The 54,607-nt window shown below is 65.1% G+C and carries 61 protein-coding genes and 1 pseudogene (2 of these 62 cut by a window edge); 22 read left to right on the forward strand and 40 right to left on the reverse strand.

All coding sequences use genetic code 11. The features are described 5' to 3' along the window. Positions 1 to 858, forward strand: partial view of a malate synthase G gene (locus tag IC762_RS31975; protein ID WP_195786064.1) — the end only. Its footprint begins 1,305 nt before the window's first position; only the last 858 of its 2,163 coding nucleotides appear in the window; its start codon lies beyond the left edge, outside the window; the stop codon is at positions 856 to 858. Between the two features lie 167 nt (positions 859 to 1,025). Here IC762_RS31975 and IC762_RS31980 read toward each other — a convergent pair whose 3' ends face one another. Continuing rightward, positions 1,026 to 1,181, reverse strand: coding sequence for a Thivi_2564 family membrane protein (locus IC762_RS31980; RefSeq protein WP_084292245.1), 156 nt, complete (start codon positions 1,179 to 1,181; stop codon positions 1,026 to 1,028). Positions 1,182 to 1,377: 196 nt separating this feature from the next. Between IC762_RS31980 and IC762_RS31985 the strand changes: the two genes are divergently transcribed. Beyond that, complete coding sequence (locus tag IC762_RS31985; protein WP_195786065.1) at positions 1,378 to 3,471, forward strand: methyl-accepting chemotaxis protein; 2,094 nt, start codon at positions 1,378 to 1,380, stop codon at positions 3,469 to 3,471. A 238-nt stretch (positions 3,472 to 3,709) separates the two neighbouring features. On the opposite strand, the gene IC762_RS31990 is transcribed toward IC762_RS31985, so the two are convergent. After that, positions 3,710 to 4,348 carry a DUF2865 domain-containing protein gene (locus tag IC762_RS31990; RefSeq protein ID WP_195786066.1) on the reverse strand — a complete coding sequence of 213 codons (639 nt, stop codon included), beginning with the start codon at positions 4,346 to 4,348 and terminating at the stop codon, positions 3,710 to 3,712. 9 nt (positions 4,349 to 4,357) lie between these two features. Beyond that, complete coding sequence (locus tag IC762_RS31995; RefSeq protein ID WP_195786067.1) at positions 4,358 to 5,167, reverse strand: L,D-transpeptidase; 810 nt, start codon at positions 5,165 to 5,167, stop codon at positions 4,358 to 4,360. A gap of 227 nt (positions 5,168 to 5,394) precedes the next feature. On the opposite strand from IC762_RS31995, the gene IC762_RS32000 reads away from it, so the two are divergent. The 3 genes from IC762_RS32000 to IC762_RS32010 all read left to right on the forward strand — a co-directional run bounded on the left by IC762_RS32000 (position 5,395) and on the right by IC762_RS32010 (position 7,522). Then, positions 5,395 to 6,507, forward strand: coding sequence for an AI-2E family transporter (locus IC762_RS32000; RefSeq protein ID WP_195786068.1), 1,113 nt, complete (start codon positions 5,395 to 5,397; stop codon positions 6,505 to 6,507). A 76-nt stretch (positions 6,508 to 6,583) separates the two neighbouring features. Beyond that, entirely contained in the window at positions 6,584 to 6,937 is a 354-nt protein-coding gene (locus tag IC762_RS32005; protein ID WP_195786069.1) for a DUF883 family protein, read from the forward strand. Between the two features lie 138 nt (positions 6,938 to 7,075). Then, on the forward strand, positions 7,076 to 7,522 hold the full coding sequence (locus IC762_RS32010; RefSeq protein WP_195786070.1) for a hypothetical protein: 447 nt from the start codon (positions 7,076 to 7,078) through the stop codon (positions 7,520 to 7,522). A 238-nt stretch (positions 7,523 to 7,760) separates the two neighbouring features. Here the strand turns inward: IC762_RS32010 and IC762_RS32015 are convergent, their stop codons facing one another. From IC762_RS32015 to IC762_RS32040, 6 genes are all read right to left on the reverse strand, one after another. Beyond that, the gene (locus IC762_RS32015) at positions 7,761 to 8,153 is read right to left on the reverse strand and encodes a hypothetical protein (RefSeq protein WP_195786071.1); all 393 of its coding nucleotides are present in this window, start codon (positions 8,151 to 8,153) and stop codon (positions 7,761 to 7,763) included. A gap of 246 nt (positions 8,154 to 8,399) precedes the next feature. Beyond that, on the reverse strand, positions 8,400 to 8,867 hold the full coding sequence (locus IC762_RS32020) for a metallophosphoesterase family protein (RefSeq protein ID WP_195786072.1): 468 nt from the start codon (positions 8,865 to 8,867) through the stop codon (positions 8,400 to 8,402). Between the two features lie 10 nt (positions 8,868 to 8,877). After that, positions 8,878 to 9,783, reverse strand: a complete 906-nt coding sequence (locus tag IC762_RS32025) for an MBL fold metallo-hydrolase (RefSeq protein ID WP_195786073.1) — start codon at positions 9,781 to 9,783, stop codon at positions 8,878 to 8,880. 71 nt (positions 9,784 to 9,854) lie between these two features. Continuing rightward, a complete protein-coding gene (locus tag IC762_RS32030) occupies positions 9,855 to 10,784 on the reverse strand; it encodes a DMT family transporter (protein WP_195786074.1) in 930 nt (309 codons plus the stop codon). Positions 10,785 to 10,799: 15 nt separating this feature from the next. After that, entirely contained in the window at positions 10,800 to 11,480 is a 681-nt protein-coding gene (locus IC762_RS32035; protein WP_195786075.1) for a transglutaminase-like domain-containing protein, read from the reverse strand. A 45-nt stretch (positions 11,481 to 11,525) separates the two neighbouring features. Then, positions 11,526 to 11,747 carry a hypothetical protein gene (locus IC762_RS32040; RefSeq protein ID WP_195786076.1) on the reverse strand — a complete coding sequence of 74 codons (222 nt, stop codon included), beginning with the start codon at positions 11,745 to 11,747 and terminating at the stop codon, positions 11,526 to 11,528. Between the two features lie 161 nt (positions 11,748 to 11,908). On the opposite strand from IC762_RS32040, the gene IC762_RS32045 reads away from it, so the two are divergent. Then, entirely contained in the window at positions 11,909 to 12,163 is a 255-nt protein-coding gene (locus IC762_RS32045) for a hypothetical protein (RefSeq protein WP_195786077.1), read from the forward strand. A 170-nt stretch (positions 12,164 to 12,333) separates the two neighbouring features. On the opposite strand, the gene IC762_RS35635 is transcribed toward IC762_RS32045, so the two are convergent. Both IC762_RS35635 and IC762_RS32055 read right to left on the reverse strand, forming a co-directional pair. Further along, on the reverse strand, positions 12,334 to 12,456 hold the full coding sequence (locus tag IC762_RS35635) for a hypothetical protein (protein ID WP_283816306.1): 123 nt from the start codon (positions 12,454 to 12,456) through the stop codon (positions 12,334 to 12,336). A 37-nt stretch (positions 12,457 to 12,493) separates the two neighbouring features. Beyond that, on the reverse strand, positions 12,494 to 12,658 hold the full coding sequence (locus IC762_RS32055; protein ID WP_195786079.1) for a hypothetical protein: 165 nt from the start codon (positions 12,656 to 12,658) through the stop codon (positions 12,494 to 12,496). 179 nt (positions 12,659 to 12,837) lie between these two features. On the opposite strand from IC762_RS32055, the gene IC762_RS32060 reads away from it, so the two are divergent. Then, positions 12,838 to 13,074: a hypothetical protein gene (locus tag IC762_RS32060; RefSeq protein WP_195786080.1), complete on the forward strand. Its 237-nt coding sequence runs from the start codon at positions 12,838 to 12,840 to the stop codon at positions 13,072 to 13,074. Between the two features lie 51 nt (positions 13,075 to 13,125). On the opposite strand, the gene IC762_RS32065 is transcribed toward IC762_RS32060, so the two are convergent. The 3 genes from IC762_RS32065 to IC762_RS32075 all read right to left on the reverse strand — a co-directional run bounded on the left by IC762_RS32065 (position 13,126) and on the right by IC762_RS32075 (position 15,183). Beyond that, on the reverse strand, positions 13,126 to 13,266 hold the full coding sequence (locus tag IC762_RS32065; RefSeq protein ID WP_195786081.1) for a hypothetical protein: 141 nt from the start codon (positions 13,264 to 13,266) through the stop codon (positions 13,126 to 13,128). Positions 13,267 to 13,331: 65 nt separating this feature from the next. Further along, complete coding sequence (locus IC762_RS32070) at positions 13,332 to 14,213, reverse strand: DMT family transporter (protein ID WP_195786082.1); 882 nt, start codon at positions 14,211 to 14,213, stop codon at positions 13,332 to 13,334. Positions 14,214 to 14,370: 157 nt separating this feature from the next. Then, positions 14,371 to 15,183 (reverse strand): response regulator, encoded by an 813-nt coding sequence (locus IC762_RS32075; RefSeq protein ID WP_195786083.1) that lies wholly within the window; start codon positions 15,181 to 15,183, stop codon positions 14,371 to 14,373. Between the two features lie 284 nt (positions 15,184 to 15,467). Here IC762_RS32075 and IC762_RS32080 point away from each other — a divergent pair, with 284 nt between their 5' ends. Both IC762_RS32080 and IC762_RS32085 read left to right on the forward strand, forming a co-directional pair. After that, on the forward strand, positions 15,468 to 15,671 hold the full coding sequence (locus tag IC762_RS32080) for a NepR family anti-sigma factor (RefSeq protein ID WP_173643727.1): 204 nt from the start codon (positions 15,468 to 15,470) through the stop codon (positions 15,669 to 15,671). After that, complete coding sequence (locus tag IC762_RS32085; RefSeq protein WP_195786084.1) at positions 15,671 to 16,219, forward strand: sigma-70 family RNA polymerase sigma factor; 549 nt, start codon at positions 15,671 to 15,673, stop codon at positions 16,217 to 16,219. The genes IC762_RS32080 and IC762_RS32085 overlap by 1 nt, the downstream gene beginning before the upstream one ends. A gap of 105 nt (positions 16,220 to 16,324) precedes the next feature. Here the strand turns inward: IC762_RS32085 and IC762_RS32090 are convergent, their stop codons facing one another. Then, a complete protein-coding gene (locus tag IC762_RS32090) occupies positions 16,325 to 19,240 on the reverse strand; it encodes an EAL domain-containing protein (protein WP_195786085.1) in 2,916 nt (971 codons plus the stop codon). 263 nt (positions 19,241 to 19,503) lie between these two features. Here IC762_RS32090 and IC762_RS32095 point away from each other — a divergent pair, with 263 nt between their 5' ends. Then, the gene (locus IC762_RS32095) at positions 19,504 to 19,821 is read left to right on the forward strand and encodes a methylamine utilization protein (RefSeq protein WP_246801345.1); all 318 of its coding nucleotides are present in this window, start codon (positions 19,504 to 19,506) and stop codon (positions 19,819 to 19,821) included. A gap of 65 nt (positions 19,822 to 19,886) precedes the next feature. On the opposite strand, the gene IC762_RS32100 is transcribed toward IC762_RS32095, so the two are convergent. The 19 genes and pseudogenes from IC762_RS32100 to urtA all read right to left on the reverse strand — a co-directional run bounded on the left by IC762_RS32100 (position 19,887) and on the right by urtA (position 38,019). Further along, the gene (locus tag IC762_RS32100; protein WP_195786087.1) at positions 19,887 to 20,852 is read right to left on the reverse strand and encodes a hypothetical protein; all 966 of its coding nucleotides are present in this window, start codon (positions 20,850 to 20,852) and stop codon (positions 19,887 to 19,889) included. 483 nt (positions 20,853 to 21,335) lie between these two features. Further along, complete coding sequence (locus tag IC762_RS32105; protein WP_195786088.1) at positions 21,336 to 22,364, reverse strand: cytochrome-c peroxidase; 1,029 nt, start codon at positions 22,362 to 22,364, stop codon at positions 21,336 to 21,338. Between the two features lie 397 nt (positions 22,365 to 22,761). After that, positions 22,762 to 24,423 (reverse strand): CHASE domain-containing protein, encoded by a 1,662-nt coding sequence (locus IC762_RS32110; protein ID WP_195786089.1) that lies wholly within the window; start codon positions 24,421 to 24,423, stop codon positions 22,762 to 22,764. Positions 24,424 to 24,838: 415 nt separating this feature from the next. Continuing rightward, entirely contained in the window at positions 24,839 to 25,477 is a 639-nt protein-coding gene (ureG, locus tag IC762_RS32115; protein ID WP_195786090.1) for an urease accessory protein UreG, read from the reverse strand. A 167-nt stretch (positions 25,478 to 25,644) separates the two neighbouring features. Beyond that, positions 25,645 to 26,382 (reverse strand): urease accessory protein UreF, encoded by a 738-nt coding sequence (locus IC762_RS32120; RefSeq protein ID WP_195790383.1) that lies wholly within the window; start codon positions 26,380 to 26,382, stop codon positions 25,645 to 25,647. After that, on the reverse strand, positions 26,363 to 27,001 hold the full coding sequence (locus tag IC762_RS32125) for an urease accessory protein UreE (RefSeq protein WP_195786091.1): 639 nt from the start codon (positions 26,999 to 27,001) through the stop codon (positions 26,363 to 26,365). Before IC762_RS32125 ends, IC762_RS32120 begins: the two co-directional genes overlap by 20 nt. Positions 27,002 to 27,008: 7 nt before the next feature. Next, positions 27,009 to 27,308 (reverse strand): putative quinol monooxygenase, encoded by a 300-nt coding sequence (locus IC762_RS32130; RefSeq protein WP_195786092.1) that lies wholly within the window; start codon positions 27,306 to 27,308, stop codon positions 27,009 to 27,011. A 22-nt stretch (positions 27,309 to 27,330) separates the two neighbouring features. After that, positions 27,331 to 27,630: a putative quinol monooxygenase gene (locus tag IC762_RS32135; RefSeq protein ID WP_195786093.1), complete on the reverse strand. Its 300-nt coding sequence runs from the start codon at positions 27,628 to 27,630 to the stop codon at positions 27,331 to 27,333. A gap of 47 nt (positions 27,631 to 27,677) precedes the next feature. After that, on the reverse strand, positions 27,678 to 29,393 hold the full coding sequence (gene ureC, locus IC762_RS32140; RefSeq protein WP_195786094.1) for an urease subunit alpha: 1,716 nt from the start codon (positions 29,391 to 29,393) through the stop codon (positions 27,678 to 27,680). Between the two features lies 1 nt (position 29,394). Further along, positions 29,395 to 29,949 (reverse strand): HD domain-containing protein, encoded by a 555-nt coding sequence (locus IC762_RS32145; protein WP_195786095.1) that lies wholly within the window; start codon positions 29,947 to 29,949, stop codon positions 29,395 to 29,397. 114 nt (positions 29,950 to 30,063) lie between these two features. Next, a complete protein-coding gene (locus tag IC762_RS32150) occupies positions 30,064 to 30,507 on the reverse strand; it encodes an endonuclease domain-containing protein (RefSeq protein WP_195786096.1) in 444 nt (147 codons plus the stop codon). Positions 30,508 to 30,763: 256 nt separating this feature from the next. Beyond that, positions 30,764 to 31,069 carry an urease subunit beta gene (locus IC762_RS32155; RefSeq protein ID WP_021076832.1) on the reverse strand — a complete coding sequence of 102 codons (306 nt, stop codon included), beginning with the start codon at positions 31,067 to 31,069 and terminating at the stop codon, positions 30,764 to 30,766. Positions 31,070 to 31,078: 9 nt separating this feature from the next. Then, positions 31,079 to 31,381, reverse strand: a complete 303-nt coding sequence (locus IC762_RS32160) for an urease subunit gamma (RefSeq protein WP_195786097.1) — start codon at positions 31,379 to 31,381, stop codon at positions 31,079 to 31,081. A 47-nt stretch (positions 31,382 to 31,428) separates the two neighbouring features. Then, on the reverse strand, positions 31,429 to 32,265 hold the full coding sequence (locus tag IC762_RS32165) for an urease accessory protein UreD (protein ID WP_195786098.1): 837 nt from the start codon (positions 32,263 to 32,265) through the stop codon (positions 31,429 to 31,431). Positions 32,266 to 32,315: 50 nt separating this feature from the next. Continuing rightward, a complete protein-coding gene (gene urtE, locus IC762_RS32170) occupies positions 32,316 to 33,011 on the reverse strand; it encodes an urea ABC transporter ATP-binding subunit UrtE (protein WP_195786099.1) in 696 nt (231 codons plus the stop codon). Between the two features lie 3 nt (positions 33,012 to 33,014). Next, positions 33,015 to 33,776, reverse strand: coding sequence for an urea ABC transporter ATP-binding protein UrtD (gene urtD, locus IC762_RS32175; RefSeq protein WP_195786100.1), 762 nt, complete (start codon positions 33,774 to 33,776; stop codon positions 33,015 to 33,017). A 4-nt stretch (positions 33,777 to 33,780) separates the two neighbouring features. Continuing rightward, positions 33,781 to 34,964: pseudogene (urtC, locus tag IC762_RS32180) on the reverse strand (urea ABC transporter permease subunit UrtC). Then, entirely contained in the window at positions 34,961 to 36,616 is a 1,656-nt protein-coding gene (gene urtB, locus IC762_RS32185) for an urea ABC transporter permease subunit UrtB (RefSeq protein WP_246801346.1), read from the reverse strand. The pseudogene urtC and the gene urtB overlap by 4 nt, the downstream one beginning before the upstream one ends. A gap of 74 nt (positions 36,617 to 36,690) precedes the next feature. After that, a complete protein-coding gene (gene urtA / locus IC762_RS32190; RefSeq protein ID WP_195786101.1) occupies positions 36,691 to 38,019 on the reverse strand; it encodes an urea ABC transporter substrate-binding protein in 1,329 nt (442 codons plus the stop codon). Between the two features lie 527 nt (positions 38,020 to 38,546). On the opposite strand from urtA, the gene IC762_RS32195 reads away from it, so the two are divergent. The 3 genes from IC762_RS32195 (at position 38,547) to IC762_RS32205 (ending at position 40,753) form a co-directional block, all read left to right on the forward strand. Further along, positions 38,547 to 39,965 carry a DEAD/DEAH box helicase gene (locus IC762_RS32195; protein WP_195786102.1) on the forward strand — a complete coding sequence of 473 codons (1,419 nt, stop codon included), beginning with the start codon at positions 38,547 to 38,549 and terminating at the stop codon, positions 39,963 to 39,965. Between the two features lie 24 nt (positions 39,966 to 39,989). After that, complete coding sequence (gene infA, locus IC762_RS32200) at positions 39,990 to 40,280, forward strand: translation initiation factor IF-1 (RefSeq protein ID WP_195786103.1); 291 nt, start codon at positions 39,990 to 39,992, stop codon at positions 40,278 to 40,280. A 260-nt stretch (positions 40,281 to 40,540) separates the two neighbouring features. After that, a complete protein-coding gene (locus IC762_RS32205) occupies positions 40,541 to 40,753 on the forward strand; it encodes a cold-shock protein (RefSeq protein WP_016842648.1) in 213 nt (70 codons plus the stop codon). A gap of 139 nt (positions 40,754 to 40,892) precedes the next feature. Here the strand turns inward: IC762_RS32205 and IC762_RS32210 are convergent, their stop codons facing one another. From IC762_RS32210 to IC762_RS32235, 6 genes are all read right to left on the reverse strand, one after another. Further along, the gene (locus IC762_RS32210) at positions 40,893 to 41,507 is read right to left on the reverse strand and encodes a TadE/TadG family type IV pilus assembly protein (protein WP_433995928.1); all 615 of its coding nucleotides are present in this window, start codon (positions 41,505 to 41,507) and stop codon (positions 40,893 to 40,895) included. Between the two features lie 17 nt (positions 41,508 to 41,524). Next, on the reverse strand, positions 41,525 to 42,073 hold the full coding sequence (locus tag IC762_RS32215) for a TadE/TadG family type IV pilus assembly protein (protein ID WP_195786105.1): 549 nt from the start codon (positions 42,071 to 42,073) through the stop codon (positions 41,525 to 41,527). Between the two features lie 170 nt (positions 42,074 to 42,243). Further along, positions 42,244 to 42,753 (reverse strand): pilus assembly protein N-terminal domain-containing protein, encoded by a 510-nt coding sequence (locus IC762_RS32220; protein ID WP_195786106.1) that lies wholly within the window; start codon positions 42,751 to 42,753, stop codon positions 42,244 to 42,246. 165 nt (positions 42,754 to 42,918) lie between these two features. Continuing rightward, on the reverse strand, positions 42,919 to 43,965 hold the full coding sequence (locus tag IC762_RS32225) for an acyltransferase family protein (RefSeq protein WP_195786107.1): 1,047 nt from the start codon (positions 43,963 to 43,965) through the stop codon (positions 42,919 to 42,921). 24 nt (positions 43,966 to 43,989) lie between these two features. Continuing rightward, a complete protein-coding gene (locus IC762_RS32230) occupies positions 43,990 to 45,435 on the reverse strand; it encodes a hypothetical protein (protein ID WP_195786108.1) in 1,446 nt (481 codons plus the stop codon). Positions 45,436 to 45,463: 28 nt separating this feature from the next. After that, positions 45,464 to 46,294 carry a sterol desaturase family protein gene (locus IC762_RS32235; RefSeq protein ID WP_195786109.1) on the reverse strand — a complete coding sequence of 277 codons (831 nt, stop codon included), beginning with the start codon at positions 46,292 to 46,294 and terminating at the stop codon, positions 45,464 to 45,466. 296 nt (positions 46,295 to 46,590) lie between these two features. Here IC762_RS32235 and IC762_RS32240 point away from each other — a divergent pair, with 296 nt between their 5' ends. The 9 genes from IC762_RS32240 to IC762_RS32280 form a co-directional block, all read left to right on the forward strand. Beyond that, positions 46,591 to 46,755, forward strand: a complete 165-nt coding sequence (locus IC762_RS32240) for a Flp family type IVb pilin (protein WP_139480303.1) — start codon at positions 46,591 to 46,593, stop codon at positions 46,753 to 46,755. 172 nt (positions 46,756 to 46,927) lie between these two features. Continuing rightward, positions 46,928 to 47,452 carry an A24 family peptidase gene (locus IC762_RS32245; RefSeq protein ID WP_195786110.1) on the forward strand — a complete coding sequence of 175 codons (525 nt, stop codon included), beginning with the start codon at positions 46,928 to 46,930 and terminating at the stop codon, positions 47,450 to 47,452. Positions 47,453 to 47,579: 127 nt separating this feature from the next. Then, a complete protein-coding gene (gene cpaB, locus IC762_RS32250) occupies positions 47,580 to 48,374 on the forward strand; it encodes a Flp pilus assembly protein CpaB (protein ID WP_195786111.1) in 795 nt (264 codons plus the stop codon). Positions 48,375 to 48,391: 17 nt separating this feature from the next. Continuing rightward, positions 48,392 to 49,864, forward strand: a complete 1,473-nt coding sequence (locus IC762_RS32255; RefSeq protein WP_195786112.1) for a type II and III secretion system protein family protein — start codon at positions 48,392 to 48,394, stop codon at positions 49,862 to 49,864. 8 nt (positions 49,865 to 49,872) lie between these two features. Beyond that, positions 49,873 to 50,622, forward strand: a complete 750-nt coding sequence (locus tag IC762_RS32260; protein ID WP_195786113.1) for a CpaD family pilus assembly protein — start codon at positions 49,873 to 49,875, stop codon at positions 50,620 to 50,622. After that, the gene (locus tag IC762_RS32265) at positions 50,619 to 51,887 is read left to right on the forward strand and encodes an AAA family ATPase (RefSeq protein ID WP_195786114.1); all 1,269 of its coding nucleotides are present in this window, start codon (positions 50,619 to 50,621) and stop codon (positions 51,885 to 51,887) included. Before IC762_RS32260 ends, IC762_RS32265 begins: the two co-directional genes overlap by 4 nt. Positions 51,888 to 51,911: 24 nt before the next feature. Continuing rightward, positions 51,912 to 53,378 (forward strand): CpaF family protein, encoded by a 1,467-nt coding sequence (locus tag IC762_RS32270; RefSeq protein WP_195786115.1) that lies wholly within the window; start codon positions 51,912 to 51,914, stop codon positions 53,376 to 53,378. Positions 53,379 to 53,389: 11 nt separating this feature from the next. Continuing rightward, positions 53,390 to 54,367, forward strand: a complete 978-nt coding sequence (locus tag IC762_RS32275) for a type II secretion system F family protein (protein ID WP_195786116.1) — start codon at positions 53,390 to 53,392, stop codon at positions 54,365 to 54,367. Positions 54,368 to 54,376: 9 nt separating this feature from the next. Further along, positions 54,377 to 54,607, forward strand: the 5' end (the start) of a protein-coding gene (locus IC762_RS32280) for a type II secretion system F family protein (RefSeq protein ID WP_195786117.1). The gene runs 744 nt beyond the window's last position; only the first 231 of its 975 coding nucleotides appear in the window; it begins with the start codon at positions 54,377 to 54,379; its stop codon lies beyond the right edge, outside the window.

Here is a 54,607-nt window from a genome sequence, read left to right on the forward strand (position 1 = left end):
GTCAATCTCAAGGCCTGCATCCAGCGCGCCTCCAAGCGCATCATGTTCATCAACACCGGCTTCCTCGACCGCACCGGCGACGAGATCCACACCTCGATGGAAGCGGGTCCGATGATCCGCAAGAACGACATGAAGGCGCAGCCCTGGATCAAGGCCTATGAAGACTGGAACGTCGACATGGGCCTGGTCGACGGCCTGCCCGGTCACGCCCAGATCGGCAAGGGCATGTGGGCCGCGCCGGACAAGATGGCCGACATGTTGACGCAGAAGATCGGCCATCCGCAGGCCGGCGCCACCACCGCCTGGGTGCCGTCGCCGACCGCGGCCACCTTGCACGCGCTGCACTATCACCAGGTCAACGTGACCGCGCGTCAACAGGAACTCGCCAAGGGTGGCCCGCGCGCCAAGCTCTCCGACATCCTCACCATCCCGGTGTCGCAGTCGAACTGGGCGCCCGACGACGTCAAGCAGGAGATCGACAACAACTGCCAGGGCATCCTGGGCTACGTCGTGCGCTGGATCGACCAGGGCGTCGGCTGCTCCAAGGTGCCCGACATCCACGACGTCGGCCTGATGGAAGACCGTGCGACGCTGCGCATTTCGAGCCAGCACCTCGCGAACTGGCTGCATCAGGGTGTCATCACCAGGGACCAGGTGATGGAGTCCCTGAAGCGCATGGCCGTCGTCGTCGACAAGCAGAACGCCGGCGATGCGCTCTACAAGCCGATGGCGCCCGCGTTTGACGGCGTGGCCTTCAAGGCCGCCTGCGACCTCGTATTCGAGGGCCGCACCCAGCCGAACGGCTACACCGAATACATCCTCACCGCGCGCCGTCGCGAGGCCAAAGCCGCGGGCTGATCCGCGCAAGGACGGCCGCAAGCAAAAGCCCCGGGCGCGAAGCCGGGGCTTTTTTTGTTGGTTACGCGTCGCAGTATCCACGTCATTGCGAGCGAAGCGAAGCAATCCATGCTTCGGCATAACGGACGGATGGATTGCTTCGTCGCTTCGCTCCTCGCAATGACGGCCTAAAACACCGCGAGATATTTCAGCAGCGACACGATGCCGATGATGATGACGACGACGCGCGCGATCTGCTTGGCGCGGCCATCCATCGGCAGCATGTTGATCAGATAAAGAACGAGAATGATGACCAGAAACGTGACGAGTACGCCGACAAGCATGCTTGGCCCCCTGATGCCGTTGAACCGCTGTTAGCCCCTCCTTAACGTCTGAGGGATCGACCGGTTCCCGGCAACGGAACCGGATAGCTGCCGAAAAATGTCAACGATTCCAGCGTCCCAGTAGTACTACGGCCACAAGGCCTGCCGAAGTCTTTACCCTTGCTGCCCCAAATGGCGACAGCTTTGGGGGAAGCACATGCTCAATCGCCTGACCGTATCCACGCTGCTGAAGACCGTCATTCTCGTCACCTCGTTCTGCGTGGTGGTGGCGATCTCGCTCAATGCCTGGGACTCCTGGGGCCGCCTGCAGGTCGCAGGCCGCATCTCCGTAATTGCCGATGCGTCCGCCAATCTGTTCAAGGCGATGCACAATTTGCGCACCGACCGTTCGACGACGACCCGCCTGCTGGGCTCCGATGCGGCTGTCGATCCGGAGATCGAGAAATATCTGCGCAACATCCGCGACACCGAGATGCCGGCGATGGCAAATGCGCTCGTGGTGCTGAACAGCTTCGAGTTCGCGCAGCAAAAGACGCTGGTCCCCGAGCTCGACCGCCTGTTCAAGACCGCCACGACGCTGCAGAGCGAATTCTGGGACGCGATGAGCAAGCCGAAGGCCTCGCGCCGCCCGGCACTGGTCAAGGATTACACCGACACGGTGAACGCGCTGCTCGACGCCATGGAGAAGCTCTCCGGCGTGCTCGCCGCCGACGTCAATCACAAGGACGCCACCATCGACCAGTTGCTGGCGATCAAGCAGATCGCCTGGCTGCTGCGCAACACCGCCGGCGAGGCGTCGCTGATCGTCTCGACCGCACTCAACAAGGGCAGCGTCACGCCCGAGATCAGGACCAGCTACACCAAATTCGCCGGCGGGATCGACGCCGCCTGGAGCGCGCTCGAATTGACCACCGCGGGCATGCAACTGCCGCCGGCGCTGGCGAGCGCCATGACCGCCAACAAGACCGCCTATTTCGAGCCGCAATATCTCGCACTGCGCGACCGGCTGCTCAACGCGGTGGCGAGCGGCGAGAAGCCCGAGCTGACCGCGAACCAGTGGACGCCGCTCACCGTCGGCCGCCTCGCCGCCGCCGTCGGCGTTGCCGAAGCCGCGCTCGACGCCGCCAAGGCGCATGCTGCAAGCCAGCATGGCTCCGCGCTGGAATCGCTGACGATGCAGCTGGCGCTGCTCGCCGTGGCAATTGGCGTGGCGATCGGCGCCCAGCTGCTGGTCGGCCGCCGCGTCATCAGGCCCTTGCACCGGATGCGCGATGCGATGCTGCAGGTCGCCTCCGGCGACCTCGCAGTCGACACCGGATATGCCGCGCGCGGCGACGAGATCGGCGCGCTGGCGGGGGCGCTTGAGACCTTCAAGCAGCAGGCGGCGGAGAAGGTCAGGATCGAAGCGCAGGAGCGCGAGCACAACGCCGGCGCCACGGCGCGGCAGCGGGCGATCGAGGGCCATGTTGGCGAGTTCGAGGGCCTGGTGCGCCAGACCCTGGACCGGCTCGGCGATGCCTCCGGCCAGATGCGCACCACCTCGAACGGCCTGTCCACGGTGTCGCGGCAGACCAATGAGCGCGTCCAGGTCGCCGAGAAAGCCTCCGGCGAGGCGTCGATGAGCGTCGAGGCCGTGGCGGCAGCGGCCGAGGAGCTCAGCGCCTCGATCAACGACATCAGCCAGCAGGCGGCGCATGCCGCCGGCATCGCCAGCCGCGCCGTGAACCAGGCCCGCGAGACCGACGGCACCGTGCAGGGACTGGCCAAATCCGCCGGGCGGATCGGCGAGGTGGTCGGCCTGATCAACAGCATCGCGGCGCAGACCAATCTGCTCGCGCTCAACGCCACCATCGAGGCCGCGCGCGCCGGCGACGCCGGCCGCGGCTTCGCGGTGGTGGCCTCCGAGGTGAAATCGCTGGCGAGCCAGACCGCCAAGGCGACCGAGGAGATTTCCGAGCAGATCGCCGACATCCAGAAGGTCGCGGGCGATGCGATCGACGCCATCAAGGGCATCGGCAGCATCATCGGCGAGGTCAACGAGGTCGCCACCGCGATCGCCGCCGCGGTGCAGGAACAGGGCGCCGCGACCCAGGAGATCACCCGCAGCACGCAGTACGCGGCGCAGGGCACCAAGAACGTCTCGGAAAATATCACCGGCGTGAAGCTCGACGCCGACGCCTCGGCCACCGCCGCCGACGAGGTCAAGCACGCCTCCGAGACGCTGGAAACCCAGAGCCAGCAACTCGGCCATCAGGTCACCGCGTTCCTCGGCAAGATCCGCGCCGCGTGATCGCCACGCGGCTTTTTCAACCCGTCATCCTGAGCATGGGAACGCATGCCTCGCAGGCGACGCCAAACATTCAGCGTCGTCCCGGCGAAGTCCGGACCCCCTAACCACCGATGGTCATTGTTGCGCGTCGGTGGAACGACAAGTCCCACCCACAACCTCCGCCGCGGAGTATGGGTCCCGGCCTTCGCCGGGACGACAGTGGAGTATGGGGCGCCGTTTGCCGGTCAGGATTGACGGATCACTCGCGCGCCACCACGGCCGGGCGCTCGTATTTGGCGCGGATACGGTCGGGCACCGGGGTGAAGTTGAGCTCGGCACCGCGGCGGTCGGTGCGGCCGACCGACATCAATCCGTCCTTGCCGGCGACGATGTCGCCCTTGCGCAGGGTCGGGTCGTCCTCGATCTTGACTGCGGCGAGCCCGACCGGATCCTTGCCGTTGCAGGTGCACCCGGCGACGATCTCGTCACGATAGCGGAACGCGTTCGGCAGGTCGGCATAGGACTTGCCGCTCTCGGTCTCGGCGCTGTCGATGCTGCCGCCGTAGACCACCTCGGTCGCGGCTGACGGGCAGAAGCTGTTGCAGGTGTCCGCCTTGCTCTGGTTGCCGGTCGCCGCCAGCGGAAAGTAGCGGCCGTCGCAGGTCCGCACGCAATAGGCCTGGCCGCCGCCGGTGCTGATCCGCGGGCGCTCGACCCGCGCCGCGGGAGCCGGTGCATAGCCGTCGTCGAACGGCACCCGGATCAGCGGGGCCCGCCGCTCCGTGAAGCCGCCGAACAGCTGCTGGAAGAAATCCTGGGCGCGGGCGGCGGGCGCCAGCGCGACGCAGCACAAGGCCGCTATCCCGAATGCCCACCGCCTGCTGCGCCGTGTCGCCATGATCGGTCCTCAATACAGCGAGCCGGAGACCGGGATGTTCATCGCCTGGCGGCCCGACGGCAGCGTCATTACTGCCGACTGCCGCGCCGGCGCTGACCGGACTGAGATTTCGGTCGTCGACGGTCCGAGCTCACGCGCAGCCAGATGCGGCGCGTTCTTCGGCATGACGACCACCTTGGTGCCGACATCGACCCGGCTGAACAGGTCGGCGACGTCCTCATTGGTCAGGCGGATGCAGCCCGAGGAGACGAACTTGCCGATGGTCGAGGGATCATTCGTGCCGTGGATGCGGTACTCGCTGGAGCCGAGATACATCGCGCGCGCGCCGAGCGGGTTGCCCGGGCCGCCCGCCATGAAGCGCGGCAGATAAGGCTGGCGCTTGATCATCTCGGCCGGCGGATGCCAGTCCGGCCACTCCGCCTTATGGCTGATGGTCTGCACGCCGGCCCAGGTAAAGCCCTCGCGGCCGACACCGACGCCGTAGCGGATCGCCCGGCCGCCGCCGAGCACATAGTAGAGCGCGGTGTTGCCGGTATCGATGATGACGGTGCCGGGCGCCTCCGAGGTGTTGAGCGCGACGACGGTGCGGCGCAGCCGCTCCGGCAGGGCACCGTCTTCGGTCGCCTGATCATCCATCACCTGGCCGTTCGGAAATCCGTCCGGCTGGCTCGATGCGTAACCGAGCGCGCTGCTGTTCATTTGCTGCGCGTGCGCAGCGCCGCCGAGAACGAACGGTGCGGCGAACATCATACTGGCGAAGGCAAGGGTGCGCGCGGCGCGCGACGCAAGCCGGCGGCTGACGAGAGACTGCTGTGTCATGTGCTGCCCCTGAAGTGACGTGCATCGTGGTGATGCTGTGCCGGTCCAACGCGGATGGCGGCTTGCAGGTTCCGGCGCGAATCGTCGGAAAGTCTCGATTGTCAACCCGCTCGGCCTCACGACTCCGCGATGGAACCTTTTTCGACGCCACCAGTTTGTCTCGGCAGTTCGACGCGCGGGACGACTTCGCGACGCAGAATTGTTTGTCCTCGCGGGAGACAGTTTTGGTGCGCGCCTTTCCGAGTGAACGTCTGCTTGGCAACGCGAGCGAAGGCACGCCGGTCCCTGACAGCAAAGCCGACCTGCCGCCCATCATCCGGCGCACCGAAATCGTCACCTTCGCGCAGCTCACGTTGGTGATCATCGTGGTGGTCGCGGTGCTCTACGTCGCCCGCGCCTTCTTCCTGCCGATCACCATGGCCTTCATCGTCGGCACCATGCTGTCGCCGGCGGCAAACTTTCTCGAGCGTTACGGGATCCCGCGTGCATTGGGGGCCGTCCTGATCGTGATCGCAGTCGGCGCCGCCGTGACCTTCATGGTCGGGCTGATCGCCTCGCCGGTCATGGAATGGAGTTCGCGGCTGCCCGAGCTCGGTGGCATCCTGAAAGAGAAGATGCACGTGTTCGACCGGCCGCTCGCGCTGTGGCGGGAGCTGCAGAGCATGGTCGGCGGCTCGGATACGCTGGCGAGCTTCCAGCTGCCGAAATTCGAGTGGGTGCAGCCGACGCTGGAATTCGTGTCGCCGACCTTCGCCGAATTCCTGCTGTTCGTCGCGACCCTGATCCTGTTCATCGCGAGCTGGAAGGATCTGCGCCGCGCCATGGTGTTGACGTTCAGCGACCGGCAGGCGCGGCTGCGCACGCTACGCATCCTCAACGAGCTCGAGATCCATCTCGGCAATTACCTGCTGACCGTGACCATGATCAATGTCGCCGTCGGCATCCTGACCGGCGTGATCTGCGCGATCACGGGCATGCCGACCCCAGCTGGGTTGGGTGCGCTCGCGGCGACGTTGAACTTCATCCCGATCATCGGCCCGGTTGCGATGTTCATGGTGCTGGTGGTGGTCGGCATCATCTCGTCGCCGACGATCGGCGCCGGGCTGCTGGCGGCGGCCTGCTTCGCCGTCGTGACCTTCATGGAAGGCCACTTCGTCACGCCGACGATCGTCGGACGCCGGCTCTCGCTGAATGCGCTTGCGGTGTTTCTCGCGCTGGCGTTCTGGACTTGGCTGTGGGGCCCGATGGGCGCCTTCCTGTCGTCGCCGCTCTTGATCGTTGGACTGATCATGAAAGAGCATCTGATGCCGGTCAATTCGCCGCAGTTGCCGGAAGAGTAGCCTCGGTTTCGCGTCTGGAACTTTGCATGGCACGGCGCGTTTTTTCCGTAACACGCGAGTTCTACGGGAGCTTTCGATGTCGGACAGCGCATTTGGGATCAAGAACATGACGGACAAAGCGACCTACGAACGTCTCGAGAAGGATGTCACCGCCGTGAAGAACGATATCGCCGCCCTCACCGAGCAGATCACCGACGCGCTCAACTCTTTTGCCAACAACGCCGGCAAGCAGGCGCGCCGGCACTACAAGGAAGCGCGTGCCAACGCCGAATCCGCGCTCGACGACATGTCGGAGCGCGGCAGCGCGATGATGGACGCGGCGTCCTCGCTCGAGGAGTCGCTGGAAGAGGTGATCACGCAGCGGCCGCTCGCGACCGTCGGCCTGGCGCTCGGCCTCGGCTTCCTGATCGGCGTCACCTGGCGCCGCTAGAGCCTTTCCCGTTCCGATGGAATCGGAACGGGGCTCTAGGTTTTTGTTTTGACGCGTTTTCTTCACGCGAACCGGTTTCCACTTCGCTCGAAAACGCTCTAGGCATTCGATACGTCCCGGCAGATACAAGGCGCGCCAATGCTTCAGCGGCTGATCAGTGACGTCAAGGAGTCTGCGGGGAGCGCGCTGCAACTGACATCGCTCGTCGGCGCGGCGGCGGTCGCGCTGTTCATCACCCTCGCCTTCCTGTGTGCGGCGGCCTTCGTGTTCGTGCTGCAGCATTACGGTCCGGTCGAGGCATGCCTTGCGGGCGCCGCGCTGTTCTTCGTCGTCACGCTGATCGCGGCCGGCGTCTACGCGACACGCAAGCGCGAGATGCGTCGGCGCGCCGAACGGGCCGCCAAAGCCACCGCGGCGGCCGCTTTCGCCGATCCGGTGATGATCGCAACCGGCCTGCAGATCATCCGCGCCATCGGCGTCAAGCGGCTGATCCCGATCCTCGCCATCGGCGGCCTCGCACTCGGCCTGATGGCCAGCCGCGGCGCAGCGGGGAGCAGCGAGCCGGCTGAGGAGAGGGAGGAGTAGCCGTACTCTCGCTGGCGAGATCGCTTGTAAGTGCGCGATAAGGCCGCCTCATGCACATGTCGTCCCGGCGAAGGCCGGGACCCAACCACAGGGTTGGGTTGTGGAAGAAAGCTGTGGCCCCGGCGTCGTGCAACAATGACCATCGGTGGTTATGGGTCCCGGCCTGCGCCGGGACGACACTGAATGTGTTGCGGCAGCGGGTCCACCCGCACGCCCCCGGAATGACAAAGGGAAGAGCTCAGGTGATGCAACGGCCGGGCTGCAGCAGCTTGGCGACGTCGGTCAGCACGCTGACCACCGGTTCGCAAGCGACCTTGCGGCCTTCGCCGCTGCGGGCCGCAGCGGGCGCCTGCGGACGGTTGCGTGCTTCCTGCTTTGCCACGGGAACACGAACCAGCACGGAGGTGTCCGGCAGCCCGTCGAACTTCAACGCGATGGTCCGGGTGCTTTGGCCTGCAGCGGGAACCGCCGATCGGTCGGCCTTGGCGGCGCGATTGACCGCGCCCTCAGGCGCCGGCGTTGCGGCGATCTGCTGACCGCCGATCAGGTCATGGCCGGAGGCGAACTGCACGGCGCCGAGCGTGGCGCCAAGCGCGAGCACGCCGAGAATTGCCTTGTGAATCTGCGACATGATGCTGTCCCTCGCCCCGTGAACAATTCCCTTGGCGATCAGGGACACAACGCGAACAAATCCCCTGCGGTTCTCACCGCCGACAATCACTTAACCGTGTACGAAAAATATTTGCACTCGCCTGGAACGAGTCCCGGGGGTTCGGAGTCATTCCGGCAGCCGGTTATTCCCCCTGCCCCATTGACCGGCGACGTAGGGCGCGACCGTGGTGATGCCGGTCGCGCCCTGCTTTTTTTTGCATCCGCCTCAGCCGTTGCCGAGATCGCGGATGACCGGCCGAAGGTCCTCAGGCGTGATGTTCAGCGTCGCAAGCGTGATCGGCAGCCGAAAGCGCCGCCGGCCGGCGCTGCCGGGATTGAGGTAGAGCACGCCATTGCGCGTATCGATCTTCGGCATGTGGGAATGGCCGGAGACGATGATGTCGATGCCGCGCGCGACCGGATCGATCTGCAGCGCATTGAGATCGTGAAGCACGAAGATCGACCGTCCGGCGAGCCGCACCAGCTCGGTCTCGGCATATTCGCCGGCCCAACCGCCGGTGTCGACATTGCCTCTGATCGCGGTGACCGGTGCGATCCGGCGCAGCGGGGGGATGATGTCGGGGCCACCGATATCGCCGCCATGGACGATGTGATCGACGCCGGCGAGAGCGCGCGTCGCTTCCGGCCTCAGCAAGCCGTGCGTATCCGAGATGATGCCGATCCTGAACACCATTGCCGCTGCCTCAGATCGCGATGCGGTCCAAATCCACCGCGATCCGGCTGTTTAAGAATGTCGTCGTTGCCTCCGCCAGGATCTCCTCGTCCGGATAGCGGCCGGAGATGTGGGTCAGCATCAGCTGCCTGACGCCGTTCGCAGCCGCCAGCGATGCCGCTTCCGCCGCCGTGAGGTGCCCGTAGTCGCGCGCCGTCGTCGCATCGCGTTGCAGGAACGTGGCTTCGATCACCAGCAGATCGGCGTCGCGCACATGATCCGCCAGCCGGTCGGTGGTTTCGGTGTCGCCGACGACGACCAGCTTCCGGCCTGCCTCAGGCGGTCCGAGAACGTCTTCGGAAGCGATGGTCCTGCCGTCCGCGAGCGTGATCTTACGTCCTTCGGCCAGCTCCCGGCGCATCGGACCGTCGGGCACGCCAAGCGCGGCCAGGCGGTCCGGCCGCAGATGTCGCCGCGCCAAGGTCTGGAAGATGAAGGCATAGCTGTCGCTGTCGCGGTGGCGGATCGGAAAGCAGTCGATCGTGAATTCGCCGGCATCGAGCACCCGGCCCGGCTGCAGCGGCCGCAATTGCAGCGCGACCGGCGCCCTGCCCTCGCCCCAGAACCCGGCGAGCATCCGGGCGACGACCTCGAGCGTCTCCTGCCCGCCATGGATCGTGACGACCTCCTCGCTGCTGCGCAGCCGCAGCGTCGAGAACAGGCCGGGAATCCCGAGCACGTGGTCGAAATGCGCATGCGTCAGCAGCAGCCGGTCGAGCCGCCTGAAGCCGGCGCCGCTGCGCAGCAGCTGGCGCTGCGTCCCCTCGCCGCAATCGACGAGGATCCGGTGGCTGCCCGCCTCGACCAGAAGTCCCGGATGGTTGCGCTCGGCCGAGGGCACGCTGGCCGATGTTCCCAAGAATGTCAGATTGAACATGATGGGTCAGCCTAGCGCGCGACAAGCAACGCCTCAAATCCGACCTTCATCCGGGTCACAAGGGTGAAGATTTACTTTCGCAAACTCGCCCAGACCCCGCCGAGGATCAGCACGCCACCGACGAGGTGGATCAGTTTCGGCGGCTCGCCGAGGATCAGCCAGGACAATAGCGCGCTCGCGACCGGGGCGACATAGAGCACGAGCGAAGTCCGCACCGAGCCGAACTTGCCGCCGAGCCAGGCAAAACCGGCGTAAGCGATCAGACCGGGCACGAGGCCGGCGAAGACATAGGCTTCGACCGCCCTGGTGTTGAAGACGTCGGCCGGCTGGCTTGCCATCTCCCAGAGCGCCGGCGGCAGCGAACACAGTGCCCCGGCGGCCGAGAACAGGCTGACGCGCGCGAGCAACGAGGCGCCCGGCGCGACGCGGGATTGCATCAGCGTGTAGCCGGACCAGCCGAGCATCGCCAGCACCACCAGGAGATCGCCCCACGCCGCGCCCGACTGGGTGAAGGTTTCCAGATGGCCGCCCGAGACGATCAGCAGCGCGCCCGACAGCGCGAGGCCGGTACCGAGCCATTGCAGCGGACCGATATGCTCGATGCCGAGCGCCGCCGAGATCAACAGCACCATGATCGGCGACAGCGCGAAAATCAGCGCGATGTGGATCGCGGTGGTCGTGATCCCCGCGACATAGACCGGGCCGCCGCACAGGAACATGCCGAGGAAGCCGGCGGCGAGGATCGGCCAGGCGTTTTGCGCCAGCGGGATCTTGCCCTCACGGATGGCGGCGATCGCGAACGGCGCGAGCCCGATCGCGATGATGCTCCAGCGGAAGAACGCCAGCGAGAACGGCGGCACCGAGCCGGCGAGGCCGCGCGCGAGCACCTGGTTGGAGGCCTGCCCGGTCGCGACGAGGACGAAGCCGATCAGCGCTATGGCGTCCTGCCAACCCGCGGCGGACGGTTTTGCGCTGGAGGTCTCCGAGGGCTTTGCGTCCATGACACCGACCGAGCCTTACTGCTCCGCCGCCTCCCGCTCCATGTCGCGGCCGGCGAGATCCTCGCCATGCATGTTGGCATATTCGCGCGCCATCTCGCGCATCAGGAATTTGGCCGGCACGTCATGATAGCTGCCGTGCTCGGCGACGTATTGCATGTAGGCGCGGCCGGCGCCGTCGAACGGATGCAGCAGCGCGTCGCTGTGGCCGTCGAAATCGAGCGGCGCGACGCCGAGCTTGGCGCACAGCGTGGCGTTGAAGGTCGGCGTCGCCTTGCGCCAGGCGCCGTCGATGAAAACGTCGGCGAAGCCGTGCCAGGTGAAGAGGTCGGTGCCCATGCTGGCGCGCAGCTTCTCGGTGGTCAGGTGGTTGCGCACATCGGCGAAGCCGACCCGGGCCGGGATGCCATGGACACGGCAGGCCGCGGCATAGAGCGCGGCCTTGCCGACGCAGTAGCCATTGCCGGCGGCGAGCACGCTGGAGGCGCGGAAGCTCTCCGGCGACTGCATGTTGACATAGGGGTTGTAGCGGATGCCGTCACGCACCGCGGTGTAGAGCCGGCTCGCAATGTCCCGCGCGCCGGCGTCGGCGGGCACGGCGGCGTGGGCGAATGAAGCGACGGCGGGATGGTCGCTGTCGATATAGTCGGCCGGCTCGGTATAGAGGCGGCGGATCGTCTCAGTGAGTTGCTCGGTCATGCCGCAAGCTTAACAAGCCGCAGGCTTAGTTCAATGCGTGCCGGCTCAGTTCCTGAAGCGTTCGTCCCACTGCGGCGGCCGGTAGCTGCGTCGTTTCGCCTTGAAATATTCGCGCGCGAAATGAATGCCGACCCCGATCAGGACCGGCGGGGCCAGGGCAGCGGCGATCATCAGCGCGGTGATGGATTTCGGCGTCAGGATGTCCAGCACCATCGACGCCAGCAGCCACAGCGTGGCAGCAATCACCGCGACGTCGACGTGCTTCATTCTCCCGAGATCCCTTTGCCGTGTGTCGGGTTCCATACTACCGGCTGGCCCCGAGCCCGCCAAGGATTCCAGAGCGCAAAGCGGACCTCCGGCCCTTCACTTTTTGGAACGGCGCTCGCGCCGATGACGTTGACCGGGTGAAAGCGCAAACGGAGCATGCGATGGGCAAGCCCAGCGATATCCATGACGGCACCGAGCCGCCTGCCAGCCGGAACGGCGTCAATGATCCCGTCGACGGGGTCGACGTGAAGCGGACCTTCAACGACAACCGGACCCCGCACGAACGCGCGCAATGGGCTGCCGACGTGCGCGCCGCGCCCTCGCCCAAACGCGGCGAGCCGTTCCTGCCCGAGGCGCTGCGGCGGCGTCCAACCGAGCCACTGAACCCGCGCACGGGGCGGCATCGGAGCGACTAAGCGGCGCGCCAGCCTCTCCAGCTACGCCGCGAACGCGCGCACCCGCATGAGCCCGCTGAACAGCCCAAGGATCGAGAGCCGGCGATGGTTTCATCGCCGGCTCTTCTCGCTGTTGAGCGCAAGGTGATTTCTATCTGCCGCGGCTATTGATCTCGCCCAAGGAAGTGACCCTAGGCCTCTCGCGACAGCATCGCGTTCAGCTCGGCTGCGGTGCGCAATTGCTCGATTCGTGCGGCGATCGAATCGCGTTGCGTTCCGGACGGCAGCCGCGCGAGCTGGATCTCGAGCTTCAATTTGTGCTCTTCGAGGCGCTGCTCGAAAGTATGGGGCTCAGATCGTTTGCGCTTCTGCATCGTCCACCTTTGGCGGTTGCAGACCGGGACTGTTGGCCCAGCGGTCCAGTTGTTCGATTACCTGCGCGTGGCTCGGCCGTCGCGGCTTCGGCGCGGCAGGTTCCTCGGATAATTTGCGGGGCAGCTTGACCTGATCAGTCATGGCGTCTCCCTTCGGAATAGAAAGACGCTGGCCGTCGAATCGTTCCCCGTACCTATACTAAATTATTGATTTCATTACACAATTCTACTCATTTGGGGTTTTTTGCAGAGCTTATGGAACCCAATGAAAGTTGGCTCGTTTAGCAAACTACTCAAACAACTCATTCTGGGTGATTGGAGATGAATGAGATTCGCGCCGAGCGGCTTCAAGTCATGCTATCTCCTGAGGAATTGGCGGCGGTCGACGACTTCCGGTTCAAGCACCGGATGCCGACCCGTGCCGCCGCGGTCCGCGAGCTGCTGAAGCTCGGCCTCGCCGGCGCCGGGATCGACGCACGGGCGGGTGTGAAATCCAGCGATTTTGGGGTGTTCAATCGAGGCCCGGATGGGCACACGCAGACCGACGAGCCCTCCTGACGCGCCCAAGCGGGGCCGACAAGGAGACTGACGGCGCGGCCGCGCGGCGGTTCACGCCGCAGCGAAGAGATCCACGATTCCCTTCAGGACGCAGACCACCAGCGCCGACGAGAACATCGCCGTGCCGAGATCGGCGAGATAGAGCAACTGCGCCCTCTGCTCCGCATCGAGCGCTGCGATCGCCTTGCGCATGGCCGGACTCCATTTTCCGTCGGATGAACGCCGGCGGAGAGCGTCCGTTCCTGCGCGTGGCCGCATCACGCGCGCTGCAGCGCGAGCGTGACGCCGCCGAGCGTCAGCACCATGGCGCCGATCTCGCGCAGACCGAGCGGCTCGCCGAGGATGATCGCGGCCGACACCACGCCGATCACAGGCACCAGCAGCATGCCGGTCGAGGCCGACGTCGGCGGCAGGCGGCGCAGCGTCTCGAACCAGGTGAGATAGCAGATGCCCATCGGCATCAGCGTCATGTAGGCGAAGCAGCCGACGCCGAGCGGCGTGATCGCCGCATAGTCCGGCTGCTCGAAGGCGATGCCGAGTACGAGCATCACGAGGCAGCCGATGCCGACCTGCCAGGCCACCACGGCGAGCGGCGGCATCGGCAGCGGCTTGCGGTTCAGGACATTGCCGAGCGCGAACAGGACGGCGCAGGCGAGCGCCAGCGCAATGCCGGTGAGCTTGCCGGTGCTGAAGGCGAAGCCGCCGCCACCGAGCAAGAGCGCGACGCCGGCGACGCCGAGCACGAGCGCGGCAAGGTCGCGCAAGGTCGGGCGGACGTGCAGCACCGGCCAGGCGAACAGCATCGCCCAGATCGGCATCGTATAGGCCAACAGCGCGCCCTCGCCGACGGTGACGAATTTCATCGCGATGGTGCCAAAGCCCATCCAGGCGAAGACATTGGTGAAGGAGGCGAACAACAGCCGCGGGATCGCCTCGCGCGGCACGGCGAGCGACTGCCGGCGGGCCAGCGCCAGCGCAGCCAGGATCAGCGCCGCGCAGCTGCCGGCCAGCCCGCGTGCGAACAGCGGCGGCCATTGCTGCAACAACAGCTTCATCAGCGGCCAGTTCAGCGCCCAGCCGAACGCCGTCACCACCAGGCAGAGGAAGCCGATCGACCTGTCGCGCTGTGTCGAATCCATGGGCATGCGCATAGCAGGCGCATGCACCGGACTGTAGCGCGCGCGGCGCATGCCGACATTCCTTCGCCCGGATGAAGTGACGCGCAGAAAAAACCGGCGTACCTTGCGGTACGCCGGCTGAGGTTCTGCCAGCCTAGACCAAATTCCGGACCATGCTCTATGCCGACGCCGCGCGCGGCGCGTTGCGGTTGCGCGAGTTGCGCTGGAAGAACAGCGCCTGGCTCGCGACCGCCGACACCATCGCCGGCTGGAACGGCTTGGAGATCAGGAATGCCGGCTCCGGCCGCTCGCCGGTCAGGAAGCGTTCCGGATAGGCGGTGATGAACACCACCGGTACCTCGAAGGTGCGCAGCAGCTCGTTCACCGCATCGAGGCCCGACGAACCGTCGGCGAGCTGGATGTCGGCGAGGATCAGGCCGGGCTTCTTGTTCTTGGCGAGCGCCACCGCATCGGAATGGGTGCGCGCGACGCCGATGACATTATGCCCGAGATTCTTCACCAGGCTCTCGAGGTCCATGGCGATGAAGGTCTCGTCCTCGATGATCAGGACATCGGTGGCGATCTCGGCGGCCATCTCGCGGCCCGCGGTGTCGGTGAGTTTGCGGGTCTCGGCGATGTCGGTGTTGAGGATATAGGCCACCTCCTCCTCCGAGAAGCCCTCGAGCGAGAGCAGCAGGAAGGCCTGGCGGGCCAACGGCGTGATGTTGGAGAGCCGGCGTTCCGGCGGCAGCGACAGCGTCGCCACGTCGGCATTGTCATTGTTCACCGCGACCGAATTCCAGATCTGGGTGAACAGCCGGAACAACCCGGCGCGCGGGCCGTGGGCCTGATCCAGCAGCGATCCATCCTGCAGCAGGGCCTCGAGCATGGCCCCGACATAGGCGTCGCCCGACGCCTGGTTTCCGGTCAGCGCGCGGGCATAGCGGCGCAACAGCGGAAGATGTTCAGCAACGACCTGCGATCGGGACATTCCCACTCCATCCTGGTTCTTGAAGCCAATCGGCCTGAAACATGTTGTCCTGGGGCCGGCGAGTTCCAGCTGGTATCTGGCTTCCTGAGGTAACCCCGGTTCCCCTGCATGCCCGACTACGCGCGAACGCCCAAAAAGTTCCAAGAAATAGTTCCAGCAATCCGGAACTTTCCGCGCAACTTTGCATTAGCTCCTGACCGACGAGCGACGCGGCCAGCCTCTTTTTTCGAGGAAACGACTTGAAAATCAGAGACTTAACCTCCCGGGGAAGCGTGGATCACATCATGAAGGAAGTAAAGAAGCAGGGCGGTCTCAACGCCGAGATTCAGTCCAGAATCGGCCACCAGCTTCGCGCCATGTACGATGACGTGGTGCGGCAGGGGGTGCCCGATCGCTTTGCGGAGTTGATCCGCAAACTCGACGGACCTGAGGCTGCCGCAGCTGCTGTCGCCGGGGGCGATACCGACAAGAACAATGGAGGGGAGTAATGCCTCTCACGAATGAACTTCGCGACGACATCCTGGCGTCGGTGCCAAGCCTGCGTGCCTTCGCGATCTCGCTATCCGGTAATGGTGACCGCGCGGACGATCTGGTGCAGGAGACCCTGCTACGCGCAATCGCCAATATCGATTCGTTCCAGCCGGGCTCCAACCTGCCGGCGTGGCTGTTCACCATCCTGCGCAACCTGTTTCGCTCCGACTACCGCAAGCGCCGGCGCGAGGTGGAGGATGCCGAGGGCAACTACGCCAAGACGCTGAAGAGCCAGCCCTCGCAATCGGCGCATCTGGAGTTCGAGGAATTCCGCACCGCGCTCGAGAAGCTGCCGCAAGACCAGCGCGAGGCGTTGATCCTGGTCGGCGCCTCCGGCTTCTCCTATGAGGACGCGGCGGCGATCTGCGGCTGCGCGGTCGGCACCATCAAGAGCCGCGTCAACCGTGCGCGATCGAAGCTCTCCGCGCTGCTCTATGTCGACAGCGCCGAGGATTTCGGTCCCGACAACACCGTGCGCGCCGTGATCGGCGGCAATGGCGGCTAGGCGAAACAACTCGCTAGGCGAAACAACTCTTGGAAACAACTCTTGGAAATCAAAAGGCGGCCCGGTCGGGCCGCCTTTGTCGTTTCCCGGCCTGATGCTGCCGCGCTAGCTCGCCATGGATTTCTTGAAAGCCGCCGGCTTGAAGCCGTTTCTCAGCTCCAGGATCTTGCCGGCGATTTCGGTCACCGGCACCGGGTGGCTGAACAGGAAGCCCTGGGCCTCGTTGCAGCCCTCGGCCCGCATGTGATCGAGCTGCTCGACCGTCTCGATGCCTTCGGCGATCGTGGTCATGCCGAGGCTGCGGCCGAGGCTGATGACGGCGCGGACGATCGATTTCGAACCGTGCGTCGCGGTCGCATCGCGCACGAACGACTTGTCGATCTTGAGCTTGTCGAACGGAAAGCTGCGCAGATAGCTCAGCGAGGAATAGCCGGTGCCGAAATCGTCGAGGGCGATGCGCAGCCCTTGCGCCTTGAGCTTGTGCAATGTCGCCAGCGTCTCCGAGCTGTTGGCGAGGAACACCGATTCGGTGATTTCGAGCTCGAGCCGGCGCGGCGACAATTGCGACGCCGAAAGCGCCCGGGCGATGACGTCGATCAGCCCCTGGTCGTGAAATTGCGCCGCGGAGACATTGACCGCGAGCTTCATCTCGCCGGGCCACGTCACGGCCTGCTCGCAGGCACGGTTGAGCACCCATTCGCCGAGCGGGGTGATGAGCCCGATCTCCTCGGCGATCGGAATGAACTGGTCGGGCGGCACCATGCCCCGCTTCGGATGCTGCCAGCGCAGCAGGGCCTCGAAACCGCAGATGCGGTCCTGATCGAGGTCGTAGAGCGGCTGGTAGTACAGCGAGAATTCGTCCTTGCCCATCGCCTCGCGCAGATCGAGCTCCAGCGCCCGGCGCCGCTGCAGCGTGGCGTCCATCGCCGGCTCGAAGAACCGCCAAGTCCCACGTCCCTCCATCTTGGCGCGGTACAAGGCGACGTCGGCATTCTTCAGCAGCTTCTCGCCCACCGTGCCGTCGGCCGGCGACACCGAGATGCCGACGCTGCATCCGACCACGACGCGATGCCCGTTCAATTCATACGGCGCGCCCACGCATTCCACGATGCGGCGCGCCAGGCGCTCGGAGTCCTCGGCGTTCTGCACGCCGCACTGGATCACCGCGAACTCGTCGCCGCCGAGACGCGCAACGGTGTCGACCTCGCGGACGCAGGCGTTGAGCCGCTCCGCGACCGCGCAGAGCAACTCGTCGCCCACCGGGTGCCCGAGCGTGTCGTTGACCGGCTTGAAATTGTCGAGATCGAGACAGAACACGGCAAAGCCGAAGCCGCGGCCGGCCTGTGCCACCGCCTGCTCGATGCGTTCGGCCAGCAACGTCCGGTTCGGCAGCTTGGTCAGCGCATCGTGCCGCGCCATGAACGCGATCTGCGATTCGGCGCGCTGCTGCTCGGTGACGTCCTCGCAGGTGACGAGCCAGCCGCCGTCGGAGGTGAGCCGTTGCGCGACGGAGATGATGCGCCCGTCGCTGAGACGCTCGAGATAATTGCCGCTCTGGTGCCGCGGAATCGAGCGCTCGCGCTCCGCCATCAGGTCGGTGACGGTCCGGCTGCCGTGATTGCCGGCGGCGATGCTCAGTTCGAGGACGTCTTCCAGCGTCATGCCAGGCAGGACCAGCTCCGGTGAAATGTCGAAGATCTCGCAGAACCGGCGGTTGACGACCTGCAGCCGCGCCTCGCTGTTGTAGAGGCACAGCCCCTGCGACATGTGGGTGAGCGCCGCATCGAGGCGAAGATTGGTTTCGTGCAGCTCCGCCTTCTGCTGCTTCAGCGCGGTGATGTCGCTGTAGACCAGCACGCCGCCGCCCCCCTGCGTCTCGCTGCGGCTGACGCGCAGCCAGCGCCCGTCGGGCAGTTGCGCCTCGCTGGCGAAATCGTCGACATCGCTGTCGGCCGGCATCGTGGCGACGCCTGTGGCGTCGAGCCGGTCCGAACGCAGAAGCTGCGGGGAGAGACGGATGAACTCGCTGGCGCGCGAGTTGGCCAGCGCGATCTGGCCGTCCGCATCCAGCAGCACCACGCCCTCGCGCGAGGTCTCGAGCGCGTCCGAAAGCCTCGCCTGCGCGGAGCGGCGCTGCGACACCTCCTGATTGACCATCCGCCTGATATTGTCCCGCATGGCTTCCATCGCGGTCAACAACTTGCCGAGCTCGTCGGTGCCACCTTTGGGGATCGTCGCGTCCAGGTCGCCCTCGGCAATGCGTTGCGCCGCCCGCGACGCGATGGCGACGGGTCCGATGATCCGGCGCGCCAGCAGCCAAGAGAACAGCGCCGACAGAAACAGCGCGGCGGTCAGCCCGGCGCCGTTGAGCTGCAGGTCGCGCCTGATGGTCGAGAGCGCTCGCTGCCGGAACAGAAAGCCGTCGCCGGCCGTGTAGTTGACGAGCAGCTCGACCTGCTGGCCGACGATCTTGGAGTAGCGGTCGACCTCGCCGACCGTGTTGGGGGGAAGCTGCCGATCCGACGCGCCGTCGGTCGCCAGCGACGCTTCGACCGCGCGGCGATGCAGCGCCATCCAGGCATCGGCGGCTTCCTGGACCTTGGCGGCGGCCTTGGCGGCGCGGGACGACTGCGACCGATCGGCGGCGATCGTCAGATCCTCCGACAGCGCCTTGGCGAGCGCTTCGATCTGGCTGTCGAGGCTGGCACGGACCGCCGGATCCGTGCTCATCAGGCGCTGCGACGAGGCGACCCGCATCGCGGCGAAGTCGGCGCCCGCTGCACGCGCGTAGTTGATCGACATCAGCGATTCATCGAACGTCTTGGCGACGAGGTCGCCGGCGTGCCGGATGCCGACGATCGAGTAGCCCCCGAGCGCGATCGCAATGGCGCTCATCGTCACACTGAAGATCAGAATCTGGATCCGGATCGACCCCTTGGTCAGCGCTGTGCGCGACAGGCGAGCGGCGGCGAACCGAAGCGCCACGACAGTTTTCGCCTTGAGGTTGAACAGAAGACCCATCTCCGCGCTTCGCCGTGGTACATGATACTCAAGCCACGCAGACTGCCTGACGCAGCGGAAATGAACTTCGTCTTTTCAAATTGCCTTAGTAGTGACCGGAACTCATGCCGAAATCGTTAAGATCAACTGGCGATAATCGCCCTCGCAGGTAATCCGGGAGGCACCATCGGGGCCATTCGGGTGCCCGATGTTCCATCGTTCAAGGTGGGGTTGAAATGCAGTCAAGCCTGTTGCGCACATCGCGGCTCGGCACGATCGGCCGCATGCCGCTTGCGGCCGCAATCATAGCGGGAATGTTCGGGGGAGCCGCGCTCGGCGCGGGCCCGTATGCCATTTCGCAGAAGGACCGCGAATTCAAGCCCGCGGAGATCTCGATCAAGCGCGGCGAGGTTTTACGGTTCATTAACGATGATGGGGAACTGCTGCATCACGCATATTTGAGCACGGATGCGTTCAGCTTCGACTCGGGCGATCAGCAGCCGGGCAGCAAGTATGACGTCGCCTTCACCGTGCCCGGCGACTACACGGTGCTGTGCGGCATTCATCCGAAGATGAAGCTCGCCGTCCACGTCGCGAAATAGCGGTTGGACTGCGGTTTGACGCGTTTTCTTCACGCAAACCGATATCTACTTCGCTTGAAAACGTTCTACAGGACCGCCGTCTTGAACAGCGCGGCGTGGCCGACATAGTAGGCGAACAGCGTCACGCTCAGCGCGGCGCAGAGCCCGACCGGCGCCAGCCATGGCGCCCTGCGCTCCGAGCTCCGGTTGTCGCAGACGATCGCAAGCAGCACGGCGATGATCGCCGAGTGCCCGATGGTGTCGATCTTGCCGAACTCGAAGCAGGCGCTGATGAACATGCCGGTGAGCACGGTGGCGGCGCAACGCCGGATCAGCGGTGTCCAGACCAATGCAAAGGCCAGCGCGAATTCCACCATGCCGGCGGCGCGCATGTAGAACTCGTTGTCGAAACCGAAGGTGATGCTGGCATGCTCGATGAGAAGCGGGAAGCTCCATTCCGGATAGGCCCATTTCTCGATCGAGGCCCACATCAACGTCACCGCGGTGGCGTACCGCATCACGTCGATCGGCTGAACGCCGAACAGGTCCTTCTTCAACCCGGTGAGCGCAAGGTAGGCGGCAACGCCGAGAAAGATCGGATAATCGGCTAGATGGAAGACGCCGTAATTGCGGACCGCGATCCCGTAGATGACGGCCATCCCCAGCGCCGAGAGCGGCAGCGTCCGGCGCGACAGCATGCCGGCGGCGATGGCGAGCTGCAATACGCCGACCAGCGGCGACGTCGTCTTCAGCTCGGGGGTCAGCAGGATCCCGCCTACGGCCCAGATCGAAATGAAGAAGAACGCGACGACGGCGCGGATCATCACGTCGGTGTATGGCCGCAACGGGCTGGTGATGCGGTCGAGCGCGCGGATCGTCGCTTCACCGACTGCGGTGGGCTCGATCAGGCAGCCTGCAAACAGCCAGAACACGGCGATGCCGAGCAGCAGCTCGAAATCCATGCACAGCACATTCTCGAGTCCGCGAGGCTGTCCGGCGACGTCAAAGGCACAGAACCATTTGACATGCGCATCGGCACTTCGTGCCGACATGACGCAAAAGACGATTCCGACGAGGCACTTGGCGAAGAAGGAGCGCGCACGGAGTGCCGAGATGGCCTCTCGCCCCCAACCACTGAACATCGCACCTACTGCCCAACCTTTAACGACGTGTTCATCTTACATTAAATTTTAGAGGTTTTCGCCAGCCAACACCCTTTGGTTGTTTCGTGGTTAACTGTCGCGGGGCTGAGGTAACGCGGGCTGGGTGCTTCAAATTTTAGCTAGTTCCCGCACGGAGGTTCAATTCAACTGTCGTAGTGAAACCCGACAAGAATCGGATCGGGAGCCGGTTGCATGTTTGGGGCGTTGAGCGTCGTCGTAAGTGTCGGGGTAGGGTCTGCGCTCGCTTTCGCGGCAAAGTGGAACCCATCGCGCACTGCTACCATTGAGACAGTTGCAGGTGCGCTCCTGATCACCGGCCTCGGCCTGTTGGGATCGGTGTTGCCGCACCTCGCCTGACCGCGTCAATCGCGATCAGCGCGGCAACCTTGGAACCACGGCGACCTGCGGGGCCGCGGTCAACGTCTGCAGGAAGGCGATCAGGTCCTTTTTCTCACTGGCCGTCAGCGACAACGGCCTGATGTCCGGCGAGCGGCTTGGCCGATCGATGCCGCCCTTGTCGTACAGCTCGATCACGTCTTCCAGGGTCGCGACCGATCCGTCATGCATATAGGGCCCGCGGCGCGCCACGTCGCGCAAGGTCGGGGTCTTGAAGGCATGACGCAGCTTGACCGAGTTCGGGAAGTAGCGGCCACGCCCGACGTCGTTGCCCTTGGCGGTCCCGATATCCTGGAACGAACCGTCCGAGAAGGACGGGCCGCTGTGGCAGGAGGCGCAGCGCGCCTTGCCGTTGAAGAGCTGAAAGCCGTGCTGCGCCGCCGGGCTGATGGCGGCATCGTCACCCCTGATCCAGCGGTCGAACGGCGCTTCGCCAGCGACGATGGACCGCTCGAAGGTCGCAAGCGAGGCTTCGATCCTCGGCCGCGTGATCGCGCCGTCGCCGAATGCGCGGGCAAACGCCTCGCCATAGGCCGGGATCGCCGAGAGGCGCGAAATCAGTTCCGCTTCCGTCATGTTCAGGTTCATCGGGTTCTCGATCGGCCCGAACGCCACGGATTCGAGATCCCGGAACTTGCCGTCCCAGCCCAGCGGCTGATCGAAGAACGCCACGTCGATCAGGGTCGGCGCGCGGATTGGCAGCCCCTTCGGGTCCTCGCCGATCGCCCGCGGCAGGCCGTCGCCCCATGACAGACCCGGATTGTGGCAGCTCGCGCAGGAGTGCGTCTTCGACCGCGACAGCAACGGATCGAAAAACAGCATCTCGCCAAGGGTGGATTTGGCCTCGGAATAGGGATTGCGGCTCGGGAACGGAACCGCGTCCGGCCGGCGATAGCTGGCGCGAACGGTCGCGACATCGTCGGGCGTGTTTGCCGCGGTCAGCGCAAACGACAGCCCCACCGGCAAAAGCGCCGCGAGCAAGGTCAGGCCGACCCAAAGCCTCATTGGGGTCCTCAAACGGTATCCTGCTCGGTATATGCACCGGCATGATCAATGAAGTTTTAACAATCGGTTGCGGGGATTACGGATGCCGGGGATGTGAGGGACTGGGATCGATATGCCCGCCACGTCACTGCGCGCCCGTTGCGCGGTGAGGTGAGCACGCTCGTCAGGCTCCCTCCCCCCTTGCGGGGGAGGGTTAGGGAGAGGGGTGAGCCCCGGGCGAGAAATCCGACGAGCAGCACAGCCATCGCAATTCGATGCGCATCATCGAAGGTGATCCGGAGAGAGCACGCCGTGCGGTACCCCTCTCCCTAACCCTCCCCCGCAAGGGGGAGGGAACCTGTCCGCCGGTGCGTCCCTTACACGCTGCTTTGCCCGCGGTCAGGCGATGGCTCCGCCGCTACTTCTTCGCCGGGCGCACCGGTGCCGAGAACTGCTCGGTGCGGTCGCGCTCGGTCATGTCGACGACGGTGTCCATCGGCGCGGTCAGTTCGTAGACGTAGGAGACGTCGGTGAAGTAGCGCTTGGCGGTGCCGCCGAGCGCTTCGGGCGCGACGCGGTCGAGCAGGATCAGGCCGAAATCGCTGTCGGCGCGGCGCGTCGCCTGGCTGGTGTTGAACTCCTCCCAGCGGAAATGGAACGCGGCGTCGCCGCCCTCGCCCGCAACCTCCCAATTGGCGACGATGTGCGGATGCTTGCCGACCAGCGACAAGCCCTCGTCGGAGTGCGAGGCGAGTTCGAAGAACAAGAGCGACAGCGACTGTGCGGCGCGGGCGCTGACGGTGATGTCGGGGCCGTTGACCGCGATGCGGTCGGCGTGCGGGATCGCGCGCGACTCGAACAGGCCCTTCAGCTTGACGCCCTGCCACTGGCTCTCGGACAGCAGGGTCACGACGTTCGACATCGCGTGGATGCGCCCGATCAGAAGCTCGCGCGCGACGTCGATGTCGGCGCCGTGGCGCAGCGTGCGCGTCACGATCGACTGGATCACCGCGAGGATGTTTTTGACGCGATGATTGAGCTCGTCGATCACGGCCGTGAGCCGGCGCTCGAAGCCGATCCGGACCTCGATCTCGCGACTGAGGCGCAGATTGTTATAGGCGACATAGCCGAACAGGCCGCAGACGATGCCGGTCAGCGCCAACCCGATCGCGGCGACGATGGTCGCGGTCTGCTGCGCGCGCACCGTGGCGTTGCTCTTGGCGTAGTAGTCGAGCGACCAGTCGCGGCCGCCGAACGTCACCGTGCGCACCATCGACGGCGGCGGACCGTCCTGACGTATCGCTCGCGAGGTGACGACGCCCTGCTCGTTAGCGGTGAACTCGTCGTTGGAATCGCGCGGATCCTTCAACGCCACCGCGAACAGCGAAGAGTCGTCATTGGTCAGCATCAGCGACGACAGCTCATAGGAAAACGTCACGAAGCCGGCCGGCTCCGAGGCGCCCTCCTGGAACACCGGCGCCGCGAGCGCGACGCCGACCGGTCCGTTCTGCCGCAGCAGCGGGATCGGGTCCGAGGCGACGGGCTTGGCCTGCGCCATCGCCTTGGCCAGCATCGGACCGACCACGGAATGGCGATCGAAGGCGCGGCCCGGGATGCTCAAGGTCTCCGGATTGCGCGGCTCGACATCCATCATCACGTTGATCGGCTTGTCGAGCGACTTGATGTCGAGCGGCTGGTCGTCGAAATCCCTGATCTGCGGATTGGTGAATCCGGCCGCCTTCAACTCGGTCTCGGCGGCCGATAGCTCGTTCGGCTTGAGCCGCGCGATCCAGGCGGCGACGACGAAATCGGTCTTGAAGGCGTAGATCGCCGAGCGCAGCGGCTGCAGCATGTTGGCCTTGATCGTCGACGGCGCCCGGAACAGGCCGGAGGCCACTCGCGCCAGCAGCTCACGCTCGGTCAGGCGGTCCTGCACCAGGCTGGCATGGACGTCGATCGCCCGCGCCAGCGCGATGCCGTCGAGCGCGAGCTCCTGATCGTGCACCCGATAGGCGGCGAGACCGGAGAGCAGGATTCCGATCAACGCGATCAAGGCGACGATGAAGCCCAGCCGAACCACTCGTTTACTCGGCAATCAGGGGGTGGAGAAACGGGATGGAAAGCATCTTGGCTCTGCGGGGCGGTGACACATCAACACGCGACGAACACCAACCGCAGGCGGAATATGGAATAGCGATCATCGGTACGCAACAGAAGCCGGTCGGCAGCATTAACGCCGGCGTCGCCCGGTTGATTTCTTGCGACGCCAGAGGTTGCTAATTCGGCAAAGTGGGAAATTGTTCCGGCGATTGCGCAGCTTTTTTGCGGCGGGCTCTGATCATCCCGAGGGCATTGCCAGCCCGTCATCCTTGAGGAGCCTGCGCAGCAGGCGTCTCAAGGATGAATCGGCCAATGACCGTGCATCCGTCGAGACGCGCTTCGCGCCCCCCAAGGATGACGGGGCTGGCGGTCGGCACCGCCACAATCGTTAACGGCTAGCCCGCCTTGCCCGGCGGCTGCGACCGCAGGCCGCCCTTGGTCTCGATGAAGCTGACGATGCGGTCGAGGCCGTCGCTCTGCTTCAGATTGGTCATCACGAAGGGGCGCTCGCCGCGCATCCGTTTGGCGTCGGTCTCCATCTTCGCAAGCGACGCACCGACGTGCGGGGCGAGATCGATCTTGTTGATCACGAGAAGGTCAGACCGCGTGATGCCGGGACCGCCCTTGGAGGGGATCTTGTCGCCGGCGGCGACGTCGATGACATAGATCGTGAGGTCGGCCAATTCCGGCGAGAAGGTCGCGGCCAGATTGTCGCCGCCGGATTCGATCAGGACCAGATCGAGGCCGGGGAATTTCGCGCGCATGTCGGCGACCGCGGCGAGATTCATCGAGGCGTCCTCGCGGATCGCGGTGTGCGGGCAGCCACCGGTCTCGACCCCGGCGATGCGGTCCGGCGTCAGCGAGCCCGAGCGCACCAGGAACTCGGCATCCCATTTGGTGTAGATGTCGTTGGTGATCGCGGCGATGTCGTAGCGCTCGCGCATCGATTTGCAGAGCAGGTCCATCAGCGCGGTCTTGCCGGAGCCGACCGGACCACCGACACCGACACGCAACGGACCGTGAGACGTGGGCATGTAATGTGCTCTTTCCGTTATCGTCGTCCCGGCGAAGGCCGGGACCCATTACCACCGAACCGAATTGTTGCGAGACGCTGGGGCCGCAGCCTCGCATAACCACGGAGGCCTGTGGTTATGGGTCCTGGCTTTCGCCAGGACGACGGCTGAGGAAGTGACACCCCACATCATGACCGAAACAGCCTGGTATATTGCGTCTCGTGCCGCAGGCTGGCGAGGTCGGCGCGGAATGTCGCGCTGCCGAGATCGTCGAGCGACGCCGCGCCGGCGCGCGCCGCAGTCGCAGCAACGTCGGACTCGAGCGCGGCGAGCACGCGCTGGCTGTCGGTCTGCCCGAGCGGGATCAGCCGGCTGCCCGCGGAAATCCAGTTCGACACCACCGCATGCAGGAAGCCGTGCAGCGACGGCGCCAGCGGAATGCCGTGCGCGGCGCTGACGAGGCCGACTGCGACCGGATAGACGATTGCGCCTTCGCAGGCCTTGACCATCTCCTCGAGGCCCGGCGAATTCCAGGCGGCACGCGCGATGTCGATGAAGGCGCGGCCCTGCGAGGTGGTCTCGAGCTGCCGCTCGCGCGACGGCACGAAGGCGGCAGCGAGCTCGGCGATCTCCTTGAGCCCGGCATCGTCATGCCCGGACGCAGCGCGGTGGGTTTGCGCCAGGAACACGCCGTCGCAGAACCCGCTGCCGTCGGTCAGCATCGCGGCCAGCCAGCCGCGCAGCGAGGCGGCATCGGTGATGTCGCCGGCTTCCACCGCCCATTCGATGCCGCTGGAATAGGAGAACGCGCCGACCGGGAAGGACGGCGACAGCCACGTCATCAACCGATACAGCGCGGCCGCCTCGACCTCCGTCATCCCGCCGCTGGTGGCGGCGGGATCCGGCTCACTTGTGGTCATGAGCATGGGAGTGGTCGTGATGGTGGTGATCGTGGCCGCAATGCTCATCATGGTGGTGTCCATCATCGTGATGATGGTGATCACCGTGGTGATGGTGGTCGTGCCCGTGATCGTGATGATGCGCATGGGCATGCGCGTGGCTCTGCGCATGATCGTGCCCGGTATGCGCATGCGCGTGCGCCTCGGCATGCGCATGCTCGGCATAGGCGCCGCCCTCGGGATCGAACGGCGCCTCGATCTCGATGACCCTGGCGCCGAGCCCCTTCACCATCGCCTCGATGACGTGATCCCTGCGGATGCGCAAACCCTTCGGCATGATCTGGGTCGGCAGATGACGGTTGCCGAGATGCCAGGCGACCCGGATCAGATGATGCGGATCGCTGCCGCGGATTTCCAGCAGCGGCTCGGGCGCGGCCACCACCTCGACGAGGCGGCCGTCCTCCAGCACCAGCGCATCGCCGCCGCGCAGCGCTGTGGCGTTCTCCAGGTCGAGCAGGAATTCGAGCCCGCGCGTCCCGGTCATCGCCATCCGCCGCCGGTGCCGGTCGTCGAAATCGAGCACGACGGTGTCGGCCGCGGCGTGCGTCCAGCGATGCTGTCCCAGAACCTTTGTCGCGCGGATCATCGTAGCCTCAGATCTTCTCGACCTTGCCGTCGCTGATGATCTCGATCACCGTCGGCGCGGTCTTCATCTGCGCGGAATATTCGCGCCACACCTTCATGTGCGGCGCCTTGCTGTGTGCCGTAAGGTCGTCGCGGGTTTCCCAGCGCTCGACCACCACATAGAGGTTCGGATCGTTGACGCTGACATGGCCGTCATAGGCGAGGCAGCCCTTTTCCTTGCGGGTCTCGGCGGTGCAAGCCTTGTGGCCCTTGATGAAGTCGTCGCGGTTCTCCGGCTTCATCGGCGTGGTGGCGATGACATAGATCATGGATTGTCTCCCTTCTTGTTCGTTAGCGGACGTCGACCTTCTCGGGCGTGATCACCTCGATCCGCGGCGGCGCCGACATGCATTTCACCGCGACCCGGCCGAACGTTTTCATGTGCTCGGCGGTGCGATGCGGCACCAGCGCCTCGGCGTTTTCCCACTGCTCGACGAACACCATCTTCGCATGGTCGGTGACGCTCTCATGCAGATCGTAGGCGATGTTGCCCGGCTCCTTACGGGTTTCCTTGATGCAGGCGGTTGCCGCAGCGATGAATTCGGCGCGGCTCTCAGGCTTGATGGTCAGCGTAGCAACGACGTAAATCACGGAAATTCCTCCCGGTTTTCTTTTCTATTGAGATACCGGGAGGGGTTTTAGAACATAAAATAGCGCTGTGCCATGGGCAGCACCTCGGCTGGCGCGCAGGTCAGGAGCTCGCCGTCTGCGCGTACCTCATAGGTCTCGGGATCGACCTCGATCTTGGGCGTCGCGTCGTTGTGAATCATGCTCTTCTTGGAGATCTTGCCGCGGGTGTTCTGCACCGCGTAGAGCTTCTTGGAGATGCCGAGCTTGCGGGCGAGGCCGCCGGTGACCGCGGCCTTCGAGGTGAACACCACCGATGAGGCCGTCAGCGCCTTGCCGAAGGCGGCGAACATCGGCTGGTAATGCACCGGCTGCGGCGTCGGGATCGAGGCATTGGGATCGCCCATCGGAGCAGCCACGATCGAGCCGCCCTTGATGATGCAGTCCGGCTTGACGCCGAAGAAGGCCGGCGACCACAGCACGAGATCGGCGAGCTTGCCTTTCTCGATTGAACCAATCAGCTTCGAGACGCCGTGCGCGATCGCGGGGTTGATGGTGTATTTGGCGATGTAGCGCTTGACGCGGAAATTGTCGTTGTCGTTGCCCTTGTCCTGCGGCAGCGCACCACGCTGCTTCTTCATCTTGTCGGCGGTCTGCCAGGTGCGGATGATGACTTCGCCGAGCCGGCCCATCGCCTGCGAGTCCGACGACATCATCGAGAGCGCGCCGAGATCGTGCAGGATGTCTTCCGCTGCGATGGTCTCCTTGCGGATCCGGCTCTCGGCAAACGCAAGGTCCTCGGCGATCGAGGGATCGAGGTGGTGGCACACCATCAGCATGTCCAGATGCTCGTCGATGGTGTTGCGGGTGAACGGCCGGGTCGGGTTGGTCGAGGACGGCAGCACGTTCTTCAGGCCCGCGATCTTGATGATGTCAGGCGCGTGGCCGCCGCCTGCGCCCTCGGTGTGAAAAGCATGGATGGTACGGCCCTTGAACGCTTTCACCGTGTCCTCGACGAAGCCGGACTCGTTCAGCGTGTCCGAATGCAGCATCACCTGGACGTCGTAGTCGTCCGCGACCGAGAGGCAGGTGTCGATCGCCGACGGCGTGGTGCCCCAGTCCTCGTGCAGCTTCAGCGCACAGGCGCCGGCCTTGACCATCTCGACCAGCGCCGCCGGGCGCGACGCATTGCCCTTGCCGGAAATGCCGAGATTGACCGGGAAGGCGTCGAACGACTGGATCATCCGTCCCATGTGCCACGGACCCGGCGTGCAGGTGGTCGCGAAGGTGCCGTGCGACGGCCCGGTGCCGCCGCCGAGCATCGAGGTGACGCCCGACATCAGCGCATGCTCGATCTGCTGCGGGCAGATGAAATGGATGTGGCTGTCGAAACCGCCCGCGGTGAGGATCTTGCCCTCGCCCGCGATCACATCGGTGCCGGGGCCGATCACGATGGTGACGCCAGGCTGGATGTCGGGATTGCCGGCCTTGCCGATCGCCGCGATCATGCCCTCCTTGATCGCGACGTCGGCCTTGACGATGCCCCAGTGATCGACGATCAGCGCATTGGTGATCACGGTGTCGGCGGCACCTTGCGCGTTGGTCACCTGCGACTGCCCCATGCCGTCGCGGATCACCTTGCCGCCGCCGAACTTCACCTCCTCGCCATAGGTGGTGAAGTCCTTCTCGACCTCGATGATCAAATCGGTGTCGGCGAGCCGCACCTTGTCGCCGGTGGTCGGGCCGAACATGTCGGCATAGACGGAACGCTTGATCTTCACGGACATGTCAGCCCCCGGTTTCAGCCAGCGCGGCCCTGGCGCGCGCAATGGTGTCATCAAACATGCGATCCAGCCGCGGATTGCCGCCGCGGCATCCCGCGACGACTTTCGCGCCCCACGCGGCGTAGTCGGCGAGGTCGTCACGCTCGTCTCGGCTTGGATGCGGCACGATCCGCGCGCGCGTGTTGCTGATCTTGTCGGCGATCTTGATCAGCTTGGCATCCGGCGATTTGTGCGGGGCGTCCTCGATCTGCTTCTGCCGGCGGATCGCTTTCGGCAGGCGCATGTCGTCGGTGCATTCGACGACCAGCGAGGCGACACGCTCGGTGAACCGCTCAGCGAGCTCCTCGCGCGTGGTCGCGGTATCCTCGATCGTGTCATGGAGCCAGCCCGCGGCCACCAGTTCAGCATCCGCGCCATCGGTCACCTGTGCGAGCAAATTCGCGACCTCGGCCAGATGATTGATGTACGGCCCATCTCCCCGCCCCTTGCGCACCATCCCATTGTGACGACGCGCGGCAAAGTCGGCCGCTTCTGAGATGAGACGGATCGCGGGGCGCATTGGGCTACGGCGCTCCCACGACTGCTGTCGGAGCCCGGGGCTTACCCCTCTCCCCAACCCTCCCCCGCAAGGGGGGAGGGAGCCCGACCAGCGTGCTCACCTGACTGGGTCGAGTCATGACTTCCCCTCATCGGTAAGGGACGCATCGGCGGAAGGGTTCCCTCCCCCCTTGCGGGGGAGGGCTAGGGAGAGGGGTGCCGCTTGCTCCGCTGCTTCAAGGATCGCAAGAGCAACACCCTCCAGATTTTTCAGCACATCGTCGTTGGTGAAGCGCAGAACACGATATCCACGAGATTCGAGCCACACATCTCGCCGTTCATCGTATCGTACCCGCTCCGCGAAATCGTGACTCTCCCCGTCAACCTCGACGATCAGCTTGCTGGAATGCGCGACGAAATCGGCGATGTAATTTCCTGTCGGCACCTGCCGACGGAAGTTGAGGCCAGCAAGACGATCAGCCTTCAGATGGCGCCATAGCAACGTCTCGGCGCGCGTCATCGCACGGCGGAGCTGCTTGGCGCGACCGCGCTGGATGTCGCTTACCTGAGTATGCGGCATACCATCTACTCCAGGTCCAGCGTCAGGGAGGTACCGGCGGATGGGTTCCCTCTCCCTTTGCGGGAGAGGGGTGCCGCTTGCTCCGCCGCACGACGTGATGCGAGGTCAAATCGCGCGGGATCGATTGCGAGGGATGATCGAATCTCTTGAGTCGGAGCCCGGGGCTTACCCCTCTCCCCAACCCTCCCCCGCAAGGGGGGAGGGAGCCCGACCAGCTTGCTCACCTCACATGACATCGCGGCTTACCTCGCCTTAATCACAGCTTGCCCTTCACCTCGGCGCGAAATCCATAGATCACGCGCTTGCCGGCCAGCGCGACCAGCTGGACGTCGCGGGTCTGGCCGGGCTCGAAGCGGACGGCGGTGCCGGCGGCGATATCGAGGCGCATGCCGCGGGCTTTCTTGCGGTCGAATTTCAGCGCCGGGTTGGTCTCGAAGAAGTGGTAGTGCGAGCCGACCTGGATCGGGCGGTCGCCGGAGTTGGCAACCGACAGCGTCACGGTCTTGCGGCCGGCATTGAGCTCGATCTCGCCGTCCTTGATGAAGAGTTCGCCGGGGATCATCTCTGGCTCCTATCGGATCGGCTCGTGCACGGTGACGAGCTTGGTGCCATCGGGGAAGGTCGCCTCGACCTGGATGTCATGGATCATCTCGGGGATGCCGGCCATCACCTGCTCGCGCGTCAGGACCTTGGCGCCGGCCTGCATCAGCTCGGCGACGGTGCGGCCGTCGCGCGCGCCCTCGACGATGAAGTCGGTGATCAGCGCGATCGCCTCGGGATGGTTCAGCTTGACGCCGCGCTCGAGCCGGCGGCGCGCCACCATGGCAGCCATCGAAACCAAGAGCTTGTCCTTTTCACGGGGAGACAGATTCATGCGAGCACTCTGATCGTCCTGACGAGATCCAGTTGAGCCACGGCGTTCTAATTAAGCCAGAGTCTTGGCAGCGGCACGGCGGAGGCGCGGCCGAGCACCGTCATCATGTCGGCGCGCAACCTCCCGGCATCTTGGGCACAGAAGCGCGCCATTGCAAAGCCATTCCAGGCGGAGATGCCGACCTCGCCGCCAAAGCTTTCCGACGCTTCTCGGATGCGCTCGACCAGCGCCTCGTCGCCCGGCACGATCAGTGCCGTGCCGATCGCGGCGCCGCCATGGGCGATCGCGGGCTGTGCGAGCTTCCCGCCGATCTCGCCGTCGAGCCTGACGGTCTCGGCAAACACCAGCCGGCCGCCGCGGCGCAGCCGCCAGCGGTCGACGAATTCGCCGTGGCGCATGGTCTCGCCCATCGCTGCGCGGCCGAACACTACGATCTCGCAGAGCAGAAGCGAGGCGCCTTCGGCAAGGTCGATCTCGAAGCTGCGATGGATGCGGGCGTGATCGAACAGGATGGTCTCCTGCGGCAGCCAGGCGAGACGCGCGCCAGCGGCCGCCTTCAGCGCGATGTCGAGGCGCGCCGCGGCGCCCGGCGCGCGATAGACCTTCTCGGCCGCCGCCGTGGTCAGGGTCAGGCGGGCGCCCTCGCCTGCCGCAATCGCGATGTCGAAACGATCGCCGCCGGCGATGCCGCCGGCGGTGTTGACGAACATCGCGGACAGGCCCTCGTCTTCCGGAGAGGGAAAACGGACGCGCAGCGAACCTGACTCATGGAGGTCACCGCGACGGGTGACGCCGTCCCGGCAATGAACGCCGAAGCGGACCGCGCCTTGGGCGCGGTTCGCCGCAAACGTCGCCGCCGCCGCGCCTGCGATCCCGCTTCGCATTTCCCCGTCGCTCCCTTGCGCACGCCGCGCGCGGCGGCGTCACATCGTCTTCACAGCGCCATCTGGCGGCTGATCTCGGCGGGATCGAGGCTCGCGCGGTCGCAGGCATATTTCACCGCACCCCGGTCCATCACCGCAAAACTGTCGCCGAGTTCGCAGGCAAAGTCGAGATATTGTTCGACCAGCACGATCGCGATGTTGCCGAGGTTGCGCAGATAGGAGATCGCACGGCCGATGTCCTTGATGATCGAGGGCTGGATGCCCTCGGTCGGCTCGTCGAGCAGCAGCAGCTTTGGCCGCATCACCAGCGCGCGGCCGATCGCGAGCTGCTGTTGCTGACCGCCAGAGAGGTCGCCGCCGCGGCGGCCGAGCATGCTCTCCAGCACCGGAAACAGCGAGAACACGTCGTCGGGAATGTTCTTGTCCTCGCGCTTCAGCGGGCCGAAGCCGGTCTTGAGATTCTCTTCCACCGTCAGCAGCGGGAAGATCTCGCGCCCTTGCGGCACGAAGCCGATGCCGCGCCGCGCCCGCTCATACGGCTTCAGCGCGGTGATGTCCTTGCCGTCGAAATTGACCGCGCCGGAGGCGATCGGATATTGCCCGACCATGGCGCGCAACAGCGAGGTCTTGCCGACGCCGTTGCGGCCGAGCACGCAGGTGACCTTGCCCGGCTCGGCGGTGAGCGAGACGCCGCGCAGCGCTTGCGCCGCCCCGTAGAACAAATTGATGTCGTCGACCTTCAGCATCGCTCAGCGCCCCAGATACACTTCGACCACCCGCTCGTTCGACGACACCTGGTCGATCGAGCCTTCGGCGAGCACCGAGCCCTCGTGCAGGCACGTCACCTTGACGCCGAGCTCGCGGACGAAGGTCATGTCGTGCTCGACCACCATGATGGTGTGGTTCTTGTTGATCTCTTTCAAAAGCTCCGCGGTCAGATGGGTCTCGACGTCGGTCATGCCGGCGACGGGCTCGTCGACCAGCAGCACCTTTGGGTCCTGCGCCAGCAGCATGCCGATCTCGAGCCATTGCTTCTGGCCGTGCGAGAGCGAGCCGGCGAGCCGGTTGCGCGCGTCGGTCAGGCGGATCGTCTCCAGCACCTTGTCGATCCGCTCGGACTCAGGTCTGCTGCCGCGCCAGAACAGCGTGCCTCTGACGCTGTGATCGACGTTCAGCGCCAGCAGGAGATTGTCCTGCACGGTCTGGCTCTCGAACACCGTCGGCTTCTGGAATTTGCGGCCGATGCCGAGCTCGGCGATATGGGTCTCGTCGAGCCGGGTCAGATCGACGGTGCCGTCGAACAGCACGGTGCCCTCGTCCGGTTTGGTCTTGCCGGTGATGATGTCCATCATCGTGGTCTTGCCGGCGCCGTTCGGCCCGATGATGGCGCGCATCTCGCCGGGCGCCAGGGTCAACGACAGATTGTTGATGGCGTGAAAGCCGTCGAACGAGACGTGCACGCCGTCGAGATAGAGCATGGCCGAGGTGGCGCGGGTATCCATGACGTTCATGTGCCTACTCCGCCGGGTTCGGTGCGCCGACGCCGTCTTCGCGCGCGGCGCTGGCCTCATCGGCCGCAAGGCCGGCGCCGCGCCGCGCCGCGCCTTGATCGGCTCCCACCATGCATTGAAGGTGCCGACGATGCCCTTGGGCAGCAGCAACGTCACCAGGATGAACAGCGCGCCCAGCATGAACAGCCAGTATGGCGCGAGCGGACCAGACGTGAAGAACGTCTTGGCATAGTTGACGACGACGGCGCCGAGCGCCGCGCCCACCAGCGTGCCACGGCCGCCGACCGCGACCCAGATCACGGCCTCGATCGAGTTGCCTGGCGCGAATTCGCTCGGGTTGATGATGCCGACCTGCGGCACGTAGAGCGCGCCCGCGACGCCGGCCATGCAGGCCGACAGCGTGAACACGAACAGCTTGTAGGATTCGACCCGGTAGCCGAGGAAGCGGGTGCGGCTCTCGGCGTCGCGCACCGCGATCAAGACCTTGCCGAGCTTCGAGGTGACGATCGCGCGGCAGATCAGGAACGCGATGATCAACGCCAGGCAACTCAGCAGGAACAGCGCGGCACGGGTGCCTTCGGCCTGCACGTTGAAGCCGAGGACGTCTTTGAAGTCGGTCAGGCCGTTGTTGCCGCCGAAGCCGAAGTCGTTGCGGAAGAACGCCAGCAGCAGCGCATAGGTCATCGCCTGCGTGATGATCGAGAGATAGACGCCGGTGACGCGCGAGCGGAAGGCGAGCCAGCCGAAGCAGAAGGCGAGCAGGCCCGGCACCAGGAGCACCATCAGCGCCGCGAAGGCGAAGCTATGAAAGCCGTACCAGTACCACGGCAGCTTGTCCCAGTTCAGGAACACCATGAAGTCGGGCAGGATCGGGTTGCCGTAGACGCCGCGGCTGCCGATCTGGCGCATCAGGTACATGCCCATGGCGTAGCCGCCGAGCGCGAAGAAGGCGCCGTGGCCGAGCGAGAGGATGCCGCAATAGCCCCAGATCAAATCGATCGAGAGCGCGAGGATGGCGTAGCAGACATACTTGCCCCACAGCGCCACCAGATAGGTCGGCACCTGGAACATCGAGCCCTGCGGCAGCAGCAGGTTGGACAGCGGGATCAGGACGCCGAGCCCGGCGACCACCAGGATGAAGATGGTCGCGGCCCGGTCGAGCGAGCGGGTCAGGATGTGCGGCGTCATGCTTCCACCGCCCGTCCCTTGAGCGCGAACAGGCCGCGCGGCCGCTTCTGGATGAACAGGATGATCAGCACCAGGATCGCGATCTTGCCGAGCACCGCGCCCGCCACCGGCTCGAGGAACTTGTTGGCGATGCCGAGCGTGAAGGCGCCGACCAGCGTGCCCCAGAGATTGCCGACACCGCCGAACACCACGACCATGAAGCTGTCGATGATGTAGCTCTGGCCGAGGTTCGGGCTGACATTGTCGATCTGCGACAGCGCCACGCCGGCAATGCCGGCGATGCCCGAGCCGAGGCCGAAGGTCAGCGCGTCGACCCGCGAGGTGGCAATCCCCATCGACGCCGCCATGCGGCGGTTCTGGGTCACGGCGCGCATCTCGAGGCCGAGCGCGGTGTAGCGCAGCATCGCCAGCAGGATGGCGAACACCGCCAGCGTGAAGCAGAGGATCCAGAGCCGGTTGTAGGTGATGGTGATCTGGCCGAGCTCGAAGGCGCCGCTCATCCAGGACGGATTGCCGACCTCGCGGTTGGTCGGACCGAACGCGGTGCGCACCGCCTGTTGCAGCACCAGCGAGAGGCCCCAGGTCGCAAGCAGCGTCTCCAGCGGGCGGCCGTAGAGGAAGCGGATGATGCTGCGCTCGATCAGCACCCCGATCGCGCCGGCGACCAGGAAGGCGAGCGGCACCGCGATCAGGAGCGAATAGTCGAACAAAGCCGGATAGCGGGTGCGGATCACCTCCTGCACCACGAAGGTGGTGTAGGCCCCGAGCATCACCATCTCGCCGTGGGCCATGTTGATGACGCCCATCACGCCGAAGGTGATGGCAAGCCCGATCGCGGCGAGCAGCAGCACCGAGCCGAGCGACAGGCCGTACCAGGCGTTCTGCACCATCGACCACATCGCGAGATTGCTCTGGATCGAGGAGACCGCGCCGGCCGCGGCCTTGGCGACCAGCGGCGGCTGCCCGGCATCGAGACCGGTCAGCAGCGCCAGCGCCTCCTGGTCGCCGCGCGCCTTGACCACCGAAATGGCGTCGAGCTTGTCGCTGTCCGAGGCGTCGGACTTGAACAGGATGATGGCGGCGCGCGCCTCGGCGAAGGCTTGCTTGATCGACTTGACGGTCTCCTTGGCGAGCGCGCTCTCGACCGTCGGCAGCAAATTCTCCTCGTGGCTCTTGAACACCGATTGCGCGGCGGCAAGGCGCTTGGCCGGATCCGACGACAGCAAGGTCAGGCCGCCGAGCGCAGCCTCCACGGTGCGGCGCAGGCGGTTGTTGAGGCGGACGGCGGCGGCATTGTCCGGCAGCTTGTCGACGGCGGCGCCGGTGGCGGCATCGACGATCTTGCCGTCGTTCTTCGTGATGAAGACCTTCTTGCTGTCGGGATCGGCCGACAACCGGCCATCCTGCAGCGCGCTGATGATGGGCGAGGCCTGCGGATTGCCCGACGCTGCGATCTCGCCGACCGCGTCCTCGGTGTCGGAGAACTCGTCATTGGCGAATTTTGCGACCGAATCCTCGAACGGGCCGGCGAGCGCCGGAAGAGCAAAGCAGCTCAGCAACAGGATCGAGAGAAACAACGCCCGAAAGCGATCAAAGCAATTGGCAAACACGTGGCTACCCCGGCAGGAGTGGGAGGAGAAGGCGGCGAGCATGCCGCCTTCTCCAATGTTGGAAGGTTATGTTGTGTCGTTGGTTAGCTCAGGAGTGCCCGATCAGGAGTGCCGAATCAGGAGCCCTGGCCGCCGCACTTGTTGGTCTTGGTGTTGTAGTTGCCGCACTTCTTGCCGACCCAATCGCCGATCAGGTCCTTGGAGCCCTCGAGCTCCTTCGACCAGGCGTCGCCGGCCACCAGGCCCGGGGTCTTCCAGACCACGTCGAACTGGCCGTTGGCCTTGATCTCGCCGATGAACACCGGCTTGGTGATGTGGTGGTTGGGCAGCATCTTCGACATGCCGCCGGTCAGGTTCGGCGCCTCGATGCCGGGGAGCGCGTCGATCACCTTGTCCGGATCGGTCGACTTCACCTTCTCGACCGCCTTCACCCACATGTTGAAGCCGATATAGTGCGCTTCCATCGGGTCGTTGGTGGTGCGCTTCGGATTCTTGGTGTAGGCCTGCCACTCCTTGATGAACTTCTCGTTCGCCGGGGTCTTGATCGACTCGAAGTAGTTCCAGGCGGCGAGATGGCCGACCAGCGGCTTGGTGTCGAGGCCGGCGAGCTCTTCTTCGCCGACCGAGAACGCGACCACCGGGATGTCGGTCGCCTTGATGCCCTGGTTACCGAGCTCCTTGTAGAACGGAACGTTGGCGTCGCCGTTGATGGTGGAGACCACGGCGGTCTTCTTGCCGGCCGAGCCGAACTTCTTGATGTCGGCCACGATCGTCTGCCAGTCGGAGTGACCGAACGGCGTGTAGTTGATCATGATGTCGTCCTGGGCGACGCCCTTGGACTTCAGATAGGCTTCCAGGATCTTGTTGGTGGTGCGCGGATAGACGTAGTCGGTGCCGGCCAGCACCCAGCGCTTCACCTTCTCTTCCTTCATCAGATAGTCGACGGCGGGGATCGCCTGCTGGTTCGGCGCCGCACCCGTGTAGAACACGTTGCGCTCGGACTCCTCGCCCTCATACTGCACCGGATAGAACAGGATGTTGTTCAGCTCCTTGAACACCGGGAGCACGGACTTGCGCGACACCGACGTCCAGCAGCCGAACACGACCGCGACCTTGTCCTTGGTGATCAGCTCGCGCGCCTTTTCGGCGAACAGCGGCCAGTTCGAGGCGGGGTCGACCACGACGGCCTCGAGCTTCTTGCCGAGCACGCCGCCCTTCTTGTTCTGCTCGTCGATCAGGAAAAGAATCGTGTCCTTCAGCGTGGTTTCGCTGATGGCCATGGTGCCGGACAGCGAGTGAAGGATGCCAACCTTGATGGTGTCGTCGGCCGCTTGTGCGGGCGCGAACGGCGAGGACGCAGCCAGGCCTAAAACCAGGCCGGCCGTCGCCGCGAGGGCGCGGCGGCGGGTCATCGTCGCTATTCCGTGAGTAAGTTGAGTAAGCATGAAATGTCGTCTCCCTGACGCAGGCGTGGAACGCTTGCGAAACGGCCGCTTGGCCGCCTGCGGTTAAGAGAATCGCAAGAACTGTGCCACGCTGTGCAGGGGCGATAAGAGATTGAACCAGCTAGATAATTTGTTTGGTTCCGGGCAAATACGGAAGCCAATCGCCCAAATATTAAGCTCCAGAAATGTATGCCAAAAGAGCAGTCCGCTTATTTCATGAGCATAAATTGGCTTTTGGCTATTTTTCCGGCATGGATTGATGACCACCGTTGCTCATATCGGGCATCTCGCCATCCAGACCGGCAACACCTTGAAACCGCCGCGTTTCTGGTCCATATCCCCGTCGTGCCCGCGTGAATCGCGGTGCGCCGCGCGAGCTGCGTGTTCCAAGTCGTCTCCGCGGCTTCTGGCTCGCCTTCATATCCAACCAAGCTAGATGCCCCAGACACGCGGGTGTCCTGACGCCCTCGTGCGATCCTGGCGATATCCGCCGGGACGACGATTGTTTTCATGGAAAGAACCACCTTTTGACCTCCTTTCAGGATTTCGGCCTCGCCGATCCCATCGCCCGCGCGCTTCGAGAAGAGAACTATCTCACGCCGACCCCCATCCAGGCCCAAACCATCCCGCTCGCGCTTGCCGGCCGCGATGTCGTCGGCATCGCCCAGACCGGCACCGGCAAGACTGCGTCCTTCGCGCTGCCGATCCTGCACCGCCTGCTCGAGAACCGCGTCCGTCCGCAGCCGAAGACCTGCCGCGTGCTGGTGCTCTCACCGACCCGCGAGCTGTCCGGGCAGATCCTCGACAGCTTCAACGCCTATGGCCGCCACATCCGCCTGTCCTCGGCGCTGGCGATCGGCGGCGTCCCGATGGGCCGCCAGGTCCGCGCCGTGATGCAGGGCGTCGAGGTGATGGTGGCCACCCCCGGCCGCCTGCTCGACCTCGTGCAGAGCAATGGGCTGAAACTCAACCAGGTCGAGTTCCTGGTGCTCGATGAAGCCGACCGCATGCTCGACATGGGCTTCATCAACGACATCCGCAAAATCGTCGCCAAGCTGCCGATCCGGCGGCAGACGCTGTTCTTCTCGGCCACCATGCCCAAGGACATCGCCGAGCTCGCCGAAGCGATGCTGCGCGACCCCGCCCGCGTGGCGGTGACGCCGGTGTCCTCGACGGTCGAGCGCATCGCCCAGCGTGTGATCCAGGTCGATTTCGCGGCCAAGCCGGCGATTCTCGCCCAGCTTCTGAAGCAGGAGCCGGTCAACCGCGCCCTGGTCTTCACCCGCACCAAACACGGCGCCGACAAGGTCGTGAAGGGCCTCGCCAAGGCCGGTATCGAAGCCAATGCGATCCATGGTAACAAGTCGCAGAACCACCGCGAGCGCACGCTGGCCGCGTTCCGCACCGGCGAAATCCGCACGCTGGTGGCGACCGACATCGCCGCCCGCGGCATCGACGTCGACGGCATCAGCCATGTCGTCAATTTCGACCTGCCCAACATCCCGGAAACCTATGTCCACCGCATCGGCCGCACCGCGCGCGCCGGCGCCGAGGGCGTTGCGATCTCGCTGGTCGCAGGAGCCGAGGAGATGGGTTATCTGCGCGACATCGAACGGCTGATCAAGATCACGGTGCCGCGGGAAGACCGCCGCACGCAGGGCGGTCGCGAGGCGGCTGCGCCAGCGCAGGCGCCCCATCCACACCGGGGCGGCCGCTCAGCGCCCCGCGCCCACAATGTCCGTGGGAATGAACCGGCTCCGAGTGCAAAAGGCCCTCGCCGCCGCCGCCGTGGAGGTGGTAATAACGGCGCGCCGCAGACGAGCCGGGGCGAGTCGCCGCGTCCGTCGCAGGCCGGCAGCAGCGAAGGCATTCAGGGCGTCGCCTTCTTGCATCGCGAGAGCCGGCCGAAACCGCAACCCAACCGCAACAACCGACCGAAGCACTAGCCGTCGCTCGATCTGGAGAAACATATGGCTAAGGAAGAGCTGATCCAGTTCGAAGGACTGGTGACCGAAATCCTCCCCGACGCTCGCTACCGGGTGCAACTCGATGCCGGACACGAGATCGTCGCCTACACCGCCGGCAAGATGAAGAAGAACCGCATCAAGACGCTGGCCGGCGACCGGGTCACGATCGAGATGTCGCCCTACGACCTCGAAAAGGGCCGGCTGATTTTCCGCCACAAGGACGAGCGGCCGGCCGGCGCACCCGGCGGTCCGCCTCGGGGACCGCAGCGCGGCGGCCAGTTCCGCCGCCGCTAAGTCCTGCAACCGTAACGGGCACGACAGCCCCTTGGGACGCCTGATAATGGCCGGCGCATGCGCCGGCCAAAAATCGCGCACGTCAGGATTGTTTTGAGCCCTTCTATCGCATAATATCGGGCAATCGATTTTCGGCCGGACGACATTAGCTACTACCGGTACAGCCGGTTCAGACGCTGACGACCCTTCCAAAAATTCGATCTCACCACCCCGCCGAAGGGCGGGTCTTGAACTTGTATATCTGAGAAGGGACTACCCACGTGAGCATGGGAACCGTGAAGTGGTTTAACGCGACCAAGGGCTACGGCTTCATCCAGCCGGATGAAGGCGGGAACGACGTGTTCGTGCACATCAGTGCCGTCGAGCGCGCCGGCCTTGGCACTCTGCGTGAAGGCCAGAAGATCTCCTACGAGATCGTGGCTGACCGCCGTTCCGGCAAATCCTCGGCCGACAATCTGCGCGCCGCTGGATAAGCCGATTTCCAGGGAGCCTCAGGCTTCCGGGAAATTGTCACTCAAAGCAACAAAGGCCGCATCTTCGGATGCGGCCTTTTTTGTGATGCGTTTTTGTGATGCGTTGCGACGACGGCGGTCGCCGACGACAGCGTGCGGCTCATGTCAACGGGCAGGACAAGGCGCCCGAACTCGGCGTCGGATAGACGACGCAGATCGATTGCCGCGGGCGGGTATAGGCGACGTCGCTGAGACTGATGCCCGATTTGGTCATCACGTAGCCGATGGTCGGGACATATTTGTAGCTGATCTCGCTGAAGATCAGATAGGTCTTCGGGATCAGCAGTGCCGACGGAATGATGCCGGTGACGTTGTCGCCCGCGTTGCGGGCCGAATTCGTCAACGTCGCCTGCGTGGCGCCGCTGGTCATGGTCGCGGCCTTGCTCCACACCACCTTCGCGATGCTGGTGGAATCGACGTAGATCTCCGACAGCGTGGCCTTGGTCGGCGACGGATCGTAGGGCGTCATGATGCCGACGCTGGCGCTGAAGAAGTTGGTGAGATCGGCATCCGCCACCGAGGGCGACTGCGAGGTCAGATCCGACAGGGTTCGCGCCATCAGCGTCACCTTGCGGTCGGCCGCGATGCCGGACGAGAACTCGACGGTGCCGAGGAACATCACCAGCATCATTGGCAGCACGAAGGCGAATTCGACGGCCGCAAGGCCGCGCTTGTCGCGAAAAAGGCGACGCAAATGAAGCCGGGTCCGTGACATCTTCGACATGGTCCGCATCAGTTGAAGGGCTCGTTCTTGAAGGCCGCGGTCGCGGTCAGCAGCCGCTTGCCATTGCAGAGATTGGAGGGGTTGAAGCCGAGCTTGGTGACGAACAGCGGCCATTGGTAGAACAGGCGGACCACGACGATATCGCTGGCGCCACCAGGGCTGTATTGCATCGACGGCAGGAAGCAGTTGCTGGAATCGATCGGCGAAGCGACGTTGACGTTGGCGAAGCCGGTGCTGGACGAATAGCTGCGCACGTCGACATAAATACCGTTGGTGCAATCGAACAGAGCGCCGATCCTGCCGCAGACATAGCTCTTGAACTGCGCCTGGGTGTAAGAGGCGCTCTGGGCCTGGCCGGTCATGATCATGCGCGCCGAGTCCTGCGTCACCGTCTCGAGCACCTGGCTGGCGAAGAAGATCATGCCGACCTCGATGATCGCAAACAGCAGCGCGAAGAACAGCGGCGCGATCAGCGCGAACTCGACCGCAGCCGAGCCGCGCCGGTGACGGCGGAAGCGGCGCAGGAGCTTGAGGGAAAGACGAGCGGGCAGCGGCATCAACGACCCCGGATCAGCACATGGCTGCAACAACTAACTCGAAACTCATTGTGGAAGTGTTTCGCCGGATCGAGACAGAGCGACCCGATCCGTTAGGCCAATCTTAACCATGTCGAACGGACCGCCCGTGCTGCGGCCGCCGCCTCCGGCATTGCGCCGGAGTGGAAACGTCAATTCGTCGGCCTGCTTGCGGCCGAACCCGAGGTGGTGGCTTCCTTGTTCAGCGTGCCGGCCTGGTCCATCGCCGCCTTGAAGTAGGTCGCGCCGTCGCCCAACGTGATGCGGCGCTGGCACACCGGCATGCAGCTATAGGTCTCGCGGTCGACACCCCGATAGACAGTGACGAGCTGATCGCTTGGGCCTTCGACCTGGATCTGGCGATCCACCAGCACTTGGCCGGCGCGGTCGAGCGCGATGAAGTTGGTTGCGCCATAGCCCTTGCCGGTGACGACCACGACGCCGCCGGTCTGCAACGTCACATCGGCGATCAGCGGGTTGCCGACCACGATGGTGGCGATGCCGGATGGCAGCTTGACGAGCTTGGCCTGATCGACATTGACCGCGATCCGGTCAGGATCGGGGGCGGCCACGGAGACGACCGGCCAGAGCAGCAGGCTTGCTGCCACCGAGATGAATCCAAAGCGCGTGACGGCGCGAATACGCAGGGACCTAAACGACATACTCTACCCCGGGACGTTGACGAGCCGGCAAAAGCGATACGCGGCGGACCGGCGCCCGACGGGCAGAATCTGACGGGAATTCATTTAAGAAGAGCAAAAATTGGTTAGCCAATTGCGCGGATGTCCCGACTTTCCGACCTGCATCCGTCCCAAGACCGGCGAAGCCTAGGCGGTCGCGGCGCTTCGGCTGCGGCCGACGCTTACAGCCAGCAGATGGCCCAGCCGGTTGAAGCGACGCTCGATCAGGGGCTCGATCAGGACATAACTCAGCGCCAGCGAAACGCCCACGACCAGAACCGTCATCAACACAAGATCGACCTGCAGCCATTTCGCGAGCGCCGACAGCACCGCGAAGTGCAGCAGATAGACTGCGTAGGAATGACGCCCGAGCAGGCCGATCAGGGAGTTCGACGCCTTGCCGGCGAGCAGGACATAGGCCATCGCAAACAGCAGCCCGACCTGCGCGCCCCACGACGAGGTCAGGCATGCCCCGACCAGCAGCAGCGCGCCGAGCCGCGGCCGGCTGCCGCGCTCGATCACATCGTACAGCAATAGGCCGAGGCCGAAGCAGATCGCCTGGCGCGGCAGCCAGCAATAATACAGCCCGGCCGCGAGATAGGCCTGCAGCGGCGGCAGCGCCGCGGCCAGGCGCGGCACCAGATAGTGATCGGCCACGACGCCCGCGACGACGCTCGTCAGCGCGATCAGGCCATAGCAGGCGAGCGGGCCGTTCGGCTGCCTGAACAGCCGGATCAGCAGCGGAAACAGCAGATAGAACTGCATCTCGACCGCGATGCTCCAGCCGCCGGGCACCACCGAATTGAACGCCGTCGGGCTGAACAGCTGCAGGAATCCGACCGTCAGGGCGACGTCGGTGGCGCTGATGCCGTCGGGCGCCCACTGCTTGATTCCCGCACCTCCGGTGATCGCGAGATAGAACGGGATCGCGAGCCAGAACAGCGGAACGATGCGAAAGGCGCGGCGCAGATAGAACGAACCGGCGGCGGCAAGATCGCTCCGCTCGCCATAGGTCAGCATCATCGTATAGCCGGAGACGATGAAGAACAGCTGCACGCCAAGCTGGCCGTAGTCGTAGCCGATGCTTTGCAGGCCCGGAACGACGCTCGTCGCGCGAAGCGCGCAATGCGACAGCACCACCCCGAGGATGGCGATGCCGCGCAACAGATCCAGTGTTTGATTGCGCGTCGTCATGACGGCTCGTTTCCCGGTCGCGGCTCAGCCGGCGGCGCGCACATGCACCACCACGTGGTCATCGGCATAGATGCGCTGCCATCCACCGAGGCGATCGAGCAGCTTGACCGCAGGCGTCGCCGGCTCGAGCATCACCGCATCGATGTCGTAGGTCTTAAGCAGATCGAGCAAGCCGTTGACGTCCTTGAGCTGCAGCGCACGGTAATAATCCAGCCCAAACCTCTCGCCGTACAGTTCGGCGCGCCCATCGATGAACACCGGCACATGCCGCCAGATCAGATAGCCGCCGAAGCCCCTGTCGTTGAGCAACCGCTTGACGTTGTGCGCCTTCAGCACGTCGACCGCGGCCCCCGGCGAATAGGTGACCGGCGGCGCCAGCTCCGCGCGCGCCGCAACCGCAAAGGTCAATGCGCAGAGGCCGGCGAGCAGCATCGTCGCCGGCGCGCGCTTGACGGAGCCACCTCCCGTGGCCCGCAGGCCGAATTGCGCGGCGACCGGCGTCAGCAGCGCGAGCGGCAGCAGCAGCGCGAAGATCTCGACATTGCGGACATGAGACAGCGCCATGTGCAGAAGACCGAGCACCAGCGCGATCCGCGGCGGCGGCAACCGCACCCCGCAATAGAGGGCTGCGCCGATCAGGCCGAGCAGGGTCAGCTGGAACGCGCCGAGATGGCTGAAATCGATCGGCATCCACTCCGCGATCAGGTGCAGCAGCTCGCCGAGACCCAGAATCTTCCGCGAGGCCAGGATGGTGCCCCAGCCGTAGGGAGTGACGCAGCAGGCCGCGAGCGCGCCGATGCCGAACGCCATCCAGCGCAGCGCCAGCGACGGCCGCTCGGCCGGCGCCGCATTCCACAGCGCATCGAGCGCGAAGGCGCCGACCAGCACCAGGCCGAACAGGAATCCGCCATGCAGATTGGCCCACAGCGCGATCAACGGCAGCAGCCAGAATGAAGGCGCCGCGCGGCGTTCGCTGGCGACCATCAGGCTGTTCGCCCAGACGATCATGATCGGCAGCACCAGCACATGCGGACGGGCCAGCAGGTGCCCGCATGTCAGCACCAGCGCAACCAGCGCAACGACACTCGCATAGGTCGCCGGCATCCGGCGGCTGAGGATCGAGGTCAACAGTGCGAAGGTCGCGGCGCTGCAGGCGGCAGTCAGCACCACCGGCCCGGTCCAGCCCGCGACATCATAGGCTTTCGCGAACAGGATCTGCGCGAGCCAGGACGACGACACCCACGGCTCGCCCGCCTTGGTGAACGAATAGATGTCCACCGACGGCAGTGCGCCATGATCGAGGATCCATTGGCCGACCGTGATCTGCCAATAGGTGTCGGGATCGCCGAGCAGCCGTGCGCCGATGATCAGCAGCAGGCCGTAGACGCCGCACGCCATCCAGCACCAGGCCGGCACCCCTGCGAAGGCCGAGGTGCTCTCCCGAGGGATGATGACGGTCTCGGAACTCATGCTCGGAACTGCCGGCGGCGCGGCCGCGTCACTGTCGGAACGGATAGGCGAGCTGTCCGCCGATCTCGGCCGGAACGCCCTGCTCGGCGTCGACACCGTAATCCTCCGGCAGCTTGCCCTCGGGCATCCGGAACGTGCCGAACAGGATGTCCCAGAGCGGGAAGGTGCCGGCGAAATTGGTGTCGCCGCCTTCCTCGAGCCCGGTGTGGTGCCAGCGATGGAACACCGGCGTCGCGATCACATATCTGAACGGGCCGAGCGTCCAGTTCAGGTTGGCGTGCACGAAAGCCGAGTGGAAAGTGGTGAACGGGCCGACCCACACCATGATGTTCGGCGAGATGCCGGCCATCAGCAGGATCACGTCGACCGAGATCGTGCCGATCAGGAGATTGACCGGATGGAAGCGCGCGGCCGAGATCCACTCGAGATCCTCGGAGGAATGATGAATGGCGTGGTACTTCCAGAAGCCGCCGCCATGGAACATGCGGTGCAGCCAATAGAGCATGAAGTCGGAGGCGACCAGGAAGATGATCGACTGCAGCCAGAGCGGCAGCTGCGCCAGCGGACCGTGTCCGTTCTCGTAGAAGGCGATCAGGTCGTCGGCGCTGTGAACGTCGAATACCGCGGCCGCGCCCACCACCAGAAGCCCGATGCGCAGCACGCGCGCGAACACCGGTACGAAGAACCAGTAGCAGATATCGGTGACGATCTCGCGCTTCTGCCACCACGGCTTGCCGGGGTTACAGGACCAGAAGTGGGTCAGCACGGTGAAGACGAGCGCGAGGCCGATCGTGATCGGCACCACCCTCATCATCGTCTCGCCGATCATCTGCAGGACTTCAAAGGGCAGGGTGGACATGACGGCCTCATTCCAGGGATCATGCTCACAGCTATAGGTTTGCGCTTAAGGAGCCGTGAATCCCGCAAGTCGCGAATCCTGCAAGTCCCGGAGGCGCGGCAACAATCCGCAATTTTAGCAGGCCGCTTAATGCCAAATTTACTGTGCGCAACAACTGCGAGTTCGCGCCGATTTTATGCGATCAAATTAACTGCGCCGCAATCGTCGAACCCTAGGGTACCGGCCATGGTCACGGTGCTGAGAACGCCGGCAAGACCAAACCTTAGTTCGACCAGCCACGTGTACAGGAGTTATTTATGAAGAATCTCGTTTCGCGTTTCGTGAAGGACGAATCCGGCGCGACCGCTATCGAATACGGTCTGATTGCCACCGGCATCGCGATCGCGATCATCGCTGCGGTCAACGGCGTCGGCTCCAAGCTGTCCGGCACCTTCAACTCGATCTCGGGCTCGCTGAAGTAAGCAGGCTCGGACGAACACGAATTCAAAGGTCCCGGTGTCCCCGGGACCTTTGCTGTTTGTCGGGGTCGTCGATCGGCCATCTGCGCCAGGAGAGCGCGAGCCTTTCCCGATTGTTCATCATTGGCCGCTAGCGTCGCGCGCGGCACCCTCTCCAGCTTGACGGCATTCACCCATGATCCTCGACATCGCCCGCATGGTGCTGTTTCCGGCCCTCATGGCCTTCGCGGCGGCGAGCGATCTCCTCACCATGACGATTCCGAACCGGGTTTCGCTGGCGCTGGTCGCCGGCTTCCTGGTGATGGCGCCGCTGACCGGAATGGGCGCCCACGACATGCTGAGCCACGCCGGCGCCGGCGCGCTGGTGCTCGTACTGGCGTTCGGCATGTTCGCGATGGGCTGGGTCGGGGGCGGCGACGCCAAGGTTGCGGCCGCCGCGGCGCTCTGGTTCGGCTTTGCGCACCTGCTCGACTTTCTGGTCGTGGCCTCGCTGTTCGGCGGCGCGCTGACCGTGCTGCTGCTGCAGCTCCGGCAGTGGCCGCTGCCCTCCCGGCTGCTGTCCCAGGCCTGGCTTGCCCGCCTGCACGACAAGCAGACCGGGATTCCCTACGGCATCGCGCTCGCGCTCGGCGCCTTGCTGGTCTATCCGGATACGCGCTGGATCCAGACCATCGATCTGGCGCAGCTCGCCTTGCGCTGACGGCACGCGGGTAACCGCCCGTTAAGGCGATTTAGATACGCCTCATTAACCATGCTTTGACGAATAGCTGGTCAACTCCCGTCACGGCGGCGGCAGCGTCGCGGCGTCATGTGGAAAGTGAAGCGTAATGAATACGGCCCGCATTATGGTCCTGGCAATCGCAGGCTGCGCCGGCCTTGCCGCGCTCTATCTGGCGAGCGGCAGCGACACGCCGGCGCCGCCTCCCCCGGTCGCGCAGCTACCCACAGTCGACATCCTGGTCGCCAAATCCGACATCGGCCTCGGCCAGACCGTGAAGCCCGAGGACCTGCAATGGCAGACCTGGCCGGCCGCCACCGCCAGCGCGACCTTCATGCGCAGGGACACCAACGCCGAAGCCATCAAGGATGTCACCGGCTCGATCGCCCGCTCCGCGTTCATCCAGGGTGAGCCGATCCGCGACCAGAAGCTGGTCAAGGCCGACGGCAGCGGCTTCATGGCCGCGATCCTGCCGAGCGGCATGCGCGCGGTATCGACCGAAATTTCTCCCGAGACGGCGGCCGGCGGCTTTATCTTGCCGAACGACCGGGTCGACGTGCTGCTTTCCAAGCGGGACAAAAATCCCGACCGCAACGGCACCGACATCATCAATTCCGAGGTCATCCTGACCAACGTCCGCGTGCTGGCGATCGACCAGGCGCCGAAGGAGAAAGACGGCAACAACGCGCTGGTCGGCAAGACCGTGACGCTGGAGTTGAAGCCGGAACAGACCGAGACGCTGGCGCGGGCGCGCCAGAGCGGGATCCTGTCGCTGGCGCTACGCAGCATCGCCGACAACCACGCTCCGTCCGAGATCAAGGTCGACGACAGTCAGAACCGGCGCGGCGAGACGGTGAACGTCATCCGCTACGGCATTGCCAGCCAGGCGACGACGCAGAAGTGACGATGAGGGCATACGGGATGAAGTACGGGGCAACTCAACGGACGATGCGGACCTTCGTGGTCCGCGCCCTGTCGTTTTCGGCCATCACGGCTTTCACGCTCAATCCGGCGCTGACGCCGGTGATCGCAAGCGATTACCGCGCCGCGGCACCGGTCGCGACCGACGGCCAGATGAACGCGCGCGCCCTGTCGCTCGGCGTCGGCAAGTCGGTGGTGATCGACCTGCCGCGCGACATCAAGGACGTGCTGGTCGCCGATCCCAAGATCGCCAACGCCGTGGTCCGCTCGGCGCAGCGCGCCTACATCATCGGCGCCGCGGTCGGCCAGACCAATATCGTGTTCTTCGACGCCGCGGGCCAGCAGATTGCCGCCTATGACATCGCGGTCAAGCGCGACCTCAACGGCGTGCGCGCCGCGCTCAAGCAGGCGCTGCCCAACGCCGACATCCAGATCGAAGGGTTCGGTGAAGGCGTCGTGCTGAGCGGCACCGCCTCGAGCCCGATCGAGGCGCAGCAGGCCGGCGACATCGCAACGCGGCTGGTCGGCACCAGCGAGAAGGTCGTGAACTCGGTCACGATTCGCGGCCGCGACCAGGTGATGCTGAGGGTCACGGTCGCCGAAGTCGCACGCAGCCTGATCAAGCAGCTCGGCATCGACCTCACCACCAGCCTCAACTACGGCACCGCGGTGGTGAACTTCAGCAATTCGAATCCGTTCACGGCCTATGGCCGCACGCTGACCGCCAATACCCTGACCACCTCGTTCGGCTCGACGCCGTCGGTGTCGGCGACGCTGCGCGCGATGGAGAGCGCCGGCGTGGTGCGCACGCTGGCCGAGCCGAACCTGACCGCGATCTCGGGCGAATCCGCCACGTTCATCGCCGGCGGCGAGTTTCCGGTTCCTGCCGGCTACTCCTGCGACCCCACCACGCATGTCTGCACCACGCAGATCAGCTTCAAGAAGTTCGGCATCTCGCTCAACTTCACGCCGGTCGTGCTGACCGAGGGACGGATCAGCCTCCGGGTGATGACCGAGGTCTCCGAACTGTCGAACGACAACTCGATCACGCTGTCGCAGGCGGTGACCTCGACCACGGTCAACTCCGTGACGGTCCCCTCGATCAAGACCCGTCGCGCCGAGACCACGCTGGAGATTCCCTCCGGCGGCTCGATGGCGATGGCCGGCCTGATCCAGGACCAGACCAAGCAGGCGATCAACGGCTTTCCCGGGCTGATGCAGCTTCCGGTGCTCGGCACGCTGTTTCGCAGCCGCGATTACGTGAACAGCCAGACCGAGCTGATGGTGCTGGTAACGCCCTATGTGGTTCGTGCCGTCGCGCAAAAGGACCTCTCGCGTCCGGATGACGGCTTCGCCGCCGCGAACGATCCGCAGGCCGACCTGCTCGGCAGCATCAATCGCATCTACGGCGTGCCTGGCCGGACCGAGCCGGCGCGGAGCTACCGCGGCACCTACGGCTTTATTACGGACTGAGGCGGACGATGACACAGACCACATCCACGACATCAGCCGATCGCAGGCGCGCCGTCACCCTTGCCGGGGCGCTGCTCGGTCTTGCCGTGACGCTCGGCGCCTGCCAGCACACCGACGACAGCCTCGCGATGGTGAACGCGCCGGACGATTATCGGCAGCGTCATCCGATCTCGGTCACCGAGGCCGATCGCTCGATCGTGGTGTTCGTCGGCCGCGCCCGCGGCGGCCTGACCGCCGAACAGCGCGCCGACGTGATGGCGATGGCGCAGGACTGGATGCGCGAGGGGACCGGCGCCGTCACCGTCGACGTTCCCGTCGATACGCCGAATGCGCGCGCCGCGCAGGAATCACTGCACGAGATCCAGGCCAGTTTCGCTGCCGCGGGCGTGCCGCCGCGCGGAATCCTGGTGCGCAAATATCATCCCCAGGACCCGCGCCAGCTGCCGGCGATCCGGGTGAACTATCCGAGGATCGCGGCGACTGCCGGGCCGTGCGGGCTGTGGCCGGAAGACCTCGGCCCGTCGATCCACAATCCGTCCTATGGCGAGAACAAGCCGTACTACAATTTCGGCTGCGCCAATCAGCGCAACTTCGCCGCGATGATCGATAATCCGTCGGACCTCGTGCAGCCGCGCGCCGAAACCCCGGCCTACACGCCGCGCCGTACCATCGCATTCGACAAATACCGGAAGGGTACCGCGACCACCACGAGCTATCCCGAGGCCGAAAAGGCCAAACTCAGCGACACAGGCAAATGATCACCTACGCGCAACAAAACGCCGAAGAGCAGACGGAGGCGACGCCGCCGGCCGCGGAGGATCATATTGCGCCGGCGCCGCGGGTTTCGGTCCAGGCGTTCTGCGAGACGGTCGAGACCGCTGCCGCCGTACAGGCGGCCGGCGAGGATCGCCGGCTGGCCAAGGCCCATCTCAAGATCCAGATGGGCGGCATGGCGGCCGCCGTCGAGGCCTATCGCTCGGCGCCGACGCCCAACGTCATCATCCTCGAGACCGAAAACCGCAACGACATATTGGCCGGCCTCGACCAGCTCGCCACCGTCTGCGACGCCGGCACCCGCGTCATCGTGATCGGCAAGATCAACGACGTGACGCTTTACCGCGAGCTGGTGCGGCGCGGCGTCAGCGACTATGTGATCGCGCCGGCGAACGCCATCGACGTGGTGCGCGCGGTGTGCGGCCTGTTCTCGGCGCCGGAAGCCAAGGCGGTCGGCCGCGTGGTCGCCGTCGTCGGCGCCAAGGGCGGTGTCGGCGCCTCGACCATCGCCCACAACGTCGCCTGGGCGATCGCCCGCGACCTGGCACTGGATTCGGTGGTCGCCGACCTCGATCTCGCCTTCGGCACCGCCGGCCTCAACTACAACCAGGATCCGGTGCAGGGCATCGCGGACGCGGTGTTCTCGCCCGATCGCGTCGACACCGCCTTCGTCGACCGCCTGCTGTCGAAATGCACCGATCATCTGAGCCTGCTGGCGGCGCCCGCGACGCTCGACAAGGTCTACGATTTCGGCGCCGACGCGTTCGATGCGATCTTCGACACGCTGCGCACCACGATGCCCTGCATCGTGCTCGACGTGCCCCACCAATGGTCGGGCTGGACCAAGCGCGCGCTGATCGCGGCGGACGACATCCTGATCGTGGCGGCGCCCGATCTCGCCAATCTGCGCAACGCCAAGAACATGTTCGACCTGCTGAAAGCGGCCCGGCCGAACGACCGCGCGCCGCTGTACTGCCTGAACCAGGTCGGGGTGCCTAAGCGTCCGGAGATCGCAGCCGCCGAGTTCGCCAAGGCGATCGAGAGCCAGCCGATCGCCACCATCCCGTTCGACCCGCAGATCTTCGGCTCGGCCGCCAACAACGGCCAGATGATCGCCGAGATCTCGGCCAATCACCGCGCGGTCGAGATGTTCCTGCAAATGGCGCAGCGGCTGACAGGCCGCGGCGAGACCAAGAAGCCGAGGGGGTCGTTCCTGTCGCCCCTGCTCGAAAAGTTGCGGTCCAAATAATGGCCCGCGTGGAGTCAAGACGTCGTGTTTGGTAAGCGTAGCGGAAACGATGTGGACGTGCGGGCACCCAAGCCCGCGTATCAGGCGCCGGAACCTGCCGGAGCGCCGGCCATGCCGCGCGAAACCGCGCCACCGGTGATGCAGCCGTCGCCGCCGCTTGCGCCCGCGAAGCCGCCGGTGGCCCCGACCATCGAAACCCGCCGCTCCGACAACTACTACCAGGTCAAGGCGACCATCTTCGGCGCCCTGATCGAGGCGATCGATCTCGCCCAGCTCGCCAAGCTGGATAGCGAGTCCGCGCGCGAGGAAATTCGCGACATCGTCAACGAGATCATCGCGATCAAGAACATCGTGATGTCGATCGCCGAGCAGGAAGAGCTGCTCGACGACATCTGCAACGACGTGCTCGGCTACGGCCCGCTGGAACCCTTGCTGTCGCGCGACGACATCGCCGACATCATGGTCAACGGCGCCGGCACCGTGTTCATCGAAGTCGCGGGCAAGATCCAGCGCACCGGCATCCGCTTCCGCGACAACCAGCAGCTGCTCAACATCTGCCAGCGCATCGTCAGCCAGGTCGGCCGGCGCGTCGACGAATCCTCACCGATCTGCGACGCCCGCCTCGCCGACGGCTCCCGCGTCAACGCCATCGTGCCGCCGCTGGCGATCGACGGGCCCGCACTCACCATCCGCAAATTCAAGAAGGACAAGCTGACGCTGGATCAGCTGGTCAAGTTCGGCGCGATCTCGCCGGAAGGCGCGGCCATCCTGCAGATCATCGGCCGCGTCCGCTGCAACGTCCTGATCTCGGGCGGCACCGGCTCGGGCAAGACCACGCTGTTGAACTGCCTGACCAACTACATCGAACACGACGAGCGCGTCATCACCTGCGAGGACGCCGCCGAACTCCAGCTGCAGCAGCCCCATGTGGTGCGGCTGGAAACCCGGCCGCCGAACATCGAGGGCGAAGGCCAGGTCACGATGCGCGAACTGGTGCGCAACTGCCTGCGTATGCGCCCCGAACGCATCATCGTCGGCGAAGTCCGCGGACCCGAGGCGTTCGACCTGTTGCAGGCGATGAACACCGGCCATGACGGCTCGATGGGCACGCTGCACGCCAACAACCCGCGTGAAGCGCTGTCGCGCTGCGAATCCATGATCACGATGGGCGGCTTCTCGCTGCCGTCGCGCACGATCCGCGAGATGATCTGCGCCTCGATCGACGTCATCGTCCAGGCCGCGCGCCTGCGCGACGGCTCCCGCCGTATCACGCACATCACCGAGGTGATGGGCATGGAAGGCGATACCATCATCACCCAGGATGTCTTCCTGTACGACATGATCGGCGAAGACGCCAACGGCAAGATCATCGGCAAGCACCGTTCGACCGGCATCGGCCGGCCGAAATTCTGGGAGCGTGCCCGCTATTACAATGAAGAGAAGCGGCTCGCGGCGGCACTCGATGCCTCCGAAGCACCGCCGCCGGCTTAAGGGAGCGCCCGATGCAGATGCAAACCCTTGCCCTCGCGTTTCTCGCCGCCACGACCGTGGGCGGCCTCGCCTGGGTTTTCCTCTACCCTTATCTCTCCGGCGAGAAGAAGGCCGAGACCCGCCGCGCCTCGGTGGCGCGCAGCGAGCCGGCGGCCGCCCGAGGCTCCGATCGCTCCCTGCGCTCGCGCCGCGAGCAGGTCGAGGGTTCGCTGAAGGAGCTCGAGGCGCGCGCCGCAAAGGACAAGAAGATTCCGCTCGGCCTGCGTATCTCGCAGGCCGGGCTGGAATGGTCGGAGCAGAAATTCTGGATCATCTCGGGCGTGCTCGGGCTGTTGGGATTCGGCATCGCCTTCGTGGTCGGCGGCGGCCTGCTCGGCGCGGTCGGCATCGGCTTTGCCATGGGCCTGGGAGCACCGCGCTGGCTGCTCGGCTTCCTGAAAAAGCGGCGGGAAAAGGCCTTCCTGAAGGCGCTGCCCGACGCCGTCGACGTCATCGTGCGCGGCATCAAGGCCGGCCTGCCGCTGTTCGAATCCATCAAGGTGGTCGTCGCCGACGCGCCGGATCCGCTGCGGAGCGAGTTCCGCACGATCATCGAGACCCAGGCGATCGGCATGCCGCTCGGCGAGGCCTGCACGCGGCTCTACGAGCGCATGCCGCTGCCGGAAGCCAACTTCTTCGGCATCGTGATCGCGATCCAGCAGAAATCCGGCGGCAACCTCTCGGAAGCGCTCGGCAACCTCTCCAAGGTGCTGCGCGACCGCAAGAAGATGGCCGAGAAGATCAAGGCGATGTCGACCGAAGCGAAGGCCTCCGCCGCCATCATCGGCTCGCTGCCGCCGATCGTGATGATCCTCGTGTTCCTCACCACGCCCGACTACATCACGCTGCTGTGGACCAATTCGATGGGCCAATTGATGCTGGTCGCCTGCGCGGTCTGGATGACGATCGGCATCATGGTGATGAAGAAGATGATCAACTTCGATTTCTGACGGTGCGGCATGATTGATTTCCTTATCGCCAAGATCCACGACGTCAGGTTCATGACCATGCTGCTCGCCTTCTTCGCGGCAAGCGCAACGGTCTATACGCTGGTGATGCCGCTGCTCGCCGGCGGCGATCTCAACAAGCGCATGAAGGCGGTCGCCAGCGAGCGCGAACGCATCCGGCAGCGCGAGCGCGAGCGGCTCGCCAAGAACGAGAAGGTGACGCTGCGGCAGACGCCGAAGCAG

Origin of the sequence: Bradyrhizobium genosp. L, assembly GCF_015624485.1 — a bacterium.
Taxonomy (GTDB): Bacteria; Pseudomonadota; Alphaproteobacteria; order Rhizobiales; family Xanthobacteraceae; genus Bradyrhizobium.

Excerpts from the sequence above, each read along its gene's own strand:
- IC762_RS32235 (WP_195786109.1), bottom strand. The coding sequence starts at position 46,294 with ATGTCCACCCTGCCCTTTGAAGTCCTGCAGATGATCGGCGAGACGATG.
- IC762_RS32210 (WP_433995928.1), bottom strand. The coding sequence starts at position 41,507 with ATGTCACGGACCCGGCTTCATTTGCGTCGCCTTTTTCGCGACAAGCGC.
- ureC (WP_195786094.1), bottom strand. The coding sequence starts at position 29,393 with ATGTCCGTGAAGATCAAGCGTTCCGTCTATGCCGACATGTTCGGCCCG.
- IC762_RS31990 (WP_195786066.1), bottom strand. The coding sequence starts at position 4,348 with ATGGCGACACGGCGCAGCAGGCGGTGGGCATTCGGGATAGCGGCCTTG.
- ureG (WP_195786090.1), bottom strand. The coding sequence starts at position 25,477 with ATGCCCACGTCTCACGGTCCGTTGCGTGTCGGTGTCGGTGGTCCGGTC.
- IC762_RS32130 (WP_195786092.1), bottom strand. The coding sequence starts at position 27,308 with ATGATCTATGTCATCGCCACCACGCCGATGAAGCCGGAGAACCGCGAC.
- IC762_RS32075 (WP_195786083.1), bottom strand. The coding sequence starts at position 15,183 with ATGTCCCGATCGCAGGTCGTTGCTGAACATCTTCCGCTGTTGCGCCGC.
- IC762_RS32010 (WP_195786070.1), top strand. The coding sequence starts at position 7,076 with ATGCTTCAGCGGCTGATCAGTGACGTCAAGGAGTCTGCGGGGAGCGCG.
- IC762_RS32145 (WP_195786095.1), bottom strand. The coding sequence starts at position 29,949 with ATGCGCCCCGCGATCCGTCTCATCTCAGAAGCGGCCGACTTTGCCGCG.
- IC762_RS31985 (WP_195786065.1), top strand. The coding sequence starts at position 1,378 with ATGCTCAATCGCCTGACCGTATCCACGCTGCTGAAGACCGTCATTCTC.
- IC762_RS32085 (WP_195786084.1), top strand. The coding sequence starts at position 15,671 with ATGCCTCTCACGAATGAACTTCGCGACGACATCCTGGCGTCGGTGCCA.
- IC762_RS32020 (WP_195786072.1), bottom strand. The coding sequence starts at position 8,867 with ATGGTGTTCAGGATCGGCATCATCTCGGATACGCACGGCTTGCTGAGG.
- IC762_RS32040 (WP_195786076.1), bottom strand. The coding sequence starts at position 11,747 with ATGAAGCACGTCGACGTCGCGGTGATTGCTGCCACGCTGTGGCTGCTG.
- IC762_RS32275 (WP_195786116.1), top strand. The coding sequence starts at position 53,390 with ATGCAGATGCAAACCCTTGCCCTCGCGTTTCTCGCCGCCACGACCGTG.
- IC762_RS32265 (WP_195786114.1), top strand. The coding sequence starts at position 50,619 with ATGATCACCTACGCGCAACAAAACGCCGAAGAGCAGACGGAGGCGACG.
- cpaB (WP_195786111.1), top strand. The coding sequence starts at position 47,580 with ATGAATACGGCCCGCATTATGGTCCTGGCAATCGCAGGCTGCGCCGGC.
- urtB (WP_246801346.1), bottom strand. The coding sequence starts at position 36,616 with ATGCTCGCCGCCTTCTCCTCCCACTCCTGCCGGGGTAGCCACGTGTTT.
- IC762_RS32045 (WP_195786077.1), top strand. The coding sequence starts at position 11,909 with ATGGGCAAGCCCAGCGATATCCATGACGGCACCGAGCCGCCTGCCAGC.
- IC762_RS32065 (WP_195786081.1), bottom strand. The coding sequence starts at position 13,266 with ATGCGCAAGGCGATCGCAGCGCTCGATGCGGAGCAGAGGGCGCAGTTG.
- IC762_RS32090 (WP_195786085.1), bottom strand. The coding sequence starts at position 19,240 with ATGGGTCTTCTGTTCAACCTCAAGGCGAAAACTGTCGTGGCGCTTCGG.
- IC762_RS32155 (WP_021076832.1), bottom strand. The coding sequence starts at position 31,069 with ATGATCCCCGGCGAACTCTTCATCAAGGACGGCGAGATCGAGCTCAAT.
- IC762_RS32080 (WP_173643727.1), top strand. The coding sequence starts at position 15,468 with ATGAAGGAAGTAAAGAAGCAGGGCGGTCTCAACGCCGAGATTCAGTCC.
- IC762_RS32095 (WP_246801345.1), top strand. The coding sequence starts at position 19,504 with ATGCCGCTTGCGGCCGCAATCATAGCGGGAATGTTCGGGGGAGCCGCG.
- IC762_RS32240 (WP_139480303.1), top strand. The coding sequence starts at position 46,591 with ATGAAGAATCTCGTTTCGCGTTTCGTGAAGGACGAATCCGGCGCGACC.
- IC762_RS32220 (WP_195786106.1), bottom strand. The coding sequence starts at position 42,753 with ATGTCGTTTAGGTCCCTGCGTATTCGCGCCGTCACGCGCTTTGGATTC.
- IC762_RS32165 (WP_195786098.1), bottom strand. The coding sequence starts at position 32,265 with ATGCGAAGCGGGATCGCAGGCGCGGCGGCGGCGACGTTTGCGGCGAAC.
- IC762_RS32015 (WP_195786071.1), bottom strand. The coding sequence starts at position 8,153 with ATGTCGCAGATTCACAAGGCAATTCTCGGCGTGCTCGCGCTTGGCGCC.
- IC762_RS32105 (WP_195786088.1), bottom strand. The coding sequence starts at position 22,364 with ATGAGGCTTTGGGTCGGCCTGACCTTGCTCGCGGCGCTTTTGCCGGTG.
- urtA (WP_195786101.1), bottom strand. The coding sequence starts at position 38,019 with ATGCTTACTCAACTTACTCACGGAATAGCGACGATGACCCGCCGCCGC.
- IC762_RS32030 (WP_195786074.1), bottom strand. The coding sequence starts at position 10,784 with ATGGACGCAAAGCCCTCGGAGACCTCCAGCGCAAAACCGTCCGCCGCG.
- IC762_RS32100 (WP_195786087.1), bottom strand. The coding sequence starts at position 20,852 with ATGTCGGCACGAAGTGCCGATGCGCATGTCAAATGGTTCTGTGCCTTT.
- IC762_RS32120 (WP_195790383.1), bottom strand. The coding sequence starts at position 26,382 with ATGCTCATGACCACAAGTGAGCCGGATCCCGCCGCCACCAGCGGCGGG.
- IC762_RS32125 (WP_195786091.1), bottom strand. The coding sequence starts at position 27,001 with ATGATCCGCGCGACAAAGGTTCTGGGACAGCATCGCTGGACGCACGCC.
- IC762_RS31995 (WP_195786067.1), bottom strand. The coding sequence starts at position 5,167 with ATGACACAGCAGTCTCTCGTCAGCCGCCGGCTTGCGTCGCGCGCCGCG.
- IC762_RS32060 (WP_195786080.1), top strand. The coding sequence starts at position 12,838 with ATGAATGAGATTCGCGCCGAGCGGCTTCAAGTCATGCTATCTCCTGAG.
- IC762_RS32025 (WP_195786073.1), bottom strand. The coding sequence starts at position 9,783 with ATGTTCAATCTGACATTCTTGGGAACATCGGCCAGCGTGCCCTCGGCC.
- urtE (WP_195786099.1), bottom strand. The coding sequence starts at position 33,011 with ATGCTGAAGGTCGACGACATCAATTTGTTCTACGGGGCGGCGCAAGCG.
- IC762_RS32035 (WP_195786075.1), bottom strand. The coding sequence starts at position 11,480 with ATGACCGAGCAACTCACTGAGACGATCCGCCGCCTCTATACCGAGCCG.
- IC762_RS32260 (WP_195786113.1), top strand. The coding sequence starts at position 49,873 with ATGACACAGACCACATCCACGACATCAGCCGATCGCAGGCGCGCCGTC.
- IC762_RS32070 (WP_195786082.1), bottom strand. The coding sequence starts at position 14,213 with ATGGATTCGACACAGCGCGACAGGTCGATCGGCTTCCTCTGCCTGGTG.
- urtD (WP_195786100.1), bottom strand. The coding sequence starts at position 33,776 with ATGAACGTCATGGATACCCGCGCCACCTCGGCCATGCTCTATCTCGAC.
- IC762_RS32225 (WP_195786107.1), bottom strand. The coding sequence starts at position 43,965 with ATGACGACGCGCAATCAAACACTGGATCTGTTGCGCGGCATCGCCATC.
- infA (WP_195786103.1), top strand. The coding sequence starts at position 39,990 with ATGGCTAAGGAAGAGCTGATCCAGTTCGAAGGACTGGTGACCGAAATC.
- IC762_RS31980 (WP_084292245.1), bottom strand. The coding sequence starts at position 1,181 with ATGCTTGTCGGCGTACTCGTCACGTTTCTGGTCATCATTCTCGTTCTT.
- IC762_RS32160 (WP_195786097.1), bottom strand. The coding sequence starts at position 31,381 with ATGAATCTGTCTCCCCGTGAAAAGGACAAGCTCTTGGTTTCGATGGCT.
- IC762_RS32245 (WP_195786110.1), top strand. The coding sequence starts at position 46,928 with ATGATCCTCGACATCGCCCGCATGGTGCTGTTTCCGGCCCTCATGGCC.
- IC762_RS32055 (WP_195786079.1), bottom strand. The coding sequence starts at position 12,658 with ATGACTGATCAGGTCAAGCTGCCCCGCAAATTATCCGAGGAACCTGCC.
- IC762_RS32255 (WP_195786112.1), top strand. The coding sequence starts at position 48,392 with ATGAAGTACGGGGCAACTCAACGGACGATGCGGACCTTCGTGGTCCGC.
- IC762_RS32230 (WP_195786108.1), bottom strand. The coding sequence starts at position 45,435 with ATGAGTTCCGAGACCGTCATCATCCCTCGGGAGAGCACCTCGGCCTTC.
- IC762_RS32215 (WP_195786105.1), bottom strand. The coding sequence starts at position 42,073 with ATGCCGCTGCCCGCTCGTCTTTCCCTCAAGCTCCTGCGCCGCTTCCGC.
- IC762_RS32005 (WP_195786069.1), top strand. The coding sequence starts at position 6,584 with ATGTCGGACAGCGCATTTGGGATCAAGAACATGACGGACAAAGCGACC.
- IC762_RS32150 (WP_195786096.1), bottom strand. The coding sequence starts at position 30,507 with ATGCCGCATACTCAGGTAAGCGACATCCAGCGCGGTCGCGCCAAGCAG.